Genomic DNA, 57671 nt, shown 5'->3' with positions numbered 1-57671 from the left:
GTCACTTCAGCGGACCCCGGCACGATGCGAAAATTCGGTTTCCCTCCAAGCTTCTTTTCTGCAGCTTCCCGCATCGCCTGATTCGGCTCGATGGCAGTCACTTGGCTCCCCCGCTCCACTAGCAGCTCTGAAAAAATGCCTGTTCCCGCACCGATATCCGCTACTTCACTGTTCAGATTCAAGCCAATGGTGCCGTACAAATAATCAAGAGCTTCTTCGGGATAGCTTGGGCGGTACTTCACATACGAATCGACCCGATTTGAAAACCGTTCTTTACTATTCATTAAGAACCACTCTCCCACTAAGAATATGGACGCATCCTGCTAATGAACGGACAGCTGCTGCTCTCATACACTTTACCCTGCACGGTTACCTCGCAATTATTGTTTCATCTGATGAAATAAAGTTTCATTTAGTAATTCCATTTTACAGTATTTTGAAACAAATATCCAACACTTTTTTTACATCGGAAAAAGCAATCGAAGAAGCACAGCCGCCGGGTTCGGTATGAAATAAACAACCCAAAAAGGAGCTTGCCGCGGCAGCTCCTGAATTATTATATCGAGAAAGTATCCCCGGAATAGGCTTCGGTGAACGCTTCTTGAACCACATCCCACAAACGATACAATTCAAAGTCTCCTCGATTTGAATAAAGAATATAACAGCCACAGAATCATGATGGCGGCTACCCCAAAACCGATTTCAATAGCCGGTATGCTCCAAAGTAGGGCCGATTGCCTGCCCAAGGCGGAGCCGATAATAAGCCCGACCATGATGATGCTGAAAGCAAGCAAGATAATGCTAATAGACAACCGGTTGCTGATACGATCCAGCTTGGTCAGCAGCAGATTAAGCTCGGGAATCGTAATTTCGATGCGCAGCTTCCCTTTTTTCATAACCAGGGCCAACTCTTGAACATGCTTCGGCAATTGGGTCAAAATTTCCCCGTATTCAATCAAATGGTTTACGACGCTTTCCGCTACCTTCTTGGGGCGAAAACGTTCCTTAAGAAGCTGACGGCCAAAAGGTTCGGCGACCTGGATGATGCTCAGTTCCGGATCTAACTGTTCCGCCGTCCCTTCCATAGTCAGAATGGTTTTTCCCAATAAGGTCAGATCGGCCGGAATTTGAATACGATGCCGGTACGCTACGGTGAAAAGATCATTGACCGCCTCGCCGAGGCTGACCCGGCTTAAAGGGACATCATAATATTTCTCCCTAAGCTGATCTACATCCGATCTTAACAACTGCAGGTTGACGTCATCCGGCACCAATCCCATCCGGATCACCGCGTTAATCACGCCGCTCGTGCTTTGACGCATCAGCGCAATGATTAATGAAGCGAAATGGGACTTCATGTCCGGAGTGAGGCGCCCCACCATGCCAAAATCGATAAACACGATCACTTCGTCCGGCAATACCAAAATATTTCCGGGATGAGGGTCCCCATGAAAAAAACCTTCGATCAAAATTTGCTGGAAGATGGCTTGTACTAACCGTTCAGCCAACACTTTGCGGTTATATCCCCGGCGATCGATCTTCCGGGTCTCATTCAATTTGACGCCTTCCACGTATTCCATCGTCAGCACTTTTTGCGTCGAATAATCCCAATATACTTTCGGAATATGAATGCTCGGGTCATTCTTAAACTGCTTGCCTACCTTTTCCGCGTTTCGCCCTTCGATCGTGTAATCCAGCTCGGCCCGAAGCGACTTGGAAAATTCCTCGACAATATCCGGCATCTGATACCGGGCCGCCCATTTTAAACGCTGCTCCGCCAGCATCGCCAGCTCTTGAAGAATTTCCAAATCGGTTTCAATGATCGCTCTGATGTTAGGACGCTGGATTTTGACCGCGACCCGTTCGCCCGAATTCAAAACGGCATAATGAACCTGCCCGATCGAAGCCGCCGCGAGCGGAGCTTCATCAAATGTTTCGAATATAGAGCCGATCGCGCCGTCTAATTCTTGTTCGATAATGGTTTTGGCTTCCTGAAATGAAAAAGGAGGCACGCGATCCTGGAGCTTTACCAGCTCATGGATGATGTCAGCGGGAATCAAATCCGGACGCGTGCTGGCGATCTGCCCCATTTTAACAAAGGTCGGCCCCAATTCCTCCAGAATCAATCGAATTCGCACGCCCAACGTTTTGGTTTGAATCTCCTGGTAGTCTTCAACCAATAACCGTTTAGGCAGGGAGAGAAGCTCGAGCAGCCCTAACTCCTTGACCATAAACCCGAACCCATTGCGGGAAAAGGCGGCTGCGATATCCCGATAGCGTCGAATATGACGGACTCTTCTTGCAAATATAGGAACCCCCTCCTTTAGCCGCAAATCCAAAAAAACGCCGATCTCTTGGATAAACGGGCAATCCGTCTGCCTATGGTTGTTGGTTCTGTATTTGTTCGATCCGTTGTTCCAATCGCTGAATATCTTCCTTGGTCGCCAAATTTAATCCGTCCAACAATTCCTTCGTCTTTTGGCTGATCATCCGCTCCAGCTCGATCTGCGCTTTCTCGCCTTTTTGGAGCAGCTCATCGACAAATTGCCGGGACTCTTCGCGGCTGAGCTCTCCCTTTTTAACCAACTCGTCTACCATTTTTTCCGCCTGCTCCTTACTTGCAACCGCAAGCCCCAATCCTAATGCCAATCCTTTTTTGATCATGTCTTTCATTTCGGCATCCTCCTTGTCTATCCCGTCTCGCTTCGTTTTCCATAATATAACCAACCCTGGTTTATATATGCAGTTGAGTTCTCGAATTCAGCGTTGAAATTGAGGGGGAACGAATCGTAACCCCGGGGTCGATGAAATAAAGGAATAATGCCGTATATGTCGAATTTCATTTGGTACCATGCGAATAATAAACAATACTTCCCTTAAACATTTAATCATTATTATATTATTTTTTGGCATTCTCCTCAGCCTGCGATGGGTCTGGTCCGAAATGTTTCCTACACCGGCGCATCCTCACGCCGTCAATGGCGTACTCGACCTGCGCGGTTGGGAGCCGGACAAAACCTCTACCATTCCTCTGGATGGCCAATGGCAATTCTTTCCTGAAAAATTCGTTACTCAACGGGATGTACAGTCGGCGGAAACCGGCTTCCGCAGTATTCAGGTTCCGGGAGACTGGGGCGGCGTGTTGGCAAACGGCCCGGATTCCTCCTATGGGTACGGTACGTACCGGCTGCGCATGCTGGTCGATCCGCTGAAGCAGCCTGTCTCATTTTGGATCCGGGGAATACAAGCCTCATCCTCGGTAGAGATAAATGGACTGGTTGCGGGAGAGATCGGCAAGCCTGCCGAGCATGCCAGTAGGTACACGCCTGTAAATGTCTCTTACACGGCCTCCTACTCTGTGGAAGGTACACAAGAGATTGAATTGCTCATTCGGGTCGCCAACTTCGAGGATCCTTATAACGGCGGTATCGTGCGCTCCATACGCTTCGGCTCCCAGGCAGCGATGGATTATGTTCGCTGGTACTCTATCGGGTTTCAGTTAGTTACGTTTTTCATTTTGCTGCTTCACGGTTTGTATGCCTGCATCCTCTATTGGTTTAATCCGCATGAACGGGCATTGCTGATTGCCACTCTGTTAACGCTGACGACCGGCATTACGATCATGATCGGTCATGATAACGTGCTTTTGCTATGGCTGCCAATCAACTATTCATGGGCGCTGAAGATCAGATTGCTCTCTCTTCTTTGGCATTCCTACTTTATTTTTCTTCTATTCAGGAAATTTTCTTCGGCTCCTCCGATGAGTGCAGGAATAAGGACGCTTACCGCAGCGCTTATTGTTTACTCCGGTTTTTTGCTGGCAGCGCCCGCTTCGTGGCTGAATGGAATGGTCGCGTTGGGAATATTCCATGCTTTCTATTTATTACCTATTGCCTGGTTTGTTTATATTATAGGAACGATGATATTCAGGAAGCAGGCCGACCCCGACATCGTCTTCATGCTGCTATCGGCAGCCGGCGTGATGTCCAGCTTAATCTGGAGCTTATGGAACTCTTATACCGTTTACTACCCCATAGATATCATTGCAGCCATTGTTGGTTTTTCCGCCTATTGGTTTAAAAAATATTTTCGCAAATCGTCGGAAAACGCCAAGCTAAACGAGCAATTAAAAAAAGCCGACAAGCTGAAAGACCAATTCCTCGCCAACACGTCACATGAACTGCGAACGCCGCTGCACGGTATTATAAATATCGCTCAGACCGTTGTCACTAATGAGAGAACGAAAATGAATGAGAACAGCGTCAAGGATATGGAGCTGCTTATCACGATAAGCCGCCGCATGTCGCATATGCTCGGCGATCTTCTTGATGCCGCACGGCTCCAGGAACACCGCATCGTGCTGCAGCAGGAGCCCTTAAAGATTCAATCGATCGTTCCCGGCGTAATCGGTATGCTTAAATTTTTGATAGAAGGCAAGCCTATTCAACTGAATATGGATATCGCAGAATCGGTGCCGCCGGCGATGGCCGATGAGAAAAGACTTGTGCAAATTTTATACAACTTGCTGCATAACGCCATCAAATACACGGAAGAAGGAACGATCTCCGTTACCGCAGAGGCTCTGGACGGCCATGTTCTCATCCATATCTCCGATACCGGAGTCGGCATGGATGAGGAAACTCAGGCGCGAGTGTTCCTCCCCTATGAACAAGGATCTTATGGAGCAAGCGACGGGAGAGGAGTCGGGCTTGGCTTAAGCATCAGCAAGCAGCTCGTAGAATTGCACGGCGGCGCATTGACGGTTCGCTCCGAGCCGGGCAAGGGCTCCGTGTTCAGTTTTGATCTGCCGCTAGCGAATTTATCGAATCTCCCATGGCCGCAACGTCTTCCACCTCTCTACCATATAACGGACGGAACAGAAGAGGGCCGCATCGGGTTCATTTCTCCGGACACCGCAATCGGCGAATTGGCAGCCTCCGTACTGTTCCCGCCGCTTTTAAATGAAGGGAGGATGAACATTCTGGCGGTTGATGACGACCCCGTCAACCTGAATGTGCTTGTTAGCATTCTTTCGACGGAACCGTATAACATCACAACAGCCCACTCAGCCATGGAGGTGTTGGAATTGCTAGGCACCCGGCAGTGGGATCTGCTGATTGCCGATGTCATGATGCCGCATATGTCCGGCTACGAGTTGACACAGAGAGTAAGGGAGCAGTACTCCGTCTCGGAGCTGCCGGTTTTGCTGCTGACCGCGCGCAGTCAACCTGCCGATATCTACACCGGATTCTCGTCAGGGGCCAACGATTATGTGACCAAGCCTGTGGATGCTCTGGAGCTGAAATACCGAATCAGGGCGTTGACTACGCTGAAGCAGTCCATTAATGAACGGTTACGTATGGAAGCCGCCTATCTGCAGGCACAAATTCATCCTCATTTTCTATTTAACACGCTGAATTCAATATTGGCGCTTAGTGAGATCGATACGGAAAGGATGCGAAGATTAGGCGATGCTTTTGCGTCATTTTTACGGATCAGCTTCGATTTCTTTAATACAGGGAAGCTGATCGAGCTTGCCTATGAACTGGAGCTTGCCAAGGCCTATTTATATATTGAAAAAGAGCGGTTTGAGGGCAGGCTGTCTATCGTATGGGAAGTTGAGCCGGACATCAGTCTGCTTCTTCCCCCGCTTTCGATACAGCCGCTGATTGAAAATGCAGTCAAGCATGGACTCCTTAGCCGGAAAAAAGGCGGTACGGTTCATATTCGAATTGCCCGCCAGGACAGCTTCACGCTAATTGAAGTAAAAGATAACGGCAAAGGGATGGAGCAAGAAAAGGTTAGTCAGCTGTTGAGTCCGACAACGATGGGAACGGGCGGAATTGGACTTTCCAATACGAACCGACGATTGATGCAATTGTACGGTCAAGGCTTGTCTATTGTCAGCAAGCCCAATGAAGGAACAGCCGTGTCGTTTGTCATTCCGGACAACCGATCTAAGCAGGATGTTGACGCAGGTTGAGTCGTAACCGAATCAAATAGTCCCTGTTCTTTCAGGACGGGGACTATTTCTTAGCATAGGAGTAAAGCAAACTATATAAGACACTCATACGCGTACAGTTGGGAATAGGGTATAATAAAGTTTAAATTTACACAACGTCGGTAATAATGTGAAATATGATTAACAAAAATGCGGTGGCGGTGTTAAGTATGAATTTTATTGCTGATGAAAAAATCCTTAAGGTCCTTCGCGGTTACAATGATTGGTGGACAACAAATGCAATATCGTCCGAATTAACTCGACCCGTAAAAAGACTGGCTTATTTCGAAGCCAAGAAAGTTTTCGAACATCCCCAAATAAGAAGAGAAGTCATTCTATCAGGACCTCGTCGAGTGGGTAAGACTACTATTATGTATCAGATGATTGAGGATTGCTTGAAAAAGGGGATCCCTTCAAAGAATATACTTTACGTTTCTTTCGATCATCCCATGTTAAAACTTTGCGACATCGGGAGAATTATAGACGTTTTTCAGAATAACTTAAACCCTGATGACCGAGCACTCTACTTCTTTTTTGATGAAATACAGTATGCCCAAGATTGGGATCTATGGTTAAAAACACTCTATGATCTTAACCCAAGCTATCATATTATGGCTACTGGTTCTGCAAGTCTGTTACTCGCCGAGAAAGCAAAAGAAAGTGGTGTAGGCCGTTGGACAACGATTCGGATCCCGACGCTTTCTTTCTATGAGTACATCGATTTGATGGGAATATCTAAACCGGGGCTTTCAAAAGATATTTTTCCAACGGCTCTAGGGGCTCTAGGGGCTCTAGAAAAATCAAAACTGTCTCGGCTCATGATTGAGTTAGAACCACTTCAGAAACATTTCCATAGATATTTACTTGTCGGCGGATTCCCTGAAGTCGCATTATCAGACGATATAATTTATGCTCAGAAAATTATTCGCGAGGATGTTGTGGATAAAGTATTAAAAAGAGATATGGTATCACTATTTCCAATTCGGAATGTCGCAGAACTTGAACAAATCTTTCTTTATCTCTGTATGATAAGCGGCAATATCGTTGTTCAGGATACCATCGCCAAAGAAGTAAGAATTTCACGCCCCACAGTCTCCCATTATATGGATTTCCTAAAACAAGCCAATCTAATCTATGTTAGCCAGCCGACTGAACAAACAGGCAAGAAAGCTTTAAAAGCCAGACCTAAGGTTTACTTGGCGGATGCGGCCATACGAAACGCGGTACTCATGATAGGAGAAGAAGTGCTAACTGATTCGACTGAGATGGGCCTGATCATCGAAACTACTATATATAAGCATGTCCATTCCTTCAACTATTTGAACGCGACACAAATAGGTTATTACCGGGACTCCAAAACAGAGAAAGAAATCGACATTGTCATCACCTACGGTGCACTCAGAAAGATTATAATAGAAGTAAAATATCGGGAAAACACTAGTTTGTCCCATAAAGAAGCTATTGTGGAATGGGCAAATGATCCTAAAGTCGCTTCTGCTATCGTGATTACAAAAAACAGTTCAGACTTCGGAATCACCGATCATGCCACAAGTTGTCCTATTATTAAAATCCCTGCTTTTGCTTTCTTGTATCTATTGGGACATGCAGAATACACCCGATATCTAGGCAACCTTCAACATAACTAACACTTGCCGTTACTTATGATGCGGCTCTCTGCATCGTCTGACCGCATCTTTACCGCCTCTCACGAGGAAGCGACGAGTTCCCCCTGCTCCATTACTATCACATCGTCGATGAAGACGTCCGGCTTGGTAACCACGCCATCGATGTGGACACCGGCCGATATCGTGCCCCCGAACGTATTATTGCTTCCAAAAGCGACATGGATCGTTCCGTATACTTTCTCGTCTTCGAGCACCACACCGGTTATTCTCGCCTTATCGTTGGTGCCGATGCCGAATTCGCCCAGCAGCCTGCCATCCCCATCCCCCAAAATGCGGAGTAGCTGTTCCGCTTCCTGGCCGTCGGCATGAACAATTCGTCCATGTTCAATGGTGAGCAGTACCGGGGAGCTTAATTTGCCGATTCCCGCTATCGAGCCGTCAATCCGGATCTGCCCCTCCCCGCTGCCTTCGACTGGCGCAATATACGCTTCGCCGGAAGGCAAATTTCCCGACTCGCCGGGATTCACGTACACGCCCGTGCTTGGGATGCCTTGCCGCTCTGCAATGGAAAACGTGAGCGAATAACCGTCCTTATCGATCCGTACTTTACTGCCCTTCGTCAATAGCTCCGTAACCTTGCCCGTCAACTGTTTGACTTGGGAATAGTCGGCGGCAATGGCGCCTTCCAGGAACATGTCTTCGGTTATGCCGGGCATCGTCGCGAGCCGCGCTCCTGCGTTGACGGCATTTTTGCGGGCTTGCGTATGCGTCAGCGAATGACGGGTGATGCATAGAACCACATCGGCGTTAGCCATCGCCGTAGCTATAGCTGCCGGAGGCTCCTCGCCCGATCTGGACCGTTCCTTCATGACGGCCATCATCGCTTCCGCCCCGAGCTTTTTTCCCGCCTCGTAGACCGACTCCGCAATTTCTTTTTTGGCATCGTCCGTTACAATGAGCAACGATTCTTTTTCCCGAAGCGCCAAACAATTTTGGAGCACACTTTTGCTGACCTCGGTTATTTGCGGATTCATTCTCGTCCCCTCCGATCAGATCATTTCGGATACCAGCTTGGCCATGATCGCATTCGATAGCACGACGGGAAGTCCCGTCGCCTCGGCCATCAGCCTTCTGGCTTGCTCGGTATATCCCATACAGTCCAGCAAAATGAGATCGGCCTGGCCCTTCAATTCGCGGGCCGCTTCATGGAAGTTAGCCTCATTATTCTTATAGGGCGAAGCGACGGCGAAGACAGGGTCGAGCCCATGCAGCTCGTATTTCGACCGCAGCGATTCGGTCTGTTCCGCCAAGGGCACCAAAACTCCCAGCCGCCGGGGGCCGACCATCGCCTTGATGGCAGGTGGAATGATATGATCCGGCTCGATTAAATAAGCGGCGCCGGTGGAAAGTCCCGGGAACACCCCCGTACAAAGCAGCAATATTTGTTTGATGCCTTGCGCTTCAAGCTCATTGATTTTGTTTTGCAGGATCGGCTGTATTTTTTGCCGGGCCATGACGACCGACTCACCGGTCGTCAACCGGGACGTCAATACGTAATCGCCTGCTCCGGGATGCAAATGCTCTTCAATATAAGAGTTCGAAAGCCCGTCAAGCACGCCGGTCTGTACGAGCTCGGCGCGGTCTTCCAAATATTTTTCAATAATGGGCGCCACGTCATCGCGCGGCGCTTGACCGATCGTAATCATTCCTAACTGTACCATGACGTCCTGCCTCCAATCAAAACCGGTAATTTTTGCGTTTATCCGCGAGGTTCGTTTTCCCCGCCGGTTTGCAATATTTTCATGGAGCCGTATAGCTGGATGATCCGGTCGAACTCATGCTTGTCATAGAACTGACATGTTCCGCCCGTAAACTCTTTGGCTACCTCAACGGAAAAGCGTACGGCTGTAGCAATATCGATTTCATGACTTGCGCCGGTTCCGCATCCCGGCACAACCGCTTGCGCCGTAACGGCAACCCCGACAACCGGTACGTCGGTCGCAACGCTCGGCTGCAGGATCGAATTGATATGATACAAATCATTTCCGTAAGGAGTGATATCCTGCATCGTAATGGGGAAGGTCACGGCAAACTGTCCTGTCGCCATTTCCATAATTCGCACCAAATCTTCGCTGATACGAAGAATATAGCCTTCCTTCACGGTCGGCGAAATAGCGATGCCTTTATGATTGATGACCCGGTTGCCTTTGGTCGTGTCGATGGACAGGATCGCTTCCATTTCCGGCGCAACCTCATGCTGGTTCATCGTTAATATATTTACCGGCGAATCCATAAAGTCGACAGGCTCGTGCGGGCGGGTAGGAGCGTCCGGGCAAATGTGGGTGCTGACGATAACATCGCCTTTCAGCGCATCCCCCTTCGTCTGCATATCCGCCAGCTTCAGAGCGGAGGCAACGGCGGCGACAGCTCCGTCCGCATCGGAGACGAGTCCGATCCGGCTCGGTCTCGCGCCGATTCCGCCCAAACGGCCGATAATGCCGAAGGTCGGAGCGTCACCGCCTTTAAGCTTACCGTTCGTTCCCGGAATGACGATTTTAATAAAGTCCGTGCTGCCTTTCTCTCCGGTAACTTTGGCGACGGTGACGGAAACACCGGGATAGCCTTTGAACAGCGCCTTGACTCTCTCCCCGTTTACGAACCCGTCGTCCATAACATCCAATGCCATAAGGGTTTGTTTCAATGTCATTGCAGTACACTCCTACTTTCTTTTTTAATTTGTACCGAATACAGGCAAGGTTAATTTAGAAAGGAGATAATCGATTTTTTAATGATATCTTCGACAGGCTTTAACAGCTTTTCGTTTCTCATCGTGCTGCTGAGAAGCAGCCTGTCCTTCGGAACGGTGATGACGGCAAGCTGCTGGCCTTTTTCAACGGCTGCGGTAACGATCGGCTTTGCCGTCTTGGCGTCCAGCGTCATAATGAGATCGGGGAAGGTGCTTAATCGCTCTCCGCCTTTTTCCAAAGTCATATACTCATTCCAAAACGTCATTTCGTACGAATGATCGATCTGCACGGTACCCACGTCGAATCCGCCTGTCGTCTCCAGCTGGAAGTCCGTCACCGTTCCTGTCGCAACGAATGTTCCCCCGAGCTTGGAGACGACCGCATCAATGGCTGCTTCCCCTTGACGGGAAAGCAGCGCTCTGCCTACGTCAATCGCTTGCGTAATGGCGCCAGCCGCGCCATGCTGCTTGGCATAGGCGACCGTCACCGGATTTCTGGCTACAGCCACCAGACCTCCCGCTTCTACGGATACTTTGCGTATCATGGAGGCCGCCTTCTCCAGCGTCCCGGATACGCTCAGCTCGATATAATTGGCATCTTTGCCTCCCGCAGCGGCTTGATGGGAAACGTAGTTTTCCATCTCCGATAAATTGAGCGAACCCATCGCTCCAGTAGGGTGGGCGCGTCCATTGCATGCGAGATCGACAATCGGAAGGCCGGTCACGGCCGATTGAAACCACCCGTTGACCGTCGTCCCCGCTCCGTTTTCGTTCGTGTTCAGCCCCTTGACCGGCTTTCCTATTTGTTGCGACAGCATCTCCAGCGCTCTGGCGTAATGAATCGGCTTCACGAATTGGTCCTTGGCGGCCGGCGCACCGACCATCGATACGGTAACAAGCAGATCGTCTTCGTCAAATTCGTCTACGGTCAACAGCTTGGGCTGTCCGACCTCCAGCGCCAATCGGCCGATCTTCAGCCCTTCCTCGATCCAGCCGCCCCCGCCGCCGCCCAGGACGGCTCCGCCATAAACCGCATATGTAACCATACTCTCATCTAATTTTATGATTGGCATGAGCTGCGCCTCACTTTCTGAACTTGAATATCGAATTAAAGAAGCTGTAGAGCGCATCCCCGGCAATAAAGCCCGCAGCCATAATGCTCATCGGCGTTTCGGCCTCTTTCTTCCATATGTTCAGCACGATCAGACGGATCGCAATTCCTGTCAGCACGGCCCAACAAGCGTTCGGCGTTAAAATCAGCAGACCAGTTGCGAACAATACCCCGATTTGACGGCTCGGACCCCCGGCAAACTGCAAAATCGCTCCCGGGATCGCCCAAAGAAGCAGCTGCAGCATAATACCCGGGGAAGCGCCGGCCTGGATGGTCGAGACATACACCTTGTCAATCGGCGGCACGAGATTTTGCGCAAAGTATCCTTCATAAGAAACGATAACGGTTAACAGGGCAACGCCGAACGCGATCATCCCGGTGATATACTGCTGCTTTCTGCCTTGCAGCTCCAGTTCTTTGTCCGCACCGTTACCGCGCAAAATATAGCCGGTTTTCAGATCGTATCCCATATCCGCGAAGGCAGGACCCGTTGCCGCGCTAAAGCCGGCCAGCAAAGCCAGAGCTACCGGCGGGAAGCCGATCAGTATGCCGAAGAGAAGCGTAATAAACGCCACGGCGAAGGCCGGAAACCAACCGGAGTGCATCGCTGCGATCCCGACGATCAGCTCATGGACGAACGCGGCGAATGCGGCAAATAACATAAATCCGATCAACATCCCGAATGACATATGCGTAATGATCCCGCCAAGCAGAGCGATGATCAGCGCGATCACGAGGTAGGCGATAAAACCGTAGCCCAGGGCGCGCTTGGCTTCTTTGATCGGACGCGTCAACTTTTGTTCGGAAACAGCTTCCGCTTTGCCGATATTGGCTTTGCGTCCGCTGAAGATAAGTATCGTAACTTGAACCAAGGCGACAATTCCGGCGCCAATCATAACTCCGTGCGCAATGTACAGTGCATTCACGTCGACATTAAACCAGGGGATGGAATACTGGCGGATCATCAGACCGATGCCGAACATGGTCAGCGCCCATATATTGCCGATAAACGCAACGCCAAAGGCGGACATGGAGATATGAAAGTACGATCCGATCAACCCGAGTACCGTACCGACGCCAAGTAACCCGGCTCTTTTCCCGCCCTTGTCTCCCGCCAGAATCGATTCGGCAGTGGCTACGCCCGGCGCCCAGGTGCCTGTAGCCGGGAATAGTTTAGAGTCGAATATTTTATACAATATCGCCGCATCGACAAACATCGCGAGCGCCGCGCCGACCAGCATCGGTACAATCAGCTCCGGCGTTCCCATCGCAAACGGAATGCCGATGGGGATTAACAAGCTGTTGGCTGCCCCGAAGGTAGCGGACGAAATGGATGTTTGAACCAGATTTTGACGGTGGATGGACCTGTATTTTTTAAATACTGTGATAGGAATCCGGGCAATCAGCATCGCCACAAGCGCCCCGATGATGGCGGTATTTGGGGTGACCCCCAACGTCGTCACGATTTGCATACCGATGATGGCGCCGACCGCCGCTGTGACCACATTGAGAATAAGAGCGAACGGTTCAAAAATGCTCGGATGTTTTTTTTCTTTTTCCATGGAACCACCCCGAATCGTTATTAATGACAAAGCTTCAATGTGCGGTACAAATTGTGTTCCCAGCAGAGAATGCGCTTATATCCGATTCATTTCCATTCGTTCCGGGAACATCAATAATTGGCTTGACAGTTACAGTATGACCTAATCGAACCATTTTTAGCAGCATCGCTATCCTGACAGTGCGTTACTTATGTACTCCATATAAGTTCGAGGTTTCTATCGGTTCTTGAACTGGCGACAGCATGAGAAAGCCCCTTCCGCAATTTTTGCGGAAGGGGCTTTCTCATGCTAAAATCTCACGAAGACGTTTGATGTACCTTAAAAGGTTTGAATAATCGGGTTGTTACAGCACTTTTATTTCAAGCAGCTCGTATTTAACTACTCCGGAAGGCGCGGTTACACTAATCATGTCGCCTATTGTTTTTCCCAAGAGTTCCTTACCCAATGGGCTCTCGTAGGATATCTTATTATTCGTCACATCAGCCTCGGCAGGGCCTACAACCGTATACTCTACATTTTCAGAAAATTCTATATCATGAAGAATCACAGTAGATCCCACTTGAACAGTTGTCACGTCCAAACTTTCCGAATTGACTACCCGAGCTTTTCTGATCATATTCTCCAGGATCTTGATTCTGGTTTCCATGAACGACTGATCATTCTTTGCAGAATGATATTCACTATTTTCCTTTAAATCACCGTAGCTAATTGCAACTTTAAGCCGTTCAGCGATTTCTTTTCGTTTTGTAGTTTTAAGCTCTTCGAGTTCCGACTCTAATTTATCAAAGCCCTCTTGAGTCAAAATCACTTCATTGTTAGACATCATAACAACTCCCACTTTGTTTGCTTCATTCCATTGTACCCTATAACCGTTATTTTCTGAAATTCTTTCCCGTTATAGTCGTCGGAACAGATAAGCAACGTTGGTGGCAGCTTTTAATAGCTCGAACTCCGGCGAATGAAGCAGTGTGAGCTCCAAAACAGCTTCTTCAGGCTGCGACCAGAATACTCATTCATCCGCCCTGCTTATTTGGCTGGATAAGACTGATTGATGTGCCGGATAATTCGGCTTCCGTTACCGTATAGGAGCGGACAAAAGGCTGGTCTTGTACCGGTTCGCCTTTCGTATAGTCGATAATGACGATAGTGCCGTCCGCTTGCTGGACCCACTGCGGATATCCGTTATCTCCGGCTGAAAACCCGGATTTATCGAGCAGCACAAGCCTGTCTCTGCGGAATTGATCCGGGTAGCCGGCAGCAGCGTTCCATTCCCAATCGATAGTATAGTCATCCGGATTGTCAACCTTTACTGAAAACGACCGCCAGTGGCTGACAGACCGGTTCCGCTTAGCTTCATTCTGAATATACCGGTTGCCGAAGCAAATCGTTCGCGTGGCTAGTCCTACTGTATTCGTGTGCAGCATCAGCTGTCCGTCCACATAAACGAAGATCTCATGATGCTGTCTAATGATTGTGTATTTATGCCATTCACGAGTATTCAGCATAAACCCTTGCTCAGGCCGATCGGCCAACGATACACGGTCCGTTTCGAAGCGTATCCAGCAGCCGCTGCTAATGCAGCAGCCATACTCGTCTGCTTCCTCCAGCCTCATTTCCGTCTCCAATTGTACCCTTGATACATCATTTTGAGCCGGATACAATTGAAACCTGACCGTACGTTCGGGACCTTCCTCCGTTTTTATAGTCATGACTCCGTTGTCAATTGTACAATCAGCTTCATTCCATATGAAGGAATTCGGCTGATACGCAAACTGCTCCTCCGGATCGAATACAAATGCATAGGTGGCATTTGTGCCCAATGCATTTCTGAAGACAGCCAGTGCTTTGCCGGACTGCAGCATACCAAGTGTAGGACGGTGGCCGTGAAACGGCGCCAACACCCCTTGATCCCATGTCACGCCGTAATCGTCGCTTCGGATCATCCGGCTCGGCTGCCCGTATCGGGTGCCATGGTCCGCGCAACGGGTTACGGCAAGCAAGTGTCCGGGTTTAATTTCGGCAAAGCCGGCTTCCGCGTCCGAGTATAACGGATGGTCCGTCATTAACGATTTCCGTCCCCAAGATTGTCCCCCGTCATCCGAAAACACCGCCGCCTGCCTGTAATACACTCTAACTCCGGGGAACCAGTCGTATTTGGCCGGACTGCCGAATTCGAAATACGTTGCCGGATTAAAGCGCAGTCTGGGCTCCATTTCACCGACCTCGGCTCTTGTATACATCAAGCTCCCGTTCGATAGCTCCTGAATATATTCCGGCTCACCGCCGACATCGTCAATCCGGTGCGGGCCGTCCCAGTTCAGACCATCATCATAGCTCCAAAATATTTCATTCCACATCTGCTTATTGTAAACCCAGGTCGATAAATATTGGAATTCAGTTTGCGGATTCCGCAATCCGCGGTCGCAAATGACAACCAGCCGTCCATCGGAAAGCGAATTAATTCGCGGCACTACGTATACACTGCCATGCTCATAAATATCCGTATACGCTATCGATTGAGGGTCGATCCACGTTTTCCCGCCGTCCAATGACCGCGTTATCATAATATCGGTTTTCGTTCGATGATGGCTGTCCGTACGCAAATAACAAGCTACCAACCCTCCCTTCGCCTTGGCAATGCCGGGGAACGAGATGTACATGTCTTTTTCTTGAGCTACCAAATGCTTGTTGGAATCGGATACCTTTTTCATAGGGTTACACGCCTCCCTTGACATTGCCGCCCGTTAAGATTTGTGAAAGCTTATGCATTCCGTCAGCCGTCAAAGGCTGGAGCGGAAAGTGCGGCACCCCCTCACCGAAGCCAAGATATTGTGCCATTCCCTTCAATACCGGAAGCGAATACCCTTCTATCGAGAAAGACGCCTCCAGACGGACGATAAAATCTTGTATGTTATAAGCCTTCTCCAGTTCACCCTGCCGCACCGCTTGAAATAACGAAACCATCTGATCGGGTATCACATTGCCGACCCCCGGTACCAGTCCTGCCGCACCCATTTGCAGACTGATTACACTTAACACCTGCACCCCCTGCAGCACCGAAAAATGCGGCAGATCTCGGGTGAGACGAATCGCCTGTTGAAAATGAGGCATGTTGCCGGAGCTGTCCTTATAGGCAATGACCCCAGGGAAGCGGGCGATCTCGTTTACCGTCTCAGGCTCGATCGGATTGCCGGTATAAACCGGTACATTATATATAATGAGCGGTAAAGAAGTCGCTTCGCGAATGGCGGCAAAATGTTTGACAATCTCCTTCTGCTTGACGCGGAAATAGTAAGGGGTCACCGCAACAACCGCATCCGCCTGCAGCTCCTCCGCCTCCCGCACCAGCTCAAGCACTCTGGCTGTGCTGGTTTCCATGACACCAACCAATAGCGGCGTTCTGCCTGCACACTCTGCTTTTAACACTTGCAGTGCTTTCAACCGCTGCCCTCGGGTCAGCATTGGTGATTCAGCCGCGGTCCCCATTGCAAAGATACCGTCTACTCCGCACTCGATCATATAGTTGGCCAAGCCTTGCAGAGCAGCCGTATCCACATCCAGCTCCTTCGTGAACGGCGTAATGACTGGTGGAATAATACCTTGTAATTTGTTCATCTCTATTTGCCCGACCTCTCTTTGTCCATTCGTCCCGTTCATGTCCATTGTCATTTTTGGGCCGCCTTTTTCTTCTGATAATAGTCGTTCATCAATTGATCGGCTTTATCCCCGCCAAGACGCTTCCATTCCTTCTTTAAATCTTCCGCAGCCATTTGCGGTGTATATGCCGCTCCGGAAACTACAGCTTTAGCAATTGCCGGATCAACCAAAGCGTTAAAAGCGGTCATCGTCTGGTTAAATTCCTGAGTGGACGGCAGCACAGGGAAATCTCTGCGGAACGGTACGGACAGTAAGACTTTGCCGGCCAGAGCCCTTAATTCATCGACTTCCCGGAATATTGGATCCGGATTCGGATTTTTCAAAAGATCCTCATAGGAGCCCTTGTCGTTGTAAAGCATATTATACGTAGACGCATAGGTAAGCTCCTTGGCATTTTTTTGCGGATCGACAGGTGCAGGGACCCCATTGGACATTTTGTAATGCACATTCTCCAACCCGTTAGCCAGTGTAAACCCGCCTTTATCAATCATGAAATCGATTAGCTGTACGGCAGCCTTCGGATTTTTCATCTGTTTATTGAAACCGACCATATTACCCGCTAATCCTACCCCCTGGTTATAGCCGTTTTTTCCGTATTTGGTGGATACAGGTGCGATTGGAGCTAATTTCGCGGTTGGGACATTCTTTTTCAAATCCTTGTATAAATTGTACACATCTCCGGTCGTACCCAGGAAAATACCCGACTTCCCTGTTACCCACAGCTGTTTTTGGCGCTCGAAATTTTTGTCCGTTAAATATTCCTTATCAACGAGGCCTTCCTCATACATTCTCTTATTGAATGCAATCGAATCGGCGAACCGTTCTGTCAAAGCACCATAGGTTGGCTTGCCGTTTTCCAAGTGCCATTTATCCGCCATCGTATCGAATATGCCTTGAATCGGACTGCCTAGTCCGAGAGGAATATTGAATGAAAAGCCGACTGTATCCGCTTTCCCGTTACCGTCAGGGTCTCTTTCCTTAAATACTTTGGCAACCTCCAGCAGTTCGTCCGAGGTAGTCGGCATTTTAAGTCCCAGCTTATCCAGCCAATCCTGCCTGATAAAGCCGGCATGGACAACCGTACCGCTTGTGCCTGCACGCATGACCCCGGCTAAATACATCTTGCCGTCGTCAAACGTAACCCATTCCTTCAATTCCGGATGCTCAGCCAAATACTTTTTATACGAGGTGCTATACTTGTCAATATATTCGTCAATCGGCTGAAGAGCGCCGTTTTCAACTAATGTGGATAGAAACGGCCGGTTGGCTTCAACAAACAGATCCGGACCTTCACCTGCGGCAACTAGTGTGTTCAGCTTCTGAATAAGCGGGCCTAAAGTAGGCGGTGTTGCAATCCATTTCACCTGAACGCCGGAGTTTTCATTAATCCATTTCGTCCAGCGATTCTCTTCGATATTGCCTTCCTCGCTCGCTATGTTCCCATTGTCTCTTGCATTGACGGAAACCGTTTTTGGTAATTTATCATACGGATCGGACGAGCCCTCCGCGCTTGGGGCAGGGTCATTCTTCGTGCACCCGGCGAGCAGTACGGCAGCAGCCAAACCTCCGGATACTATTAAGCGAATCGTTTTACGGTCAAAAACCTTGTTGTTCATTGATTTATCCTCCTTCGAGCTTTTCGTCAGGAAAGCTGGCATCGTAAGCATTAGCTGAGTTTTCGTAAGAAAGCTTGCATCGTAACTATAAGCTGAATTCCCTCTATCCTTTGACCGAACCGATAAGAACACCTTTTACAAAATGCTTTTGCAAAAACGGGTAAAAGCACAGGATCGGCAGCAGCGCGATAAATATAGCGGCGGCCTTTAAGCCTTCCGGCGTCGGAATATCGTTCACACTGACGACTGCCGTATCCAAATTTTGCAGCTTATCATTCATGCCTTGCAGCATTTGATACAGCTTCAGCATCATCGTTGCTTTCCTGGCACTGGAAATATAAATCAATACATTAAAATACGAATTCCACCAATAAACCGCATAAAATAAAGATAAGGCAGCCAACATCGGCTTGGATAGCGGTAAAATAATTTTAGTCAACACGGTCCAATCTCCGGCTCCGTCCATAGAAGCCGATTCCTCGACCTCGACAGGCAGGCCTTCGAAATACGTTTTCATAACAAACATATTATAGGTGCTTATTAATGCCGGAAGCCAGAGCGCCCAGTAAGTATTCATCAAGCCCAGCGTTTTAATCAGAATAAAATGGGGAATTAAGCCTCCGGTGAACAGCATCGTGAACGTGATGACCATCAGCAATGAATTGCGGCCCATAAGCCTTGGCTTTGAAAGCGGGTAAGCGGCAAGCACGGTCGCGGTAATATTGAACAAGGTACCGAATACGGTCACGATTACTGTATTCTTGAGAGCGCCTAGGATCGCCCCGTCCTTCAATAAAATATGATAGTTCAATACCGTGAACTCTACCGGCCACAAGTACACCTCACCCGAGCTGATCGCTCTGCTGCTGCTGAAAGAAGCGGCAATAACCTGGACTAATGGATATAGTGCACAAAATCCGCACACGGCAAGCATTGCATACATAAGACTGTAGCCCAATCTACCGGCCAATGTTGTTTTAATCATGTCCTCCCCCCTACCATAGTCCTTTTTCACCGAGTGATTTCACAATTTTGTTCACGGTGATGACGAGAATTAATGCAATGAGCGATTGGAACAATCCGAGCGCTGTCGTGTAGCTGTATTGAGCCGACAAAAGTCCTACCCGGTAAACATAGGTGCTGATAACATCGGAAATGCCCAAAACCATATCATTTTGCAGCACAAAAATTTGCTCGAAGCCGACATCCATCATATGTCCAACCTTCAAAATCAACAGTATGGCAACCGTACTGCGTATGCCCGGCAATGTAATATGCCATATTTGACGCAGCTTGCCCGCGCCGTCCATCTTGGCTGCTTCATACAGCTGCGGATCCACGTTAGCCATTGCGGCTAAATATAGAATCGTTCCCCAGCCCGCCTCCCGCCAAATTCCGGACAGCACGAACGTAATCGGCCACCAAAAGGTATCCCCGAGAAAATAAACCGGTTCAAGCCCTAAGCCCTTGGTCAAAATACTGTTGATTACACCTCTTGCAGGCGACAATATCGTAATGAGGACTCCCCCAAGAACGACCCACGATATAAAATGCGGAAGATACAGAAAATTTTGCACAATCCGCTTGTACCACTCTACCCGAACTTCATTCAACAGCAACGCCAGGATGATCGGAGCCGGGAATCCGAATACGAGACTGTACACATTCAGCAGCAATGTATTTTTCAGTACAATATAAAATTCTTTGCTGGCGAACAAGCTATTGAAATGCTTCAGGCCTACCCAATCGCTGCCCCATATGCCGTCGGCAAACCGGTAATTTTTGAACGCAATGATTTCTCCTCCGAGCGGAGCTAATTTAAACAATAAATAGAAACCGATCACCGGCAGCAGCATCAGATATAAGTTGCGATCCCGAACGAGCCGCTTTCTGATTACGGCCCACGTGTTCTTATTCGGCTTGGGGGCAAGCATGGATGGCCTTTCCATCGGGTTTGGTTCGTTATGCTGCAAGTTGCTAACCTCCTTTGCCCTTATCGTAAGTGCTGCGGCTGCCGTTTGGATAGGAACACCTTTTGATGTATGCCGCTCTTTTTGACAAATGGCTGCCCGCATCTTTTGACCCGCACTTTTTGACATAAAAAAATCCCCCTACCGAAGTAAAGGGATGTATCCATGTCCGTCGCTCAACTGTTACGCTCTTTATATTCACCCGGCGTCATGCCGGTTTGCTTCTTGAAGATCCGGTTAAAGCTGTAGCTGTTCGTGTAACCGACTTCTTCCGCGATCTCATTAATTTTCATACTGGTGTTTATCAGCAGTTCCTGCGCCGCTTTAACCCGAATACCGATCAAATATTCAAGGAAGTTGCATTCCATCTGCTCCTTAAACATCCGGCTTAAGTAGGAAACGCTAAAGTCGAACTTTTCGGCAATCAGATTGAGCGACAAATCAGCCCGTTTATAATTATCGTGAATATAGTCGAGTATTTTGGGAAAGGACTCGTTTTTACTGCGGCTGCTTCGTTTTTCCTGGATGAGCCGGATGAGCTCGAATAAAATGTTTTTGCTGTAAGCGCGTATTTCAGCCAGCTCTTGGGATGCGTTGACGGTCTGGTACAAATCGCCGTGTTTCTTCGTTATTTCCGATACATCTACATTCAGCTCCAACGCTTCGCTCAGCGATTCCACCAATACTTGGACGCAAAGCTGCTTCATCGTTTCCGGAGGAATGTTCTCCTGCACGGCTTTGTTTAACAGGTCGTCAAAAAGCTGCCCCGTCTTGGTTACGTTCCCCTCACGGAGAGCTTCAGCCACACCCTCGCGGGTGGCGAAAATTTTAATCGTACTTTCGCTTGAAGCAATCTTTAAATCCTCGATCGATAAAACCATATTCATTCCAAGCACCAGCTTGTACTTCAAAGCCTCCAACGACTCCAGATAAGCTTGTTTGAGCCCCTTCATGTTGTCCGTATGCCTGCTCAAGCCGATAGAAACCGATTTGTGGAAGTATTGCTCAACCGAACTGCATATCAGCTCGCCTATTGACAGAGCCGTTACGATATTGCCGGGAGCATTCTTCTCCTCAAAGCTCATAATGAAGGCGGCCTTACCCGGTTCAAGCTGAATAGAAGCCCCTTTACCTGCAGCATTCATATATTCCTCCGCCATGTTGCATAGCCCGTACGTATATAACTGTGCATCTCTTTCGCTGCCCAGCTCCTCCGGCTTGTCGAACTCAGCCACCATTATGATGTAATTACTTGAGAATAAACGAATGCCCAAAAAGTCCAAAAGCGGTTTTTCCACCACGTAACTGGTCCGGTTCCCCAATAGAAGGTCCAAGAGCAGACTCCACTTCATGACCGGTTTGCTGTCGCGAAGCTGCTGGATCATTATCCGGTTATCTGTAATGACTTGGCTGAACTTCTTCTCTAAATAATCGAGATTTCCATACATTTCCCCCGGACTGGAATCGGTATCCCCCTTCAATTGTGTACTGATGCTCCGTAAGGCTTGCTGCATGGGCCGATAAAACCGGTTGCTTAACATCAACGCCGCCATACATGCAAAAACGACCATACCTAAAGCAACAGTCAGCAAAATATTTCGGATGACCCCCAACTGCTCTTCCAGCTTTTCATCGGGCATGAAATTCATAAATATCCAACCGGTATAAGGCGAGGTGTAGTAGTAAACCTGACCTTTCTTGCCGGCAATCCGTATTTCCCGCTGACCGTTTTGGCGTATTTGATCGAAGCCGTCTCCAAACCATTCCTTGCCGGTATTGCGGTAAAGCTGTTCTTTATCCTGATGAGTAATGACAATGCCGCTTTCGTCCATGACAAAAACTTGCCCAAGCCTGGAATTCGTATCGCGTATAAGCTCATTAAGCTTTTCTTCATTAATATTTGCGGCAACCGCTCCCTTTTTGCTTGAGCCTGTAGCCGTTAACGGATAGGACCGCATGAGGGTGACGACATTTTTATTAATGCTGTAGCTGGTATTGGCGTTATAGGTTACTTTGCGCGGGCCTGTCCAGACGGATATATCGTTGATTGTATGAAACATATCGACCCATTCCTGATCGAAGAATTGACTGCGTTTTTCCAATGTGCTGCTGGAGGCGATAAGGTTGTTTCCGGACGAGTACAGATAGATCGAGCTTAAGATGCTATTGGCATCCAGTATCGTCCGGAGCGTATTGGATAAATTGTTAAACACCTCGTACTTTTGCTGATCCTCCGAAATGCTGCCCTCCATAAACCGTACGACATCCGTCTCCTGCACCAAATTCAACGTCGTTTTATCAATGCCGCGGAGCACCAAATCGACTTTCTGCCCAAGCTGCTTCAGCAGGTCAATCCGGGTCGTATCCAAATCATCCTTAACATGAACGGCTACACTCCAATAAGACAGGCCCACGGTGAGAATGACAATACTGACAAACACGGCTACATATACGGTCAGCGCTTTTTGCGGAATTCTTCTTTTAGTTATCTTCATAAATTAAATATAACCCGCTGCTTTGTGGTTTGCTAGGAACTATTTTTGACCGGGTACGCATTTTTTGATTTGGAGGTTTAACTTGAGACTGACATTCGGATTAATAATGAATGTTCGATAAAGACGCGCTGCATTTTTTGTTTCATATTGCTTTAATACTTCCGCTTTGCGTAACGCCGCCGGTCTCTTAATCGTTGTCATTTGTTAAACATACCGTTGCGATTAGTCGCCTGTTGAAGCCGTTGGCTGCAGCATTATTGGCGGCGCCGCTTTCGGTCTGTCTTCCGACGCTATTGGCTGCGCCTTTTCAGGAGCCGCTGCTCTCGACCTGTCTTCCGTGGCCGTTGGCTGCAGCTTTGCGGGTGGAGCCGGTCTTGATCCGCCATCCGATCCTGCTGCTTGTACCCTTACAGGAGCTTGCGCTCTTGGACTGTCCTCCGACGGCCTGTCATTCGGCGCAGTTGACATTACCCCTCCGGGAGCCTTCGGACTCGGCTTGACATCCGGAGCCGGTGACTGTACCTCTAAGGGAGCTTGCGGGCTCGACGGATCATTCGCCGTCGTTGGCCGCTGCCCTGCGGATGGCTTCAGTTTCGGCGCGTTTTCCGGGCTCGTTGGCTGCTGCTCTGCAACAGCTGTCTGTTTCGACGTATCTTCCGGGTTCGTTATGTGCTGCTCGGCGGAAGCCGATTGTTTTGCCGTGTCTTCCGGGTTCGTTATGTGCTGCTCGGCGGAAGCCGATTGTTTCGTCGCTGTTTCTTCGGAAACGGTCCCACTCGACAATTGTGCGGATGTCTGGCTGACCTTGGGATTCGTTAACGTACATCCGCTTATGAAGATTAAGGTTGCCATTCCAAGAAACGACCAACGATACGAATTTGATTTGAACTGTTTGATCATTTTAACTCTCCTTTGCAGCTGCGTTTTGCTTCCTGTCAGATTTACGTTTCCTGCAACAACCCGAACGGGCTGCGAGAAATTTTCCAACAATTTAATAAGGGTATATCCGTAATCCCGGGTTTTGTCAGGTGCCAGGCAGCTGAGCGCAAGCGCGTCGCTCGCGATTTCCTGGTCTTCCCTCATTCGACGATACGCATACCAAAGCACCGGATTAAACCAATGAACAATCAGCAAACCGTGCATGATCCAATTGACCCCAATATCATTTCGTTTGCTGTGAGCCAGTTCATGCAGAAACACATGCTGCAATTGATCGTCATTCAAGCCGGTTAAAATAGTTTGCGGCATGATCAATTGGGGTTTGATAAAACCGAAAAGCGCCGGCGTTGCCAAATTACCCGTTTCCATAAGGGCAATGGGTTTATGTACCGCCATCATTTTTTTACATCGATTAAATAGCTCAAGTACTCTTGCATCGGTTATCGCGGCCGTCTCTTTTTTCATCTTTTGAGCAAATTTCCTGTTGATCCATATTGTATAAGTTCCCAATAAACAGACGCCTACCAGCCATATAACAAATACATTCCGGTAAATAGCTTGGCCGGGCGATTCCGGCATAACAGCTCTGGTCCGTAGTTCATCCTGATTAAGTTGTACAGCCGAGTGAACGGATTCGGTATAACCGATCCAATTATAAATACTGAGTTCGCTCTCCGGGCCCCATGGCAGCATTAATCGCAAAACAACCAACAACCACATCAAGTAATGCCATCTTGGTTTTAAACGATGCTTTAGCACAAGCTGCGTCACCAAAATCAGCATAACTAAAACAGTTGCCATGATCGAGACAGAGCAGACCCAATCGAAGAGATTAATAAGGTGTTCTGTTAGTCGATTCACATTCACCCTACCCTTTCCTGAATCGAGTCAATGAGCTGAACAACAGGTATGAGACAAACCGCAAATCGTTCATTTTGTTTTGTCATCGAGAATATTTTTCAATTCTTTAATATCTTCCGGAGAAAGCCGCTCTTCTTTCAAAAAGTTAACAAGCATCGGCTTAAATGCGCCGCCGTAAATTCTCTTTAGGAAGGAATCGGTTTCCGACTTCACGCATTCGTCTTCGGATACTAACGGGAAATACGCATACACCTTGTTTTCTTGCGAGTACGAAATAGCTTGTTTCTGGACTAATCTGTTTAAAAGCGTTCTGACTGTTTTCGGTTTCCAATCCGTATGATCTTCCAAAGCCTCAATCACTTCATTGGCCGTACATGGTGTCTTGGCCCAGAGCACTTTCATGACTTCCCATTCCGCATCGGATATATGGGGAACGCTTTGCATCGTTTTACCTCCTCGAATTATTGATTACATACGTAATACAAAGTAATATTACACCTGTAATCCACGATTGTCAAATTCAAATCATTTCCAAATTGATGTTCGAACGTCGAAAAAAACTGCTCAATCCATGATCAAGCAATTTAAAATCGACATATCTTTAATTATCGAACTAGTAGAAGTTAAAGGGATGGATACGACTGAATTCGGGGTATGCGCAAGTCAGATTACCGATAGATTAAACAGAACATAATCGACACTGTAAACTAATGCCGGATGGCGAAAAAGCAATAAAGAGCTGCCGCGGCAGCTCTCTTTATCCTGCCGGGTTCGGCTGGCCCTTGCTCTGAGAGTCCGTTGGAATCAGCCCATCAGAGCACAGCGATTCTTTAAGCAGCGCCTGCTGCAGCGTGCTTTGAACCACCAGCTTATCTTTGATCGAATCATTCAAATCAAGGATGATTTTCGCTAACTTCGCGCTGATTCCGGTGACTACGGCTTGGCATCCGAGAAGATTAGTACCTTCGATAATACGGATAACTTTGAGGAAAATATCGGCATTCAACAAAGCGGCTCCGGACATATCGATGAATATCTTTTGAATATTTCGCTTTTCGATTTCTTCCAGCAGCTTCTCTTCCACTCTGCTCATGCGCGGTTCGTCAAGCGTACCGATCAAGGGCAGCACGGCAATCTGGTTAAAAATCGGGATTAAAGGAACGGTCAATTCGTCAATAATCGCCTGCTTCGATTTGATCACCTCTTCTCTGTATTTCGTAAAGACGACATTAAACTGAATGATAAAATTGTCTAACGCGTCGTTTATCCGTTCGGACAAGTCAAACACTTCCTCCGGCGAAATTCCGGCGTGCAGATGATATTGGCGGAGAAACAACCATATCACTTTGCGCAAGGCATAAAACCATTCCATCTTCATCATGATCGGAACATCGGATTTCGCCCAGACCATCCCCCGTTCTTGGGCTAATTGGATAATTTCCTGTGTCATTCCATCGTGGATGAGCGATAAAATCTGATTCGCATGGTCCAGCAAATCTTGTGTCGTTACAAATTTAAGAGAATCCACAATCTCGAAGCTGTTCTGCGCTTCTATCTCCAACTGACGGTTAAATAACTGCCGATTGGCGTCAAAAAACTCCCCAACACTCATGGTGTTGTCGATGGTTAGCTCCATTTGCATTTTATCCTCCAAAAATCGGTCTATCATCGGAATCTGGATTGTAAATTCGGTGCCCTGGTGTTCAAGACTTTCCACATTAATGGTCGCCTTATGCTCATAGAAGGTGCTGTACACCTGCGACAAACCAAGCCCGGTGCCTGTATCCGTTTTTGTGGAGAAGAACGGAGTCCCTAACATCGAGAGCTTGTCTTTAGGTATTCCTTTGCCCGTATCGCGAATGCGGAAGCAAACTTTATTGTCCGACCTGAAATGTTCAACTGTGATCGTTCCTTCGCCTTCAATGGCCTCAAAAGCGTTTTTTAACAAGTTAAAGATCGCCCGTTTCAACTGGTTCCGTTTGCCCAAAACCATGGAAGCCGTATTATAAAAGCGCTTTTCCACCTTAACTCGATACATTTCATGGTCAAAAAGTGACAGCGTATTCTCAAGAATTTCACACAAATTGACCGAGGACCAATTCTCATCGTTCTTCTCAGGCTTGGAAACAGCGAGCAAATTTTGCACGGTGGAAATGGCTTGTTCCAATTCGGAATTAATGATTTCCCAATAACGGCTATCGTGTTCCTTTTGCAAGAGCTGTAAAAATCCTTTAACCGATGTCAATGGATTACGAATCTCATGAGCAATACCGGCAGATATTTGTCCAATTGCAGACAATCGCTCCAGCTGTTCGTGCGCTCTGTCATTTTGTTTCTTTTTGTCATCCATAGGCGCGTCACCCTCTTACAATCATGATTGTTCTTATTTATAATACCGTAAACTTGGTACAGTTACATAGATTTTCTTACAAACGCGTTACAAATCTTGGGATTTTACTATTTCTACTTACATTTTTCCATCTGATACAAATATTATTTTCAACTATGTGGAATATATTATTACATAAAGATAACACTCGGATACTTTTTTCGCTTTAATTTTTTTGATGTTATTTTAATTGACACAAACATGACCATTCTACTATAATGTCGTTATTAGTTAACTGTTTAGTTTAACCGAACGATTAAATTAGATGAGGTGATCGTGAATGAAACGGAGACACCCGGCAACAACAAGCGTTTCCCGTATAACCGCAGCACTGGCTGTAGTTTTACTGACAACGATTCTGAATGGCTGCGGAAACGGCGCCCCCCCTCCAAAGGCGCTGACAAAGGAAGTTGTGGTCACTAATTGGTTTGCAGAACCTGAGCATGGAGGGTTGTATGCCGCACTCGAGAAAGGATTTTACAAAGACAACGGTTTGGATATGACGATTGAACCGGGAGGACCGCAGGTATCGTCCATTCTGCAGGTGACCTCGGGCAAGGCGAATTTCGGGATGGCGCAAGGTGACGAGCTGCTTGTTGCCCGCAAGGAGGGTATACCGGTCGTAGGGATTTTCGCCGATTTTCAGAAGGATCCCCAAGCCATTATGTATCACAGCGGGAAGCCGCTGCAGAGCTTTAACGATTTGAGCGGGCGTACAGTCTATGTAGCGCAAGGGGCCATGTATTGGGAATATCTGAAAAAAGCTTATAAGCTCAATAACGTTAAGGAGATGGCCTTTACCGGCAATTACACCGGTTTTATCAATGACAGCAATGCCGCCATTCAAAGTTATACCACCTCCGACCCTTATATTTTTAAAACAAAAAATGTAGATGTACAATTCCTCCCTGTCTATGATTCAGGTTACCGCCCTTATGCCAACGTCCTGTTTACTACAGAAAAGATAATCAAAGAAAAACCCGAAGTAGTCAAAGCATTTGTCGAGGCAACGGCCAAAGGCTGGACTTATTACAAAACCGGCTACGAGGAAATTAACCCTGTGATTCATAAAATTAATCCGGAGATTTCCTTGGACAGCATGAAAGCGACTGCCGAAAGCGAGATGGATCTGATCTTCTCGGGAGACGCGGTTAAGGGAGGTGTAGGAACGATGACGGAGGAGCGTTGGATGGATCTGGCTAAGCAATTGGTTGCTATCGGGATTATCCCTAACACCGATGAAGTCAAACATGTATTTACGACCAAATTCATTCCTAAGCCGGAATAGTTATTAGAATAGGTTATAAATTGAAATGGCAGTCTTCCAAATATCAAACAGGATGTGACATGATATGGATTCCGTATTGGCAAATCAATGGCTTCCCGTTTCCTTCTCCAAAGATCTTCAGAAGGACCCTATCAGCGCAGTAGTGCTTGGAGAAAGGGTGGTCGTATTTCGGACCGCCCAAGGAGTGAAGGCCTTAAAGGATTTATGTATTCATCGCGGGGCTGCTTTATCTCAAGGAAAAATGATCGGGGACGAAATCATGTGCCCCTATCACGGCTGGCGTTACGACGGCAGCGGAAAATGCACGGCAATCCCCCAGCAGCCCGCTTCCCGCCAAATTCCGCCTAAAGCCTGTGCTGTACCCTACGGATGCACAGAGGCTAGAGGGCTGGTTTGGGTAAATCTGAACGGGGATGATCCGGCCACTCTTCCGCCGTATATAGAATATGAGGATCCTGACTATAAAACCTTTTTCTGCGGCCCTTATCAAGTTCACGCCTCGATGCCGCGCGTAGTGGAAAATTTTCTTGATGTCGGACATTTAGCTTTTCTGCATGCCGGCTCTCTCGGAGACCCGGCCCACTCCGAAATAACCGATTATGCTGTACACAAAGTGGATAGCCGTCTTGTTACCGATACAATCTCGGTTTTCCAGCCTGACCCTGACGGTCGTGGAATGGCCTATTTGACGGACTATGTATATGAAATATTGAAACCGTCTGTAGTGCGTTTCAAGAAAACGGGCAAGCATCCGTCCGAATGTTATTCCATGATGCTGGCCGTCTTGCCGGAAGGTCCCGTATCCTCCAAGGCGTTTATTTGCGGATCTATGAATTACAACAAACATGTGACCAATGAAGAGTTTGCGGAACGGCAATCGATGATTTTTAACGAGGATACATCCGTATTGGAAAACCAACGCCCCGAACTGCTGCCTCTGGACCTGCAGGAGGAGCTGCATCTGCCCGCCGACCGCTTAAGCATCGCTTACCGGAAGATGCTCAAAGAGATGAACGTCAGCATCGGAACTGCATAGCCAGCAGATTGACACCGGCCAAACCTGACGATATATTCGTTGTAGTCGATTTTAATCATTGGAGTGCTAATCAATGGAACATGTAGAAAATGGGAACAAAGACCAACTAACCGTTCAGGAAACGATCTTAGAAGCTGCGGAAGCCGTTTTTTCCCGGAAAGGTTATGCCGGCACACGAATAAGCGAGATCGCTAAATTGGCGAAGGTCAACCAAGCGCTCGTCCACTATTACTATGAAAACAAAGAAAAGCTTTATCAGGCTGTGCTTGCGCTTCTGATTGGGAAATGGCAGGTCCATGTTCAAAGCACACAATGGATCGGCGATAACCCGAGACAAATACTTCGCCAGTTTATACACACCCACTGTGCTTATCATTTCCGTTATCCAAGCCTGTATAAGCTCGCAAAATGGGAGGAGCTGGAGGGGAGAGATTTGTTTGCCCTCCCTTTCTTTGAAATTGATGTCAAAGAGAAAATACGCGCTTTTATCGCTTGGCAAAGAACCGGCCACCTTAATCCTGCCGTAAATGTGAATACGTTACTTTATTTGATCTGGGCCATGATCCAACATTTTTACAGCAAAAGCCCGGAGGATCTGGCCTATTTATTAAAAAGCGAAGGGGAGCCGTCAAAGCTCCAACATGAAATAGCGGAACAAATTACAGAAATAGTATTAAACGGAGCATTCAAGCTTCATGACGAAAAAGCTTCTTTGCTTGCCGTTCCTCCAAATGAAGGCAGCATTCCGCTCTCCGTATGGATTCCTCCAACGGAGCTGCCGGAATACGGGGAAGCAGCAGAAGCCATCCGGGATCACTTATCCAAATATCAAGATCTAAAAGTAACACACCTAACGGGCGTACAACAACTCAAAGAACCGCCCCTTCATATTCGCGGAGCCGTACTGATTGTACCAAGCCGGTATGGGGAAATGCCCGATTGGCTGCTTGAACTCCTGCAAGAATGGACCGCTAATCCGGCATTAATTACCGGGCTATGTGTAGGCGTTTGGGTTATAGGCGTTGAACCGCCTTCTTTACTGCTGCAAAAAATCATTGAAGAGCATATTAACCGCCTGGGCGGCTACACCTTCCCGCGAACCGGCGGCCAGCTCGAGCATGAATATTTTAAGCGTTTCCATATACTGGTTAGGTCGATGGCATAAACATGGCCAAACTGCAGAAAATACGAAAAAGCCCCTAAGACAGGGGCTTTATCTTTGTGTTCGCAAGTTGATTGTTAATTTCGTATGAGATAATCGAACGCGCCTAAGGCTGCATTTGCACCCGATCCCATCGAAATGATGATCTGCTTATAGGGACTATTGGTACAGTCGCCTGCGGCAAACACACCGGGTACGTTCGTAGCGCCGTGACGATCCACAACGATCTCGCCGAAGCGCGTGCGTTCAACCGTATCGGCTAACCAATCGGTATTGGGAACAAGACCGATCTGAACAAACACACCCTCTAATTCGACATGATGCTCAGCTCCAGAATCGCGTTCGACGTAGGTAATCCCGTTGACTTTGTCCGTGCCGGTAATCTCTTTGGTTTGAACGTTCTTATGGACCGTTACGTTCGGGAGACTGTAGAGACGCTTCTGCAGGACGTCATCGGCCTTCAGCTCGGGCATGAACTCGAGCACCGTCACATGCTTCACGATGCCGGCAAGATCAATGGCCGCCTCGATACCGGAATTGCCACCGCCGATCACGGCTACATGTTTTCCTGTAAACAAAGGGCCGTCGCAATGAGGGCAGTAGGCTACGCCTTTATTCTTGAATTCCGCTTCGCCGGGAACGCCAACATTACGCCAACGCGCGCCGGTTGAGAGAATAACGGTTTTGCTCTTCAGCACAGCCCCGTTCTCCAGCTCAACTTCAATGAGATTTTTCTTTTCCAAGCGCTTAGCGCGCTGGAGCTTCATCACGTCGATGCCGTATTCTTTGACATGTTCCTCCAGGCTCGCCACAAGCTTGGGACCTTCGGTATATTTGACGCTGATGAAGTTCTCGATGCCCAAAGTGTCCATAACCTGACCGCCGAAACGCTCGGCGACAATCCCGGTACGAATGCCTTTGCGCGCCGCATAAATCGCCGCGCTGGCGCCGCCGGGGCCGCCTCCGACGACAAGCACGTCGAACGGCTCCTTATTCGCAAATTCGGATGCATCGGGAGCGCCCTCCAGCTTGGCGAGTATCTCTTCTAGCGACATTCGGCCGCTGCCGAAAAATTCCCCGTTGAGGTAAACCGAAGGTACAGCCATGACGTCTTTACTTTCAACCTCATCTTTGTATGCCGCACCGTCGATCATGGTATGCGAGATGCCAGAATTGAGGATGCTCATCAGATTCAGTGCCTGCACGACGTCGGGACAGTTGTGGCAGCTCAGGCTGACGTATGTCTCGAAGCGATATTCGCCGCGGATGCTCTTGATCTGATCTATGAGGTGTTGTTCCACCTTAGGAGGCCTTCCGCTGGTTTGCAGCAGCGCAAGCACCAAGGAAGTAAACTCATGTCCTAAGGGGATGCCGGCAAAAGCAACCCCCGTGTCTTCGCCCGTACGGTTTACACTGAAACTCGGCGTTCGGGACAATTCGGTTTTCTCCACCGTGATCTTGGAGGATAAACCGACGATTTCATCCACCAGCGCCAGCATATCAAGGGATACGGCATCGGACCCCGCACTCACTTTGATCTGCACATCGCCTTCCATGAGCTGCAGGTATTGACTTAGCTGTGCTTTGATATCTGCGTCCAGTGCCATAAGTTTTCGCTCCTTAGATCTTTCCGACAAGATCGAGGCTTGGCTTCAGCGTTGCGGAACCTTCTTGCCACTTCGCAGGGCATACTTCGCCCGGATTGTTCCGAACATACTGGGCAGCCTTGATCTTGTTCACCAGAATGCTTGCATCGCGGCCGATGCCGCCAGCATTGATCTCGATGGCTTGGATCACGCCGTCCGGATCGATAATGAACGTACCGCGATCGGCAAGACCGTCGGCTTCGATCAACACATCGAAATTGCGGGAGATCGTATGAGAAGGATCACCGATCATGATATAAGTGATTTTGCGGATCGTCTCGGAGCTATCGTGCCATGCTTTATGCGTGAAATGAGTATCTGTAGAAACGGAGTAAACTTCAACGCCGAGGCTTTTTAATGTTTCATATTGATTTTGCAGATCCTCGAGCTCCGTCGGGCATACGAACGTGAAGTCGGCCGGGTAAAAACAAACGACACTCCATTTCCCCTTGAAGTCAGCTTCCGTAACGTCGATAAATTTACCGTTGTGATAAGCCGATGCTTTAAATGGTAGCACTTCTGTTCCGATTAGAGACATATTGATTTTTCCTCCTTAAATTTGGTTGAAATTCGTTAATATAGCAATGATAACACAGATAGGCGTGAAAATCATGAAGGTATGATGAAGATCGCGGGACTTTGGCAGCGAAAATGAAAAGCGCCCGGATTTCCGGACGCCACCAGTTACGAAAGATTGCGGGCAAAGCTAGACGGCCTCAGTCTTGACAGGGTGCAGTTCACTGTTTAGACCAAGCGTCCGCGCTGTTGAAATATGAACTTCGTGGATAAGCTCCGGGTTTTTCAAGAGTGACACGCCATAAGAAGGAATCATTTCTTTTATTTTCAGTTCCCACGCTTTTATATGTTGCGGGAAGCATTTTTTTATTATCTCAAGCATGACGGAAACGGCTGTAGAAGCGCCTGGAGAAGCGCCGAGCAATGCGGCTATCGATCCATCAGCGGCAGTAATCACTTCCGTACCGAATTGAAGCGTTCCTTTGCCGCCTGCTTCTGTATCTTTGATAACTTGTACACGCTGGCCCGCTACGACTAAATCCCAATCCTCGCTTTTCGCGTTCGGGATAAACTCGCGCAACTCTTCCATGCGCTGTTCTTTCGATAACATCACTTGCTGGATCAAGTATTTTGTCAATGACATCTCTTTTGCGCCTGCCGCCAGCATCGTTAAGACATTATTCGGTTTTACGGAAGTGACTAAATCGAACATTGAACCCGTTTTTAAGAACTTTGGCGAGAAGCCGGCAAACGGTCCAAATAGCAACGATTTTTTATTGTCGATATATCGTGTGTCAAGATGCGGAACAGACATTGGCGGAGCGCCAAGCTTAGCTTTACCGTATACTTTGGCATGATGCTGCGCCACAACATCCGGATTATTGCACACCATGAATATTCCGCTTACCGGGAATCCGCCGATATGTTTCCCTTCAGGAATACCCGATTTTTGCAGCAAATGCAGGCTTCCGCCTCCGCCTCCGATAAAGACGAATTTCGCCGTATGGCGTTCGACGCTGCCGCTACTGAGATTCTTCACTTTCAATTCCCACGAGCCGTCGCCAGCACGTTTAATATCATCAACACTATGTTCGTAGTTTATATCGACGCTTTTACTCTTTAAATGGTCAAACAACATCCGCGTTAAAGCGCCAAAGTTGACGTCCGTTCCAGAGTCGATTTTTGTTGCCGCTATAGGCTCATTCGATGTACGGTCTGTCATAACAAGCGGAAGCCATTCCATCAGTTTTGCAGGGTCATCAGAAAATTCCATACCTTGAAACAGAGGATTGTTGGACATCGCTTCAAAACGTTTCTTTAAAAACGTTACATCTTTTTCCCCTTGTACCAAACTCATATGAGGCAACGACATGATAAAGTCCTGCGGATTGCTTATCAGCTTGCTGTTTACAAGATAAGACCAAAACTGCTTTGAAACCTGAAACTGTTCATTAATTTTTATAGCTTTGCTAATATCTATAGATCCGTCCGGTTTTTCGCTTGTGTAGTTAAGCTCGCACAGTGCAGCATGTCCCGTTCCCGCATTATTCCATTCGTTAGAGCTTTCCTCACCTGCGTTTGCAAGCCTCTCAAACACTGTAATTTCCCAGTCTGGCACTAATTCTTTCAGCAGTGACCCTAAAGTCGCACTCATAATTCCTGCACCAATTAAGATAACGTCTGTTTTGGTTTGTCTGTTACTCATTTTTACCGTCCTAACACGCTAATATTTGAAGAAAAGATGTAGGCACTCCTGCTCAGGCTCCATAGCAAGTCAGGGTGCGGCCTAATCACACACCTTTTCTGGATTAATTATAACCTGATCATATTGTGCCACTATTAATTATAGATTAAGATACTTACTATTATATGATAGTTAGATGCTATTTAAAAGACGGTAAATTTCAGTGATGACAAACACACAAAAACCAAGGCCTTAACCCAGCTGCTTGCAAGGATTGTGGCTTTGGTTTGCCGTTTGTTGCGCTGTACTGGCTTATTTTGGACATAAAAAATGCTCCACTTTCCGGTAGCAAGCATACCATCCTACGTTCTCCTGCAAAGAGAGGCACCGAAAAATTTAACCGTCACTTATGATACCGTACTTTTTATTTTAATCTTGTTTATATTTTTCTTTCACAATGTTGGAACCAATCCCTGCGCCGATCATTAAAATTAAAGATCCAAAATTCCAAAAAAACGATCCGCCATACAAAGTAAAATCTAAAGTTGTAAATTTGTTTAGGGCAATAATACCTAGTTTTATTATCAAAAGAGCAACACCTATTAAAAATAAAACATCAAATATAAATTTAAGTTTAGGATATGCCAGCTGCTTACTATCCTTTATCACTTTCTGTTTCAACTCCTCATCACTCCTTAATAATTCATCAATGGTTAGACCAAAGAGATCACTTACTTTAATAATGATTTCAATGCTTGGATAATTTTGACCATTTTCCCATTTAGAAACGGACTGTCGACTTACAAACAGCTTTTCCGCTAACTCTTCTTGAGACCAGCCTTTATTCTTTCTCTCACTTTTCAACTTCTCTCCAAAAATCATCTCGGCAATCACCTTCCTACGATCTATACCTCAATATTGTTAAACCCAGTGCTAAATGTAAAGATAACTTTAGTTGCAATACCCCGCAACCTCAAGTTGCCGTTATCTATAAATCCTAGTTTAGTCATCATTTGAGCGATAATGCGCTACATTCGCGCGTTGGCAGATGAGTACAGATTTCAATCCGTGGGATCGCCAGCAGCCGTAATGGCTAAAGCAAGAAACGGCGATATAGTGAAAAAATACTAAAGGAGCATGCCGCGGCAGCTCCTTTAGTAATAATACGGAATATATTCCCTTAATTTTCGAATACCGCGAAAACAAAATTAATTAAATATAGCCCATTCTCGCATACTGCCATTCCGGCGCTTGGTACTGTTTCAGCAATTGGAGGAGCTTGGAGGCGTAATGCTCTTCCAAAGCATGATCCCGAATTGCCGACGTTTGCTCAGGATCTTTCCCGATATCGTATAATAAATGATGGTCCGGCGCGTTATGGTGTCTGCGCGATGCTTCCGGTACCCGATAAACCGGCATCCGTGTTTGCGGCAAAAATTTCCCGAGCTCGGCATGTTCATACTGTTCCGGCGTTTGAGCGGATATAACCGGAGTCGCCGTATAATGGTAGGCAACTGAATCACGAAGCGGCTGCCGGGTGTACGTGTAACGGCCATCGGTCAGGCTAATGTCTTTGGCGAAGTAGCCGTAGAGAACCGCATCATGGTGTTTCTCGTCTTTTTCCAGCAAGTGCACCAACGATTTCCCTTGCACGTACCCGGACGGAACGGCTCCGTGCAGCTCCAACAGTGTAGGCATCAAATCAATGGTCGTGGTGAGCGCCTGCACCCTTTTCCCGTTCATCGGCGAACCGGGCCGGTATGCAATAAGAGGAATATGCGCCAGCTTCCGATAATCGAACATGTAGTTTTTGGCCCAATACCCGTGTTCTCCGAGTAAATGCCCGTGATCCGTCGTCAAAATAACGGTCGTGTCTTTCCATAATTCAAGCTCATCCATCTTGTCAAGAAACTTCCCCAGCCAAACGTCAGCCATTGTCAAAGTTCCAGCGTAGCCTTTACGGATATGGTCGATCGCATCGGGGCCTTCGTATTCCGTATCAACAGGTGCATAGTTAGGCCAATCGAAATGGTACGGCCCGCTCCAGTTATCGGCATAAAGTTCGCGGTATTTCTGCGGACAAACGAACGGTTCGTGAGGATCGAATACTTCCAAGTGCAGCAGCCAGTTATCTTGGTCGTGATTATTTTGCAAAAAATCAATAGCCCGCATAAAGCATTGCGGGGTCGGGTAATCTTCATCTCTTTCGAGATCCATGCTGAGTCGGTTGACCCAGTCCTGCCGGCGGTTTTTTCCGCGATATACGGGAATCTCGGGATCCTTCACGCGAGGCTGCCAATGGTCGCCTTCTTGGCCGCGCATAAGCTCCCATGTGTTAAAAGGTGCCTGATAGCCTGAACCAGCCGCCTCAAAGTAATGGTAGTGATCCGTGATCATATGGCTGTAGGTCCCGGATTGTTTATTCAGCTCTCGGGGGTAAGCTTCGTCAAAGGGCTGAAGCGGACACCAGCGTGATTCCAGGAAATTGAGACGACCCGTCATGATTTCCCGGCGGGCAGGCATACACGGTAGAGAACCGGAATAATGGTTGTCGAAAACCACCCCTCTCTTCGCCAAGCGATCGATATTAGGCGTTTCTACCCAAGAAGACCCATATGCATTCAAGTAATGGCGATTTAACGAGTCCATTAAAATAAACACTGTTTTCACGTAAATCCCTCCGTGTCAATACTCCGGACCAGCCCACAGGCTGCCAAACACCTTCGTGGATGACCTCCTACGTCCCATCGGGGTTCTGTAACGCAGTGGTTTCCAGGCGATGTTGTTCCTTTTTCTTTCGTACCTTCATTATAAACCGGACGGGCTGAGGGAAACCTTAGATCTCTACGGACATATCTATAATTTCTACAGGAAACGGCATGGCTTAAAACTTGGACTTAGTTTCGTTTTGCCATTCCTCAATCTACGCTGTGAGAACAAAATTCATCCTCATTTACCGTCACTCCTGACAATCTTCGATTTAAGTATACTCCATCTATCAGTCCCTGCTTGTACATAATTTCAACGACTAACGCCAGTTGAGCTTGTTCTTTTTCTTCATAAGCAAATATGACCGGGTGTCGGTCTATTGGAACACACTTAAAAATCTCTTTTAACAAGAATTGAAGTTCTTTAGATAACTCTTGATATCCCGCATCTTGCTTCAAAACGTTGCTCCCGATTTCTTCTGTTCTCATAGCAATAAAATCATGCAAATAAGTACCAAGATTCTTTATCAAACTCTGACACTTCCCCTCAAAAAGTGACATCAAAGTGAATGCTCGATATTAGTTATTGTAGGGTGACTTCACTTTGATGTCAATGTGAGCGTATATCCACAACATTCATATTGGTATAATAATGACATCACTTTGAAGAGGTATTAGCTTTTATGGCCACTAATAAACGAGTCTTTACCTTGCGGTTAGAAGAAGAAAATTTTGAGAAAATCAAAATGATTGCGGATAAAAACAAACGTTCCATTGCCATGCAAATTGAATATCTCATCGAACAACATATCGATGAATTTGAGCGTAAGAACGGGATTATTCAAATTGAAAAATAAACCGAGTCCAGAGACGTCTACCGGATGGCCTGTTCCGAATAGGGCAGCTTCCACTAACGTCTTTTTGTTTATCCATTTAAATGCGGAAGTGACATACATGAAAACGAACCGTGCTTTCCCCCATTGGGAGAATTCATCAAATCGCGCAGGGAATGGTTGCAGCCCTCAGAGGCGGGGATACAGCCGCTGCCCGGACGAAGGCGAACCCCGGGGCTACGAAAGAGGTTTCAAGGCGGCTGTGTCAGCCAAAAAAAAGCTCTTCGAATCCCGCCTGCAGGCGAGAATCAAAGAGCATATCTTAGTGGCCTCTCAGGGCGTGCTCGATTCGCTTATCCGGCAAGAACCAGATCATGGCAACGAGTACGAAAAAGAAGCCGGATATCCAGGGGCTCACATATGCGGTTAAGGCCGCGATCAAGTACAGCAAGGGAGATAATTTCCCCTTCCAGTCTTTGCCCATTGCCAAGACGAACGAGGAATCACCGGAATGTTGTTTAATAATCGCGTGCTGAAGTAGCCAGTACGAGAACGCCGCTAATAGTAGAATAATACCGTATAGCGCCGTTGGAGTAGCTGCAAAATGGCTTTCCCCCATCCAAGCTGTCGTGAACGGCACAAGGGATAACCAGAAGAGAAGCAGCAGGTTGATCCACATCAACCGCCCGTTCATCATGCGAACCATGTGCAGCAGATGATGATGATTGTTCCAGTAGATACCGACATAAACGAAACTGAAGATGTAGCTAAGAATTTTTGGGCCGAGTTCGCTCAGTGCATACCAGTCATGGCCTTCCGGCACTTTAAATTCCAACACCATGATCGTAATGATAATCGCCAACACGCCATCACTGAATGCTTCCATCCGATTCGCCTTCAGAGTGGGCTCACCTCTTCCTCTCTTCGCGCTTTTTAATTCATACGACAACAGAAACTTTGCATAAAACCCTTCATACTGTCAACTATTCTATACTGGAGTGACCTCTGATGCAATCGAAACTCGGCAAACCCGTCGGAATCTTAAATGTAAATAAGGAAAATCCCAAATTTTCAGTTTCCCGGTACTCGCCCTCCGCCGATCTCATTCATTTCATTGAGCATCATTGGGTTGTCCGCTGGGATCTTCGGGGACAGGAACCGCACCTTCATGAAACCTTGCCTCATCCTTCCGTTCATCTTGTGTTTGAAAGAGACAATTCGCGAATTGTGGGACCGCATGGTGCCTTTCCAGGAAGTATTCGGAATGAGCATAAATTTCGATTTTGGTTTCGCCTGTATTAAATGATGCGAACTGCATCGCCTCTGCGGAAAAGCCCATTGGAAGCTCCATCACGTCTCTATAAAACGCTACACTTTGATGGAAATCTTTTACCAACAGTCTGATTTGCGACAATTTCATTGTTCCACTACCTTTCTGTACAAATTGTGGCTAACCCGATAGTACAAAGGTTTCCTATGCCCAATTTAACAAATTCACGGAAACCGGTATTGTAAAAACACGAAAAACTTGCCGTTATTTGTGGTACGGTTCTTGAGAAATCGACTCTTTCAATACATCTCTAAACGTCATCGGTACTCGACCGGTCAGGTTAGCTAGAGCGGGATCGGTTTGCGCGAAATCGCCTTTCCGGCTCGCAAGAAAAATACCCGTAAGCAGGTTGGCCCTCGCTTCAGGGAGACCTTGGGACATTAAGTAGTCCCGATACCGTTCATCGGACACGATAGTTCGGCGGATAGGGCGACCGATAATCTCCGAGGCAATCGAAGCGATACCGTCCATGTCAATCGCTTCGGATGCGGTAAGGTTAGGAGTTATGCCGTCATATTTTTGATCAGTTATGATAGCCGCTATAGCTTCGGCTAAGTCGGAGTGCGATGTCCAAGCAACCGGACCATCCTCAGGAGCGATCAATTCCCCTGTTTTGATTGCTCCACCGATCAACATAAGCGCTGATGCGGCGTAATAGCCGTTACGAAGCGACGTGAAGGCAATACCTGAGGCCTTAAGCATTTCTTCGGTAGCAGCATGGTGGATCATAGGTATGAAGTACGACATCGGAGAAGCCCCCATATGGCTTGTATATAGTACTCGACTTGCACCGGCCTTCTTTGCTGTGTCAATTGCTGTTTGATGTTGACGAATTCCGGCTTCCCCCAGGTTGCCGGACGAAACGATGAGAACTTGTGACGCTCCCTCAAAGGAATGGATCAGACTCTCGGCGTCTTCGAAATCACCCTGCCGGACACGAACCCCAAATTCCTGAAGTTCATATGCCTTATTCGGTTCGCGGACACTCACACCAATCTGCGCGGCAGGAACACGCTTAAGCAACTGCTCTACCACCGCCCGACCCAATTTCCCATTAGCTCCAGTAACGATAATCATTATAACAATCATCCTTTCTTTTGTTTTACCCACACGAGTGCATCAGTCGCGAACTTGAATATTCATACAACGTTACCTACACAACAGTTTCGTGTAAAATACATTGTATAAACAAAGGATAAGGGGGTTGAGCTTTTAGAACAACCAGCAGAAGGCTGTTATTGTTGTGTTGACAACTTTTATGTATTTTTGTTGTTTTTAATTCCATAAGAAAGTGTGATGTACTGTGACAGTAAACCCTACTGATCCTCGAGTAAAACGAACGCGTCAATTATTCATGCAATCCTTCATGGAACTGCTCGAGCAAAAGAAAAATATATACTCCATTTCTGTGCAGGATATTACGACAAGAGCGACCGTTAATCGCTCCACCTTTTATGCGCATTTCGAGGATAAATATGCTTTTCTTGAGAATTGGATGACGGAAAAGTTCCAGATGATCTTACGGAAAAGATTGCCCGATGATTCAAAATTCGATATGAATAACTTGCGAACCCTCATTCAAACCATATTCGATTTTCTTATCCGGTTTCGGCAATACATGACTCCGGGAGACAAGCAGTTTGAACCGATGTTTGAAATCGCAATGCAAAAGGAAGTTCATCGGCTCCTGCTCAAATGGTTAAGCGAGGAGTCAATTGCCGCCTTTTCAAAAGAGAGAGTGGAAGCTACGGCCCTAGTCTTAAGCTGGGGCATATTCGGGTCGGCCATGCAATATAGCCGCAGTCCCCAAGACCACACGGTGGAAACGATGGTAAAAGACGTGTTGGAGGTTGCGGAGGTCAGTTTAGTACCCGTTTGGGTACGATAAACCGGATAAAAGACTGAACGAGAAATTATCCTTATTCTGCAAGAGCAGCAACGTCCGATTCAACCGAAACGCAAATACCCTTCTCCAGTACATGATCCGCCAGATCAAAATGAAGAAGGGCCAACGATTCGAGGTCATCGAGATTGAATTCGAAGAAAAAGTAAAAAAGCATGAAATAAAAACTTGCCGTTACTTGCTCCGATTCTTTAAGACATGACATAACAAAAGGACAGATACAGGTATGATGCAAACTGCAGCAGCTAATCGAAGCTTTACCGTTTCAGGAATCCATCGGTGGTACGCGCTCGGAGCAGTCGCCGGACCTTACTTGTTCGCACTGGCATATACGACCTTAGGTTTTCTGAGTCCCGGGTATTCGCCTGTCAGCGAGTAAGTAAGCGGCCTCGGGTCTTGCCGATTGGAGGTATCGTTTGCGCAGACAGACGCTGCGTTTCTCCCCTTCATAGCGCACGCCCCTTCTCCTCGGATACCCTTCTTTCCGTCCGCAACATCAGCCATGGCCAGGAGCGTTTTGTTAAATGCATCGATATGCCAAACAACAACAAAGCGTCAACCGTATGGAATGCCGGGAGAAACCCGGTGAACGTTTGAATGGTCATGTGTTGCAACGCAGTGAGTGCAAACAGTCCCAGCGTCCACCACCGCAGTCCTCCCCGGATACTCCCAAGAAACGACAGCAAGAACATGATGATCGACCCAAATTCGAAATAATTGGCGAATGTGCGATGCAGCTGCAAGTCATCAGGGTTAACAAAAATCCCCATACCTGCAAAAAATACTTGGAGAATCACGCACACGAAGTAAACCGCTGCTAATAACGCGTAAACCCATCTAACTACCCGGCCGCGAGTATGCGTAATTGTTGCTTTTTCATTTTCCACGTTTCTTTTCTCCCTTCATTCATACAAGATTTGACCGCTGTTTTCGATTTCGAGATCCCCACGGTTTGAAGACGGACAGCATCAATATTGCGAGAAGAGAAAGGATCTGGAGAATAATCCCTATCCACAGCTCGCCTCTGTTCACGATGAACGCCGGATCCTGAAGGACGCTTGACCCTTCTGCCGTTGTCAGCTTGACAGCTTTGAGCGTCCAGACATACATGCCGATTGGTCCCAATGCGACGGAAAGAAGCGTCAAGCCCTCCTTGGCGATAATCCAGTAAAATTTGAAGAGCCCCCAATGGGTCCGTACCGACAGTAAAATCCCGGTGATTACAGCAAACACGACCGAATACCGAACAGCTGTCTTGGATAACACATGCATACTGGTATAAAACCCTTGAAGCATGCCGGCATCGTTCGTGGTTGCCGCGGCAATGCTCAGAATCAGAAAGACAAACGCTTCTCCAAGCATCAGGCCGGAAAACAACAGATGGAGTGTCAGCAGCCACTTTCTCTCGGTTGCTCCGATTTTTCCCATAATATTCACCTCCTGCTTTCAAAACCGATTGATTTAATGATAGTATGTATGTCTAAATGGACTCTTACCCAAATCTAAAAAAAGTATAAAACCCGAAAATAACATGTAAAGAGACCGATTTCATAAAACTGAATGAAATCGGTCTCTTTCCTGCACGCTATATTCAGTATGCGTTCCTACAAATTCAAGCGGTAGCCTACTCCCCAAATCGTCTCGATGTACTGTGGCTTCGACGGGTCGCTTTCGATTTTTTCCCGCAGCTTGCTTATAAATACGGTCACCGTTGCGTTGTCCCCCAAAGCGTCCAATCCCCAGATTTTTTCGAACAGCTCATCTTTGCTGAACACCCGGTTAGGGTGCATGGCCAGAAACAGCAACATATCGAATTCCTTGGATGTAAAGGCGACCTCCGATTCATTGACGAACACCTTGTGGGACCGCTTGTCGATTCTAATCCCTCTTATACGGATTTCGTCCTTCTGTTTGGCTCCGTTATCCGCCATCAAACGGTCGTACCGGGCCAGATGGGCTTTGACCCGGGCGACCAGCTCGCCCACGCTGAACGGCTTGGTCATATAATCGTCGGCGCCAAGACCGAGGCCGCGAATTTTATCGATATCCTCTTTCTTGGCGGAAACCATCAGGATCGGAATGTTCTTGCTCTGACGAACCTGTCTGCAAATTTCGAATCCGTCCGTTTTCGGCAGCATCAAATCGAGTATGATCAGATCAAAATCTTCTTCCAAAGCCTTCCGCTGGCCGATATCACCGCTGGCCGCGATCTCCACCTCGAAGCCGCTTGCTTCCAGATAATCCTTCTGAACCTCCAGAATGACCTGATCGTCCTCAATGATTAAGATCCGTTTCATGGCCGTTCACCGCCTGTCTTGTCTTCGGCAGCGTGAAATAAATAGCGGTCCCTTCTCCCGTTCGGCTTTCCGCCCATACCTTGCCACCCTGCCCTTCCACGATTTGTTTGACGATCGCAAGTCCGAGTCCGCTGCTTCCCGTATCCGTATTTCTTGACGGCTCCGCCCGATAGAACCGGTCGAAAATATGCGGCAGAGCCTCCTCCATAATACCTTCTCCGTTATCCTCGATTTTCACCGTAGCCGCGCCTTCGCCATCCAGCAGCTCCAATATGATCTCCGGCTTCGTCTTATTCATATATTTCAGACTGTTGTCGATAATATTCATAATCACTCTGCGCAGCTTTTCGCGGTCGGCGATTACGATGACCGGTCCTTCGCCAGCATAGGCGAACGCAACCGTTGTCCCGTTCATTCGCGGGTCCGCGCGAAACTCCTCCGCACAATCGCGCAAATAAGCCGCGAGATCGATAGCCTCTAGGTTAAAAGGCAGTCTCTTCAAATCCAGCTTCGAGAATAAAAACAGCTCGTCAATCAAACGGTCCATATCGTCCGTTTTTTTGGCAATCATGCTCATATATTTTTCCCGTTTCGGCTCCGTATCGGCGATGCCGTCGCGAATGCCTTCGACACAGGCTTTAATGCCGGCAATCGGCGTTTTCAGGTCATGCGAAATGCTTGAAATCAAGTCTTTACGGTTCTCCTCATACTGCAGCTGAAGGCGTATCGAATCGTTCAGCCTGATGCGCATTTCTTCAAAGGCGGCGCCCACCTCTCCAATTTCGTCCTTTCGCTTCAGGTTTACCTTCTGGCTTAAATCGCCCTCTTTGATTTGCTCCGCAGCACGCCTCAGCGCATACAAAGGCTGGATCAGGCTGCGGGAGACAAGCAGTGTCAACAGTCCGTTGGTCAGCCCGATGACTAGCAGCAGGGACAGAAAGAGCAGCGGGAAAAACCGGCTCGCTTCACTGTAGAATAAATTCATATCGGAAAACAGGAACAGCTTGCCGGCGCTGCCGTCACCAAACGTAAAATCGACCGTACTCACCGAGTAGCGTTCCCTGGTGTTTTTACCCCATCCGGACGTTTGCGGATCCTGGAGCTGCCGTCCCAAATCTGCTGCGTCCAAATTAGGGGAAATGAAGGTGATCCCGTTATTCCTCATAACGACAAGCCCCGTCTGAAGAAGCTGCAATTGTTCATCCGTTCTTTTCAGGAACCCGCTGTCCACAAGCCGGTCCGGGTCTGTTCGAGCCGTAAACTTTACGCCGGCAATGAGCTCGCTGTGCTCATTCGATGCTTTCCAAAAGGGCCCTCTCCCGTCACCGACTCCCGCCATATCCTTAAAAAAGACCGAAGCTAGCATCACGGCAATGAACGCGAACAGAACGACGGGAATGAAGGTCATGGCGATATAGGATAACAGCAATCTCGTCTTGATGGACATGAGCATATCTCCTAAAGTTGTTTTCTCTCGAACAGAAGCCATCCCCCTGTATAAGCCATTATACTATAGGAGAAAAGTAAAACGAACGTATTGAACAGCTTGCTGACCGAAGCCGCTTTTCCGATCCAAAGCACATACCAGTTCGTATAGGAAAAGACGGACCATACGGACAGGAAAGGGAAAAAGAACGGCAAAACCTTAGCCGCGGCGTAGATGCAGATCGTCAGCGCCATGGCTCCCGAGCTGCTGCCGAAGCACTGGGCGATGAATGCCGCAATCAAACCGATCGCGAACATGGGCACGAACGCAGCCGCATAAGCCTTGATGCTGTCCGCCAGGCTGCCCGTCATCCCTCCGCCCGGCGCGAACCATCCCGCTAAGACGGAGACGAGCCAAAGCGTCGCGAGCTGAACGCCGATGTAGAACGCCATGGCGAGCACCTTCGACGAGAAGGCTTTGGCCCGCGTAATGGGCCGTACCAGAATGAGCTTCATCGTTCGGGCGGCTTCTTCGCCGGAGAAGGAATCGGCGGCGGTTATAAACAGGAACAAAGGAAGCAAGGAGACGGTGAACAAGCTCAGCATCAGCATTGGCAGGCTCCCTCCGAGGCCGCCGAACACGCCGGCATTTTGCACCGAAGAGAGCATGACGGCGGAAAGAACCGGTATGAGAAGAGTAAGCATCAGAAAAACTATTGTCCTCCGGCGCTTCCACATTTTTTCGGTTTCATTCATCACATTTGCATATAAACTATACATGATACTCACCTTCTTGTGAAAATTGGATTTGCGAAACCACATACTCCTCGAGCGTCACTTCTTTATTTATCAGCTCATGGACGGCTCCAAGGCGTATTAAATGTCCGTTGTTCATAATCCCTATGCGGTTTGCTACCATGCTTAAATCATGCATCAGATGACTGGAGATTATGAAGGTAATGCCCTCTTCACGAGCCAGCTGCAGAATCACCCTGCGGAATTCGACCATTCCTTCCACATCCAGGCCGTTGGTCGGTTCATCCAAAATGACCACCTGTGGTTTTGACAACAAGGCCGAGGCGAGTGCCAGACGCTGCTTCATACCGAGCGAATAGACGTCCACCCGTTCTTTTTTGTAGTCGGCCAGGTTGACTTGTTCGAGGACTTGACTGATTCTTGTCTTCGGCAGGTCGCGGTAAAACCTGGCGGACAGCTTGAGATTATCGTAGGCGCTTAAATACTCGTAGGCATCCGCTGTTTCGATCATGCAGCCGACCTGTGCCATCGCCTGTTCAAAACGATCGCTTACGCTGTGTCCGAATATACGGATGCTACCTCGGTCCGGCCGTATCAATCCCATCATGATCTTCAGCATGGTCGTTTTTCCTGCACCGTTCGGGCCGATAAACCCGAATATGTCGCCCTTGCAAACCTCGAAGCTGATATTCCGGACGCCACGGCCGTTTGCATATAATTTGGTCACTTCTTCCACTTCCAATATGCTGCCCAACTTCCATTCACTCCTTCCAAGGGATTTTTTGTGGCGGGAGAGCAACCGGACCTGCTGGATGATCCGGTTGCTCAGCCGATTAATGATGCCAGCCGCCGCGGTTCGACCATTGATTCTGAATTGGAACGGTTTGTTTTCCCGTCAAGTCGATTCGATCCGGTGAAGTTTGGTTAAACCCGGAGAAATCGACGTGGAGCCGGATGGCGACCGCATGGCTATTGCCAGAACTATCCTTGCCGGTAACGTTGATTTCCGCCGTTTGCCCTACCAGAACATTGTCCGGATTAATCTTGGCGTCCAGATTGACGGCCTCCACCTTGATGTCGTCAACCAGCTTCGGCATGTTCACCTTCAGATCCGAAGCAGCGAAGAAGGGGTTCCCGTCTTTCCCGTCTTCGTTCCAGCCGCCGCGATGCCAGCCGCTCCCGTCATGATTCTTCGGCGAAACGGCCAGACTGCCGAGCGCATTCACGACTGCGGGAATCTGGCTTCCGGATAAATGTAGAGAAGCTTCCTTGCCGCCGTCCAGACCGTTCTCTACCGTCGCAAGTCCCTTCATATTTCCCATCAGCTGGTCAAGGACCTGCTCCGCCGCCTTGGGCATCCCCGGCTTGTCACCTTCATGCTGCGGGCCCGATCCGCTGTGGTCCATCACCCGGTAAACGTCATCAGCCGAGCTCTTGAAAATCACTTTGCCCTCCTCGCAAAACACATTCAGCGTCTGCGTATTCGTTCCATCGTTGAAAGCTGCCGCTACGCTGCCCGCCATCCCTGCTGCATGATTCAGCTTAACGTTCGCCGTACCGGACAGTACATTCTTCCCGTTATCGGTGATCGTCAAATCCGCATTGGCGGTAAGGCTAGACTCCGCCTTCAAATTTTTCGCTGCCGTTTTGTACGCATCATATCCGGATGTATTTGCCATTGCCGATAAACCCCCGACAACCAGCATAACGGCACCGATGCCGAAACCTGTTCCCGCGATCAACCATTTTTTTCTCATGATAGTCCTCCTGAATTTCATATTTTCTGAAAGCTTTCGGCCCATGTGATGTTTTTCGTCTTCACCTCCGCGCCAGACTCGCCGTAGCCTTCATGTATTCATCTTAGCCCCCATGTCTAAAGCGACTCTAACCGAAATCTAAAAAAACTATAAACTAAGAAAAAGTCCCGGCCATCGCACAGCAGGACGAAGCGGTACTGTTATTTTTTCGGAAAAAGGGCTGCCGGACTACCGATCATGAGGGAGCAAGGGTTCGGTCAATTCGTAAATGTCGCATCAAATAACAATCCCAGACGAGGATATCCAAGCCTGATTTTGTCGTGCAGCTCATTCGCTAGATTACAGACTTGTCGGCCAGTTAGTCGCTTGGCTTGTGGGGCAAACATACAGAAAAAGCCTCTTATTCCGCCGCTCGGAATAGAGGCTTACATTCTTCACACTCAAAAGGAACGAGTAATAAATAACTCAACAGGCCTTACTCTTTAATATTGTCCTTTAATTACAAAAAATGAGCCCCGAATTGTTCCCGCTAGTTTAGATTTCTGCCTAGCAAACTTAAACTTTCCTTCTAACTCCTTTGGTACCTCCATCCCCTCAGAAAGCTTAAACCCAACGGCCCGCTTCTTAGGGTCATCAACCGTATACATGACATTAAGCCCAAGACCATCCTCATAAAAGACATAGGTAAACTGGATATTTTCCACTTGAAAACGCGACGTTTCCAAAGGTTTGGCCGCAAACTCAATATCACGTTCTTCTTTCAAAATTCGGTTCACGTAATCAAGGCTATCCTGACTTTCGCTAGCTGGTACAACCGTAAATTCATGCTTGTATTTGTTCATAAAGTAACGGGCTTCATTAGCACGTAAACCAGCAAGCGCTTCTGCTACAGGTGAAGACTCCAAACCAACCGTAGACACATTTTTGAAATCAACGATATAGGACATTTCCATCTCTCCTCTTATCTCTTTGTTTCCTAACAACAGGAATCCACATTTCACCAGAAACTAAGTCATTCTCCAAGTTGTTTCTTTTGACGATACAAATTTAGGCCGAATGTAGAACATGAATTTTGACCGGCGATTTTGTTGATCTGATAAATGGTGTTCACATAAATTGGTATTAACAAACACCTCTTTAAACATACAACAAATATACGACGCTGTTGCGGCAAAACCCTTCATTTCAACGAATTGAAACCATATCGCTATAACTTGATTAAAGGAAAAACGTAGGATTCTTCATTACCGCCAATAAAACTTGCCGTCACTTAAGATACGGTTCCCCGCGCTGTCTGTAACGGCAAGTTTTAAAGGCCATCCCTTAGCGGGGTGGCCTTCCGTTGAAGTATCGAATAAACGACTCCTTTAGTCCCTTCGATCGAAGTAGTGGATCGGACGGATCTCAATCCCCCATCCAAACTGCTCTCCCGCACCCACCTGTACGGTCGGATGTAAGGAGGCAATCCGAATTGCTTCCTCCATGTCCTTTGCTTCTATGAGAAAAGCGCTGCCAATCATCTCCTTCGTTTCTATAAAAGGACCGTCCATAACCTTGACCTTCCCATTCGCCCGTCGCAAACATTTCGTTTCGGTGGCAAGACCAGCATCGATAATCACTTGGCCGCTCTTGTAGAGTTCCTCTAGGTGAGGCCGACATTCGTGCATAACGGCATCAATCTCTTCCTTGGGACGAGCATCCATTTTCGCTGATTCCAAGTAACCCAGACACAGGAATTTCATGGTTTATTTCTCCTTTGACGTTAAATTGAAGCTTTTTTTTGCCTCTATTTAATCAACGAATGATATACAATTAAATCGACATACCTTTAAAAGAAAATTTCCAACTTCAGTACATTCTCCGGCACGTTTCAACAGAAACTCTTTCTCGCGTTCGTTGACCGCAAGCGCCGCGGTGCGTTTGAATTCCAAATAGGCATCGTCGAGTCGCCCTAATTTCATGAGTAAATCTCCGCGGACGCTTGGTAATAAATGATAGTTTTTCAAGGATGGTTCCGACACCAACGTATCGACGATCTCGAGTCCTGTCGCTGGTCCAAATGCCAGCAATACGATAACCGCGCGATCTAACTCTACGATGGGCGTCGGCGCGATATGAGAGAGTGCGTCATAAAGAGCGGATATCCGTACCCAATCCGTCTCCGATGCGGTTTGAGCCCGGGCGTGACAAGCAGCAATAGCCGCTTGAATCGAATAAGGAGATCGTCCCAGAGCGCCCGGTCTTGATCCATAAGCAGAATGGGCTGCCCGGCCGAGTCGACCCGCGTTTTAAACCTAGACGCTTGGATTTCCATAAGCGCGACAAGTCCTTGGATCTCAGGCTCGTCGTGTACGATTTCCGCCAATATACGACCGATTCGCAGAGCCTCTTCACATAGTAGAGGCCGTAGCCACCCATCACCGGAAGACGCGGAGTATCCCATAGCCAAGCTCTTATAATTTGCGATCTCTCAACTTATTTCTGCGCAGCAAATCGATGGCCCGACGTTTGGCTGTTGCCATCAGCCATGCGCCCGGGTTATCGGGGATGCCTAATAACGGCCAGCGCTCGAGGGCGATAAGGAGCGCATCTTGTGCAAGATCTTCGGCAATTCCTGCATCTCGCACGATCCGTGTTAGACCTGCAATGATCCAAGCCGACTCGTTCCTCCAGATAGCATCGACGGAGAGATGAACAGCCGTGTTCGTCACGAAGATTCCTCCTTTTATGCACTGGATAAAAACATGCCACTACTTATGGTACGGTTCCCCACGCTGTCTATAACGGCAGTTTTGGAACCGTCCTGCACAGGACGGCTCCTCTAAATCATCTTGTCTTACGCTGACGCATTATCGAGAAAGATAGCAATATATTGGTAATTGATACGAAAATCATTGCCACGACTAATTAACATACCATAGTGCTCATTTCGTTTCTCTATCAAGCCCACACCTGAAAACAAAAATTCTTTATTTCTTTGCACCAAAATTTTTAAACGTTCAAAATATCCTCTGAAGTTAACTGGCGCATTATCAAAAAAGAACTCCTCGAAGTATACTCTTAAGGTATGATTTCCATCTCGTAATTCTAAAATAGCTCTTTTATCATCTGTTTCAACATTATGAATATAGCCCTCGGCACTTCTAGTCCAACCCACATCATCGTCAGTTAAATTAACTAACGACCTATTTCTAACAGGAGGTTCCTTAACATTATTCTCTCCGCTTGCCAAATCAGCATCTGGACCTGTTGTGGGGACAATGTTAAGAGTAGGATTTTCACCAGAATTTGGATTCACTGTGGGTCTAGGCTTTTTATTGTTACTGGATTTCGGCTTGTCTGTTCCCGACTCTTGTTCTCTTCTCTTTTTCTTCAGGTTATCAAGCACATTTTTAATATGTTTCTCACTTAGTGCCATAGTAGACGTAACACCCGATTTTTGTTTGTTTGCTGTCGCTACCCTCTCAAAATAGTCCACGCAATCTTGAATATGATCTTCTTTGGGCCACGTTTTAAAGTGAGCTCTCACTTTTCCTCTTGGTACATATGATAGCCTTGCGGTACAACCTGGATACGTACAGTACAAATTGTTCTTGACATCAGTGAAATTAGCGTGTTGTTCAATGTTACCAACATTCACCTTTTCTTCATGATCATCGGTTCTGTAATAAGCTTCATAAATTGAAATTGGCATATGATTTAATCAACCTCTCCTGTTTTATGGGACAGAAAGAAGTTCCTCTTTATGTAAGCCTACTAACCTCCTAGCTTTTTGTCGCTCTACAAACCCGCCTCATCTATTTCGGAACAAAAAGCCGAACGCTTTGTGAACATTTTGTCATAATATCATTTTCTTCTTGTCTAGTAATCTAGCATCTGATACTATGAATTCATCGCAAAAAAGAAACGGACAAGCATTTAGTAGAATACTCAATGTCCCCACATTGAGTGCTACCGAGCGGACAATTGGAAAAACTCTGTCCCACCTTTATTGTATATTTTTCCTATTTAGTTAGTCAAAAGGGCTAAAGTCGCTATTAGGCGATTTTAGCTCTTTTTCGTCTGTTTTTCCCGAAAATAGGTGCAAATTCCCCCTTGATCTCGCGCTCGCTTATTAGCACTCGTTTTTATTGAGTGCTAATAAATCTCCGCACTATCTGTAACGGCAAGTTTTAAAACAAAGAGTAGCAGTCGCCACTAGCGAAGCTACTCTTTTCTAGAGTGTATCAGTCTCACGATAACTTTCTACTTGAGGGTATATATTCTCCAAAGAGTTTATGATTACTTCATGTTGCCCTCTAGAATATTCTAAAAACTTCACATTATACGTTTTTTCAAAAGAATTTTTAATTGCCGGGTGCATCCCTTCTTCAATGATTGCGAAATGGGGATTTTGGCTTTTGAAAGAAATACTAGTGTTCTCCAAGGTAAGTAATATATCTGGATCACGTAGACTATATCCGATGAATAATACTGTGTTAGTAATAAGTAATGCGTCAAGCACCTGATAAAAATGAGGGTAGTCCCTTCTCGCTCTGTAATACTGTTCTCTACTCAAGATAATCTTTTCCGGGGTTGTAGCACTGCCATGAGCTTTTATAACTAATCGTCGAGAAGAGCGAATATCATTTATTATACCGTCTTCATTATATGATTTTATCGAATATAGTCCTTGATGTACTCCATCCTGACACTTTAAATCATAGATAAGGTCATAATTTGTTGTAATAACCATTTTTGGATCAAGACGATGGATTATATCATGTAGTCGTGACGGTTGAAATCTCGGGCGAAGTAGTTCTCTTCTAACATATTCATTCATTTCCGTGGATATTGTACAATGGTCTATCACTTGTGCACATTCCAAAAAGGATTTTTCTTCAAGTAATCTTAGTGCTTCCTCCCTGTCACTCTTAATATGAATTAAGGGTATCGCATTTCTTAAGAATTCACCCCATTGAGGGGGACGCCTAGTTGCATCCAAAGCCGAAACGCTTGAGGCTGATGCTCCGGATCCAAGAAACACAATACATCTTCGAGCGGAAATTTCCTCTATTAATGTGCTTGGAAAATTAATCATTTTGATTCCTCAAACTTATATTATCTCTTATTTTTGCTGCTACACTTGTTATTATTTCTTTGTATTGGGTCGTCTGTGTGTATCTAGACCCTCTAATTCCATCTGCTGACCTCAGTGCATGTATAGGTGCGGCTGCCGTTTGGGATAAAGGGACCAAACTATACATGTATGGTATATCTCCTAGCGTTGCGGCTTCTATGGATAAGTTTTCTGGAAAAAAATTCCCCAATTCTGCGCTTATTTCAGTTGGTATTCTTGCTAGTATCTCTTCATATGCATCGGTTGCACGTCTAACACCCGCAACTTGTTTAGTTATGTACTGCTGAATCGTAAATCCGATAAATGCGTTAGATGTCTTAGGTTCTTGTAGTATATGATATTCATCAAGAATTCCAGGATTTAATTCATTTGCCGTCCTGACACCAATTTGATATAACCTTGTCCATTCTTCAAGCCACTTCCCAATATTTCTAATCCCAATTAAACTAAAAATATCACATCCCATGGGTGCTACGAAATAATCCGAAGCAAGTAGTACTGAGCGGTTAATTGAACCTAAACTCGGCCCAACGTCTATAAACACGTAGTCATATTCAGCAAACTGACCCTGGCATATTTTGTTTAACCAGTTGTTTATTCTGAATCCTTCAACTTTACCCGCGGTAACATTACCCCAAGCTGTACTCAATCTATCTTCTATGACTGATAGTCTAGGATGGCCTGGCAGTAAATCGACACCAAATCTATTTTCATGGGCTCGAATTAACGGAATGTTCATATCTGGTTCTGGGTCTCCAGCCTCTAAAGGTCTTATTGCCTTTAGAAGTGTTGTATTCCTTGATACCGTTTCATCATCATATATCGCAATAGCTAATTCTTGACCAGCAATTAGCTGAGTAGAGTTACACTGGGGATCACAATCTATAAATGCGACACGCTTATTAAATTCAGTTGCAAAAATAGATGCAACATTGCATGCTATTGTTGTCTTACCGACCCCACCTTTGTTATTGAAAAAAGTAAGTACTTTCATAAAACTCCCCCTAAAAACATCATAAATCAACCATATTCTTTTTTGGAGTTAATTGTCAATATATGTTGTAAAAACTCGCCGTCACTTATGATACGGTTCCCCACGCATAATCTTAAATGCGCGGTACACCTGCTCCACCAGCACCAGCCGCATGAGCTGGTGCGGCAAGGTCATGCGCCCGAACGACAGCTTCAGTTCGGCGCGAGCCAATACCGCGGGGGCGAGGCCCAGCGAGCCCCCGATCACGAAGGCCACGTGGCTGCGCCCGTACGTGGCCAAGCCCTCCACATGCCGCGCGAGCTCCTCGCTCGAGAGCGGCATGCCGTCCAGCGCAAGCGCCACGACGTAGGCGTCGCTCTTGATCTGCGCGAGCAGGCGTTCGCCCTCGCGCTGCTTGACGAGCGCCTCCTCCGCGGCGCTCATCGATTCCGGCGCCCGCTCATCGGGCACCTCGACAATCTGCACCTTGGCATAAGGCCCAAGGCGCTTTACATACTCGGCGATCCCGTCGACGAGGAATTTCTCCTTGATTTTCCCGACCCCTACGATTTGAATATGCATCGGTCTGACCCGCCTTTCTCTAGAAGCCCGGTAAATAGCAGCCCGCTTCGCGAGCGAATCCGCTTTCTGTTGTACCCGGATTTCTTGAATGTGTACCCCATTAGCTATAGAAATCCGGGGACAAAGGTGACCGTTCTAGCTACTCCAGCACGATCCCGCTCTCTCCGCGATTTAATCATCGGACTTCTATCGTTATGTATGATCCGCAATCCTCTGCAAGCTTGAATACTCGTTTAGCCACGGGAATGAATGGCAGCATGATAGATTGCGGCACTAATGTCCCTTTCCGCTATCCGCCGCGGAGCGTCGAATAAACAAAAAGAAGGCCCGCCCCGTACCGCGCACGACCTCCTCCCCTTGTTGCTACACGACCAGGAAACGCGCCCGCTCCGCACAGCGTTCGCAATGCGCCGGCGGCTCCCACGCCGGGAAACGCACTTTTTCCAAATCGACAATGTCCGGCGCATCCTCGTATTCGTCTACGAATTGATCGATCGCCAGCTCCAAATGATCCTTGCACACGACATGCATCCTTTGACCCCACTCCGCTTTATCTATGATAGATTATGCCCTTCCAATTTACCTGCGGTCACCCTGGCAGCAGTGCTGCGTCTATCGCACCGTCTACCATTTCCCCTCAAAACGCCGGCTTACCGGTCCTTCAGCTCGGCCGTCGTCAGCGTAACGGTAGCCTTTTTACCTGCGCGGTAATAGGTGACGTTAATTTTATCGCCGACTTTTTTCTGGCTGTATATATATTTGCGAAGCTCCATCGTACTGTTCACCGGCTTGCCGTCCAGCTCCACTATGACATCATTCGTCTTAAGACCGGCGTCCTTCGCCGGGCCTGTCGCATCGATCACAATAATACCAGTCTTCACACTTGAGGGCAGCTTTAATACTTCCGTCCCGGCAAAAGCTTGCAAATCCTGAGTAACGACGCCCAAATACGGCCTTTTGATCTTATGCTCGGTAATCAACGTATCGATGATTTGTTTGGCCGAGTTGATCGGGATCGCGAAGCCGAGTCCTTCCACACCCATATCCGCGACCTTCAGCGTGTTGATGCCGACGACTTTTCCCTGCAGATTGACGAGCGCTCCGCCGCTGTTCCCTTGATTAATGGCCGCATCGGTCTGGATGACCTCCATCTCCCAATCGTAATCTCCCTGCGTGCCCAGAGCAACGGGAATCGTCCGTTTAGGCCAGCTGATGATGCCTTTGGTAATGGTGGGCGCACTGCCGAGGCCAAGCGGATTGCCGACCGCAATCGCCGTCTCGCCGGCCTTCAATGCATCGGAATCGCCAAACTCGGCCAGCAGTTTAATACCGCTCCCGTCGATCTCCAATACCGCCAGGTCGGTCATCTGATCCCGCCCCAGCAGAGTCGCTTTCTTGCGTTCCCCCGTCGTCGTCACCACATCGAGCTGGGCGAAGCCCTCGACGACATGATTGTTGGTGACGATGCGGATTTTATCACCGGCTTGTTGAAACATCACCCCGGAGCCGAGTCCGACGGAGCCCCGCACGTTTTCTTTTTCGCCTTCCCGCTTCGAGCCGATAATGCTGATGACGGTCGGCCACACCCGCTCGGCAGCGCGCACGACCGAATCGCTGTTCATCTGCTGGGCGTCGGGCATACCTCCGGCAGCGCCTGAGCCTGAGCCGGCGCCCGCAGCCGCGGACGATGCAGCCAGCGTTGCCGGGCGCGCCTCGTGGGCTCCCCCCACCCCAAACAACCAGACGAAGCCCAGCATGACTGCGGCTCCCCCCAATGCGGGAAGCAGCCAGCCGGGAACTTGCTTCCGGAACCCTTGAACCGGCGGCATATCTTCCCTCGCCGACCATTCCGTCCTGCGGGATACTTTTGTGGAATAAAAATCATCATCGAACAAGCTCATCGTTGCCCGCTCCCTCTCCGCACTGCCAAGTTGTGTACCGTTACTAGCAATCTCAAAAACTTTTAAAATTGCAGGAATGTTTTCAGCTGTCGACGACTAGAATAAGAGTATAACAATTCAAACCGGAAAGGATGACCCCCCTATGAGCCGCAACCGCATTTCCAACCATTTGGAACAAGTCGATCTGATCGGCAAGCTCGCCGACTTAAAAACCGCCCATTACCAGAACGCCCTGCTGGTCAGCGCATTGATCGAGCTGCTGGTCGAGAAAGAAATCATCACCGCAAGCGACATCGCCTCCATGTCGGCCCAATTGGACGCGGCCTATGAGCCTACTCCTCATCCAGCCGATCCCACGCTGTAGCGCGGTCGTAGTATGTATCCATCAGCTTGGCCCGGTGGTCTTCCGGCGCAAGCCGTTCCTCTATCATATTATTCACGGTGAGCCTGGCCAAATCCATGATGTTGTGATCCCGGCTTAAATGGGCCAAATATACCCGCTTCGTCCGGGATGTCATAACGTCGCACAGGCCTATTCCCGCCGCCTCATTCGACAAATGGCCCAGGTCGCTCAAAATGCGCCGCTTAATGTTCCACGGGTATTTCCCCATGCGGAGCATTTCAATATCGTGGTTCGATTCGAGAATGAGCACGTCGCTGTCGTTGATTTGCTCCTTTACCTTGGAGCTCATATAGCCGAGGTCGGTGGCCACGCTCAGCTTTTCATCGCCTTCGTAAAAGCAATAGCCGACCGGCTCCGCCGCATCATGCGATATTCCGTATGACTCGACCCGAAGCTCCCCGAAGTTCACATAATCGCCCGTTTCCAATATGCAGCGCTTATCCTCGGCGATTTCCCCAATCTGCTTGTCGAGCGCCTCCCATGTCTTCTCATTGGCGTAGACCGGCAGGTCGTACTTCCGGGCCATTGCCCCGAGCCCTTTAATATGATCGGCATGCTCATGCGTCACAACAATCGCATCCAGCTCCGCGGCCGACATTTCTTTCTCCTTCAGCAGCTGGTCGACCTTTTTCGCGCTAAGTCCGACATCGATCAGCACCTTGCTTTCATCTGTTGCCACAACCGTCGCGTTCCCCGTCGACCCGCTGGCCAAAACACTGAATCGTATCCCCATCCGCCTGACTCCCATCTGACTCAAGGAGCAGTCCGGCAGCAAGCCAATCGCGCCATGTCGAACCTCGAGCCTTGTCGAAGCGATGCGCGAAGACTGCAAATCAGACGTACCCCTTGATACTACCTTTACTTTTTTATTCCGTTATTTCATATTTCGTTCTTTATTTCATATTTCGTTCTTTATTTCATATTGCGTTCTTTACTTTTTATTGCGCTGCGGCGGCTCTACCGCCCCGTTCAGCGCATGCACATAATAAATTTCACCGTTCCCGACGACTCTCCAATACGGCACCATAAACATCGTCTGGGAATTGAATACTTGTCCATGATACCCCAACTTGATGCTGCTGACTACCGTTCCGCTCGGAAAATAGGTCTCGATCAGGCTGCGCAGCACCGTATACGGCGAAATGACTTTTTGTTCCTTCTGATCGCCTTCAGATGTGACCTGTACATAGCCCTGCTCGTACGATACGATCAGACCGTTCTGTTCAAAAAGCTTCAGCTTCACCTCGAACATCGGCAGCGACCGGTACAGCTGGTGGAACACATATACGCCGTTCATGCTCAGTACGGGATCATACTGGTAGCTGTCCATATAAGGGATCGCCGATTTGGCCGCCGCATCCTTGGTCGGGCCCCTGCTCA

At 47.9% G+C, this 57671-nt stretch carries 52 protein-coding genes and 3 pseudogenes (2 of these 55 cut by a window edge); 9 read left to right on the top strand and 46 right to left on the bottom strand.

All coding sequences use genetic code 11. From position 1 onward, the window contains the following. The 3 genes from E1757_RS23765 to E1757_RS23755 form a co-directional block, all read right to left on the bottom strand. Positions 1 to 284 carry the 5' end (the start) of a class I SAM-dependent methyltransferase gene (locus E1757_RS23765; RefSeq protein WP_133232807.1) on the bottom strand. The gene continues 472 nt to the left of window position 1, outside the view, so 284 of the gene's 756 nt are visible here — the first part of the coding sequence; it begins with the start codon at positions 282 to 284; its stop codon lies off the left edge, out of view. A 345-nt stretch (positions 285 to 629) separates the two neighbouring features. Next, positions 630 to 2309, bottom strand: coding sequence for a 2-polyprenylphenol 6-hydroxylase (gene ubiB, locus E1757_RS23760; RefSeq protein ID WP_133233014.1), 1680 nt, complete (start codon positions 2307 to 2309; stop codon positions 630 to 632). Positions 2310 to 2379: 70 nt separating this feature from the next. Then, positions 2380 to 2673, bottom strand: coding sequence for a phasin family protein (locus E1757_RS23755; protein WP_133232805.1), 294 nt, complete (start codon positions 2671 to 2673; stop codon positions 2380 to 2382). A 271-nt stretch (positions 2674 to 2944) separates the two neighbouring features. On the opposite strand from E1757_RS23755, the gene E1757_RS23750 reads away from it, so the two are divergent. After that, positions 2945 to 5983, top strand: coding sequence for a hybrid sensor histidine kinase/response regulator (locus E1757_RS23750; protein WP_246079437.1), 3039 nt, complete (start codon positions 2945 to 2947; stop codon positions 5981 to 5983). 188 nt (positions 5984 to 6171) lie between these two features. After that, positions 6172 to 7647, top strand: coding sequence for an ATP-binding protein (locus E1757_RS23745; RefSeq protein ID WP_133232801.1), 1476 nt, complete (start codon positions 6172 to 6174; stop codon positions 7645 to 7647). Between the two features lie 59 nt (positions 7648 to 7706). On the opposite strand, the gene E1757_RS23740 is transcribed toward E1757_RS23745, so the two are convergent. The 15 genes from E1757_RS23740 to E1757_RS23670 form a co-directional block, all read right to left on the bottom strand. Beyond that, a complete protein-coding gene (locus tag E1757_RS23740; protein WP_133232799.1) occupies positions 7707 to 8660 on the bottom strand; it encodes an aminopeptidase in 954 nt (317 codons plus the stop codon). A 15-nt stretch (positions 8661 to 8675) separates the two neighbouring features. Continuing rightward, a complete protein-coding gene (locus E1757_RS23735; protein WP_133232797.1) occupies positions 8676 to 9347 on the bottom strand; it encodes an AroM family protein in 672 nt (223 codons plus the stop codon). 38 nt (positions 9348 to 9385) lie between these two features. Continuing rightward, positions 9386 to 10333, bottom strand: coding sequence for a DUF1177 domain-containing protein (locus E1757_RS23730; protein WP_133232795.1), 948 nt, complete (start codon positions 10331 to 10333; stop codon positions 9386 to 9388). 50 nt (positions 10334 to 10383) lie between these two features. Next, positions 10384 to 11445: an S-methyl thiohydantoin desulfurase family protein gene (locus tag E1757_RS23725; protein WP_133232793.1), complete on the bottom strand. Its 1062-nt coding sequence runs from the start codon at positions 11443 to 11445 to the stop codon at positions 10384 to 10386. A 10-nt stretch (positions 11446 to 11455) separates the two neighbouring features. Continuing rightward, positions 11456 to 13045: an OPT/YSL family transporter gene (locus E1757_RS23720; RefSeq protein ID WP_133232791.1), complete on the bottom strand. Its 1590-nt coding sequence runs from the start codon at positions 13043 to 13045 to the stop codon at positions 11456 to 11458. A 343-nt stretch (positions 13046 to 13388) separates the two neighbouring features. Further along, positions 13389 to 13868, bottom strand: a complete 480-nt coding sequence (gene greA, locus E1757_RS23715; protein ID WP_133232789.1) for a transcription elongation factor GreA — start codon at positions 13866 to 13868, stop codon at positions 13389 to 13391. A gap of 190 nt (positions 13869 to 14058) precedes the next feature. Next, complete coding sequence (locus E1757_RS23710; RefSeq protein ID WP_133232787.1) at positions 14059 to 15756, bottom strand: sialidase family protein; 1698 nt, start codon at positions 15754 to 15756, stop codon at positions 14059 to 14061. Between the two features lie 4 nt (positions 15757 to 15760). Continuing rightward, entirely contained in the window at positions 15761 to 16714 is a 954-nt protein-coding gene (locus tag E1757_RS23705; RefSeq protein WP_133232785.1) for a dihydrodipicolinate synthase family protein, read from the bottom strand. Further along, the gene (locus E1757_RS23700) at positions 16711 to 18318 is read right to left on the bottom strand and encodes an extracellular solute-binding protein (RefSeq protein ID WP_165972256.1); all 1608 of its coding nucleotides are present in this window, start codon (positions 18316 to 18318) and stop codon (positions 16711 to 16713) included. Before E1757_RS23700 ends, E1757_RS23705 begins: the two co-directional genes overlap by 4 nt. A gap of 103 nt (positions 18319 to 18421) precedes the next feature. Further along, a complete protein-coding gene (locus tag E1757_RS23695; RefSeq protein ID WP_133232781.1) occupies positions 18422 to 19303 on the bottom strand; it encodes a carbohydrate ABC transporter permease in 882 nt (293 codons plus the stop codon). A 10-nt stretch (positions 19304 to 19313) separates the two neighbouring features. Beyond that, positions 19314 to 20291, bottom strand: a complete 978-nt coding sequence (locus E1757_RS23690) for an ABC transporter permease (protein WP_246079435.1) — start codon at positions 20289 to 20291, stop codon at positions 19314 to 19316. A 173-nt stretch (positions 20292 to 20464) separates the two neighbouring features. Next, a complete protein-coding gene (locus E1757_RS23685; RefSeq protein ID WP_133232779.1) occupies positions 20465 to 22783 on the bottom strand; it encodes a helix-turn-helix domain-containing protein in 2319 nt (772 codons plus the stop codon). 222 nt (positions 22784 to 23005) lie between these two features. Next, the gene (locus tag E1757_RS23680; protein WP_133232777.1) at positions 23006 to 24583 is read right to left on the bottom strand and encodes a M56 family metallopeptidase; all 1578 of its coding nucleotides are present in this window, start codon (positions 24581 to 24583) and stop codon (positions 23006 to 23008) included. A 69-nt stretch (positions 24584 to 24652) separates the two neighbouring features. Then, the gene (gene blaI, locus E1757_RS23675; protein ID WP_133232775.1) at positions 24653 to 25027 is read right to left on the bottom strand and encodes a penicillinase repressor BlaI; all 375 of its coding nucleotides are present in this window, start codon (positions 25025 to 25027) and stop codon (positions 24653 to 24655) included. Positions 25028 to 25340: 313 nt separating this feature from the next. Then, a complete protein-coding gene (locus E1757_RS23670; RefSeq protein ID WP_133232773.1) occupies positions 25341 to 26933 on the bottom strand; it encodes an ATP-binding protein in 1593 nt (530 codons plus the stop codon). A gap of 319 nt (positions 26934 to 27252) precedes the next feature. On the opposite strand from E1757_RS23670, the gene E1757_RS23665 reads away from it, so the two are divergent. The 3 genes from E1757_RS23665 (at position 27253) to E1757_RS23655 (ending at position 30461) form a co-directional block, all read left to right on the top strand. After that, complete coding sequence (locus E1757_RS23665) at positions 27253 to 28260, top strand: ABC transporter substrate-binding protein (RefSeq protein WP_133232771.1); 1008 nt, start codon at positions 27253 to 27255, stop codon at positions 28258 to 28260. A 64-nt stretch (positions 28261 to 28324) separates the two neighbouring features. Next, positions 28325 to 29296: an aromatic ring-hydroxylating oxygenase subunit alpha gene (locus E1757_RS23660; protein WP_133232769.1), complete on the top strand. Its 972-nt coding sequence runs from the start codon at positions 28325 to 28327 to the stop codon at positions 29294 to 29296. Positions 29297 to 29369: 73 nt separating this feature from the next. Then, positions 29370 to 30461, top strand: coding sequence for a TetR/AcrR family transcriptional regulator (locus E1757_RS23655; RefSeq protein ID WP_133232767.1), 1092 nt, complete (start codon positions 29370 to 29372; stop codon positions 30459 to 30461). A gap of 74 nt (positions 30462 to 30535) precedes the next feature. Here the strand turns inward: E1757_RS23655 and ahpF are convergent, their stop codons facing one another. The 6 genes from ahpF to E1757_RS23625 all read right to left on the bottom strand — a co-directional run bounded on the left by ahpF (position 30536) and on the right by E1757_RS23625 (position 37543). After that, positions 30536 to 32065, bottom strand: a complete 1530-nt coding sequence (gene ahpF, locus E1757_RS23650) for an alkyl hydroperoxide reductase subunit F (RefSeq protein ID WP_133232765.1) — start codon at positions 32063 to 32065, stop codon at positions 30536 to 30538. A 13-nt stretch (positions 32066 to 32078) separates the two neighbouring features. Continuing rightward, positions 32079 to 32642: an alkyl hydroperoxide reductase subunit C gene (ahpC, locus tag E1757_RS23645; RefSeq protein WP_133232763.1), complete on the bottom strand. Its 564-nt coding sequence runs from the start codon at positions 32640 to 32642 to the stop codon at positions 32079 to 32081. A gap of 168 nt (positions 32643 to 32810) precedes the next feature. Further along, positions 32811 to 34325: a malate:quinone oxidoreductase gene (locus tag E1757_RS23640; protein ID WP_133232761.1), complete on the bottom strand. Its 1515-nt coding sequence runs from the start codon at positions 34323 to 34325 to the stop codon at positions 32811 to 32813. Between the two features lie 408 nt (positions 34326 to 34733). After that, positions 34734 to 35186 (bottom strand): helix-turn-helix domain-containing protein, encoded by a 453-nt coding sequence (locus E1757_RS23635; RefSeq protein ID WP_133232759.1) that lies wholly within the window; start codon positions 35184 to 35186, stop codon positions 34734 to 34736. A gap of 330 nt (positions 35187 to 35516) precedes the next feature. Next, on the bottom strand, positions 35517 to 36974 hold the full coding sequence (locus E1757_RS23630; RefSeq protein ID WP_133232757.1) for a sulfatase: 1458 nt from the start codon (positions 36972 to 36974) through the stop codon (positions 35517 to 35519). A 248-nt stretch (positions 36975 to 37222) separates the two neighbouring features. Further along, complete coding sequence (locus E1757_RS23625; RefSeq protein ID WP_133232755.1) at positions 37223 to 37543, bottom strand: hypothetical protein; 321 nt, start codon at positions 37541 to 37543, stop codon at positions 37223 to 37225. Between the two features lie 152 nt (positions 37544 to 37695). On the opposite strand from E1757_RS23625, the gene E1757_RS23620 reads away from it, so the two are divergent. Continuing rightward, a complete protein-coding gene (locus E1757_RS23620; protein WP_133232753.1) occupies positions 37696 to 37869 on the top strand; it encodes an Arc family DNA-binding protein in 174 nt (57 codons plus the stop codon). Between the two features lie 298 nt (positions 37870 to 38167). Here the strand turns inward: E1757_RS23620 and E1757_RS23610 are convergent, their stop codons facing one another. Further along, positions 38168 to 38746: a TMEM175 family protein gene (locus tag E1757_RS23610; RefSeq protein ID WP_133233009.1), complete on the bottom strand. Its 579-nt coding sequence runs from the start codon at positions 38744 to 38746 to the stop codon at positions 38168 to 38170. 107 nt (positions 38747 to 38853) lie between these two features. On the opposite strand from E1757_RS23610, the pseudogene E1757_RS37290 reads away from it, so the two are divergent. Beyond that, positions 38854 to 39027 (top strand): annotated as a pseudogene (locus E1757_RS37290) (helix-turn-helix domain-containing protein); the annotation flags it as partial. On the opposite strand, the gene E1757_RS23605 reads toward E1757_RS37290, so the two are convergent. After that, positions 38957 to 39265: a VOC family protein gene (locus E1757_RS23605; protein ID WP_133232751.1), complete on the bottom strand. Its 309-nt coding sequence runs from the start codon at positions 39263 to 39265 to the stop codon at positions 38957 to 38959. The pseudogene E1757_RS37290 and the gene E1757_RS23605 overlap by 71 nt on opposite strands. A 114-nt stretch (positions 39266 to 39379) precedes the next feature. Beyond that, positions 39380 to 40252 carry an SDR family oxidoreductase gene (locus tag E1757_RS23600; protein WP_133232749.1) on the bottom strand — a complete coding sequence of 291 codons (873 nt, stop codon included), beginning with the start codon at positions 40250 to 40252 and terminating at the stop codon, positions 39380 to 39382. A 289-nt stretch (positions 40253 to 40541) separates the two neighbouring features. On the opposite strand from E1757_RS23600, the gene E1757_RS23595 reads away from it, so the two are divergent. After that, on the top strand, positions 40542 to 41063 hold the full coding sequence (locus E1757_RS23595) for a TetR/AcrR family transcriptional regulator (RefSeq protein WP_246079434.1): 522 nt from the start codon (positions 40542 to 40544) through the stop codon (positions 41061 to 41063). Positions 41064 to 41524: 461 nt separating this feature from the next. On the opposite strand, the gene E1757_RS23590 is transcribed toward E1757_RS23595, so the two are convergent. The 17 genes and pseudogenes from E1757_RS23590 to E1757_RS23515 all read right to left on the bottom strand — a co-directional run bounded on the left by E1757_RS23590 (position 41525) and on the right by E1757_RS23515 (position 55888). Continuing rightward, positions 41525 to 41965, bottom strand: a complete 441-nt coding sequence (locus E1757_RS23590) for a DUF6220 domain-containing protein (RefSeq protein ID WP_133232745.1) — start codon at positions 41963 to 41965, stop codon at positions 41525 to 41527. Positions 41966 to 41984: 19 nt separating this feature from the next. Next, positions 41985 to 42506 (bottom strand): DUF2269 family protein, encoded by a 522-nt coding sequence (locus tag E1757_RS23585; protein WP_133232743.1) that lies wholly within the window; start codon positions 42504 to 42506, stop codon positions 41985 to 41987. A 176-nt stretch (positions 42507 to 42682) separates the two neighbouring features. Beyond that, positions 42683 to 43375, bottom strand: coding sequence for a response regulator transcription factor (locus tag E1757_RS23580; RefSeq protein ID WP_133232741.1), 693 nt, complete (start codon positions 43373 to 43375; stop codon positions 42683 to 42685). Next, positions 43353 to 44822 carry a sensor histidine kinase gene (locus E1757_RS23575; RefSeq protein WP_133232739.1) on the bottom strand — a complete coding sequence of 490 codons (1470 nt, stop codon included), beginning with the start codon at positions 44820 to 44822 and terminating at the stop codon, positions 43353 to 43355. The genes E1757_RS23580 and E1757_RS23575 overlap by 23 nt, the downstream gene beginning before the upstream one ends. Before the next feature lie 11 nt (positions 44823 to 44833). Beyond that, entirely contained in the window at positions 44834 to 45580 is a 747-nt protein-coding gene (locus tag E1757_RS23570; protein ID WP_165972255.1) for an ABC transporter permease, read from the bottom strand. Then, positions 45573 to 46310 (bottom strand): ABC transporter ATP-binding protein, encoded by a 738-nt coding sequence (locus E1757_RS23565; RefSeq protein ID WP_133232735.1) that lies wholly within the window; start codon positions 46308 to 46310, stop codon positions 45573 to 45575. Before E1757_RS23565 ends, E1757_RS23570 begins: the two co-directional genes overlap by 8 nt. 79 nt (positions 46311 to 46389) lie before the next feature. Beyond that, positions 46390 to 47313 (bottom strand): hypothetical protein, encoded by a 924-nt coding sequence (locus tag E1757_RS23560; RefSeq protein ID WP_133232733.1) that lies wholly within the window; start codon positions 47311 to 47313, stop codon positions 46390 to 46392. Positions 47314 to 47795: 482 nt separating this feature from the next. Beyond that, positions 47796 to 48260 (bottom strand): phage tail protein, encoded by a 465-nt coding sequence (locus E1757_RS23555; protein ID WP_133232731.1) that lies wholly within the window; start codon positions 48258 to 48260, stop codon positions 47796 to 47798. A gap of 60 nt (positions 48261 to 48320) precedes the next feature. Next, positions 48321 to 48518, bottom strand: a pseudogene (locus E1757_RS36615) (hypothetical protein); the annotation flags it as partial. Between the two features lie 162 nt (positions 48519 to 48680). Next, the gene (locus tag E1757_RS23550; RefSeq protein ID WP_133232729.1) at positions 48681 to 49055 is read right to left on the bottom strand and encodes a YciI family protein; all 375 of its coding nucleotides are present in this window, start codon (positions 49053 to 49055) and stop codon (positions 48681 to 48683) included. 48 nt (positions 49056 to 49103) lie between these two features. Continuing rightward, a pseudogene (locus E1757_RS23545) lies at positions 49104 to 50024 on the bottom strand (RNA polymerase sigma factor). A gap of 125 nt (positions 50025 to 50149) precedes the next feature. Then, positions 50150 to 51007 carry a hypothetical protein gene (locus E1757_RS23540; protein WP_246079432.1) on the bottom strand — a complete coding sequence of 286 codons (858 nt, stop codon included), beginning with the start codon at positions 51005 to 51007 and terminating at the stop codon, positions 50150 to 50152. A 522-nt stretch (positions 51008 to 51529) separates the two neighbouring features. Next, positions 51530 to 52393, bottom strand: a complete 864-nt coding sequence (locus tag E1757_RS23535) for an SIR2 family NAD-dependent protein deacylase (RefSeq protein ID WP_133232727.1) — start codon at positions 52391 to 52393, stop codon at positions 51530 to 51532. After that, positions 52386 to 53426, bottom strand: coding sequence for a ParA family protein (locus E1757_RS23530; protein WP_133232725.1), 1041 nt, complete (start codon positions 53424 to 53426; stop codon positions 52386 to 52388). The genes E1757_RS23535 and E1757_RS23530 overlap by 8 nt, the downstream gene beginning before the upstream one ends. A gap of 81 nt (positions 53427 to 53507) precedes the next feature. Continuing rightward, a complete protein-coding gene (gene rlmH, locus E1757_RS23525; RefSeq protein ID WP_133232723.1) occupies positions 53508 to 53987 on the bottom strand; it encodes a 23S rRNA (pseudouridine(1915)-N(3))-methyltransferase RlmH in 480 nt (159 codons plus the stop codon). Between the two features lie 363 nt (positions 53988 to 54350). Further along, positions 54351 to 54518 (bottom strand): CxxH/CxxC protein, encoded by a 168-nt coding sequence (locus tag E1757_RS23520; RefSeq protein ID WP_133232721.1) that lies wholly within the window; start codon positions 54516 to 54518, stop codon positions 54351 to 54353. Between the two features lie 119 nt (positions 54519 to 54637). After that, complete coding sequence (locus E1757_RS23515) at positions 54638 to 55888, bottom strand: S1C family serine protease (protein WP_133232719.1); 1251 nt, start codon at positions 55886 to 55888, stop codon at positions 54638 to 54640. 142 nt (positions 55889 to 56030) lie between these two features. On the opposite strand from E1757_RS23515, the gene E1757_RS23510 reads away from it, so the two are divergent. Next, positions 56031 to 56252 (top strand): hypothetical protein, encoded by a 222-nt coding sequence (locus E1757_RS23510; RefSeq protein ID WP_133232717.1) that lies wholly within the window; start codon positions 56031 to 56033, stop codon positions 56250 to 56252. On the opposite strand, the gene E1757_RS23505 is transcribed toward E1757_RS23510, so the two are convergent. After that, positions 56221 to 57024 (bottom strand): MBL fold metallo-hydrolase, encoded by an 804-nt coding sequence (locus E1757_RS23505; protein ID WP_133233003.1) that lies wholly within the window; start codon positions 57022 to 57024, stop codon positions 56221 to 56223. The genes E1757_RS23510 and E1757_RS23505 overlap by 32 nt on opposite strands. 198 nt (positions 57025 to 57222) lie before the next feature. Further along, a protein-coding gene (yycI, locus tag E1757_RS23500; protein WP_133232714.1) for a two-component system regulatory protein YycI crosses the window boundary here: on the bottom strand, positions 57223 to 57671 show its 3' portion. It continues 289 nt past the right edge of the window; the window shows 449 of its 738 coding nt (coding positions 290–738); its start codon lies off the right edge, out of view; the stop codon is at positions 57223 to 57225.

The organism is Paenibacillus piri, from assembly GCF_004354045.1.
Classification (GTDB): Bacteria; Bacillota; Bacilli; order Paenibacillales; family NBRC-103111; genus Paenibacillus_S; species Paenibacillus_S piri.
Note: the sequence above shows the minus strand (reverse complement) of the source record. Positions and strands in the feature narration are given on the sequence as shown.

Bases quoted from the DNA above. Each gene is read 5' to 3' on its own strand.
- E1757_RS23755 (WP_133232805.1), bottom strand. From the start codon at position 2,673: ATGAAAGACATGATCAAAAAAGGATTGGCATTAGGATTGGGGCTTGCG.
- E1757_RS23750 (WP_246079437.1), top strand. From the start codon at position 2,945: ATGTTTCCTACACCGGCGCATCCTCACGCCGTCAATGGCGTACTCGAC.
- E1757_RS23745 (WP_133232801.1), top strand. From the start codon at position 6,172: ATGAATTTTATTGCTGATGAAAAAATCCTTAAGGTCCTTCGCGGTTAC.
- E1757_RS23740 (WP_133232799.1), bottom strand. From the start codon at position 8,660: ATGAATCCGCAAATAACCGAGGTCAGCAAAAGTGTGCTCCAAAATTGT.
- E1757_RS23735 (WP_133232797.1), bottom strand. From the start codon at position 9,347: ATGGTACAGTTAGGAATGATTACGATCGGTCAAGCGCCGCGCGATGAC.
- E1757_RS23730 (WP_133232795.1), bottom strand. From the start codon at position 10,333: ATGACATTGAAACAAACCCTTATGGCATTGGATGTTATGGACGACGGG.
- E1757_RS23725 (WP_133232793.1), bottom strand. From the start codon at position 11,445: ATGCCAATCATAAAATTAGATGAGAGTATGGTTACATATGCGGTTTAT.
- E1757_RS23720 (WP_133232791.1), bottom strand. From the start codon at position 13,045: ATGGAAAAAGAAAAAAAACATCCGAGCATTTTTGAACCGTTCGCTCTT.
- greA (WP_133232789.1), bottom strand. From the start codon at position 13,868: ATGTCTAACAATGAAGTGATTTTGACTCAAGAGGGCTTTGATAAATTA.
- E1757_RS23710 (WP_133232787.1), bottom strand. From the start codon at position 15,756: ATGAAAAAGGTATCCGATTCCAACAAGCATTTGGTAGCTCAAGAAAAA.
- E1757_RS23705 (WP_133232785.1), bottom strand. From the start codon at position 16,714: ATGACAATGGACATGAACGGGACGAATGGACAAAGAGAGGTCGGGCAA.
- E1757_RS23700 (WP_165972256.1), bottom strand. From the start codon at position 18,318: ATGAACAACAAGGTTTTTGACCGTAAAACGATTCGCTTAATAGTATCC.
- E1757_RS23695 (WP_133232781.1), bottom strand. From the start codon at position 19,303: ATGATTAAAACAACATTGGCCGGTAGATTGGGCTACAGTCTTATGTAT.
- E1757_RS23685 (WP_133232779.1), bottom strand. From the start codon at position 22,783: ATGAAGATAACTAAAAGAAGAATTCCGCAAAAAGCGCTGACCGTATAT.
- blaI (WP_133232775.1), bottom strand. From the start codon at position 25,027: ATGCAAAGCGTTCCCCATATATCCGATGCGGAATGGGAAGTCATGAAA.
- E1757_RS23670 (WP_133232773.1), bottom strand. From the start codon at position 26,933: ATGGATGACAAAAAGAAACAAAATGACAGAGCGCACGAACAGCTGGAG.
- E1757_RS23665 (WP_133232771.1), top strand. From the start codon at position 27,253: ATGAAACGGAGACACCCGGCAACAACAAGCGTTTCCCGTATAACCGCA.
- E1757_RS23660 (WP_133232769.1), top strand. From the start codon at position 28,325: ATGGATTCCGTATTGGCAAATCAATGGCTTCCCGTTTCCTTCTCCAAA.
- E1757_RS23655 (WP_133232767.1), top strand. From the start codon at position 29,370: ATGGAACATGTAGAAAATGGGAACAAAGACCAACTAACCGTTCAGGAA.
- ahpF (WP_133232765.1), bottom strand. From the start codon at position 32,065: ATGGCACTGGACGCAGATATCAAAGCACAGCTAAGTCAATACCTGCAG.
- ahpC (WP_133232763.1), bottom strand. From the start codon at position 32,642: ATGTCTCTAATCGGAACAGAAGTGCTACCATTTAAAGCATCGGCTTAT.
- E1757_RS23640 (WP_133232761.1), bottom strand. From the start codon at position 34,325: ATGAGTAACAGACAAACCAAAACAGACGTTATCTTAATTGGTGCAGGA.
- E1757_RS23635 (WP_133232759.1), bottom strand. From the start codon at position 35,186: ATGATTTTTGGAGAGAAGTTGAAAAGTGAGAGAAAGAATAAAGGCTGG.
- E1757_RS23620 (WP_133232753.1), top strand. From the start codon at position 37,696: ATGGCCACTAATAAACGAGTCTTTACCTTGCGGTTAGAAGAAGAAAAT.
- E1757_RS23605 (WP_133232751.1), bottom strand. From the start codon at position 39,265: ATGAAATTGTCGCAAATCAGACTGTTGGTAAAAGATTTCCATCAAAGT.
- E1757_RS23600 (WP_133232749.1), bottom strand. From the start codon at position 40,252: ATGATTATCGTTACTGGAGCTAATGGGAAATTGGGTCGGGCGGTGGTA.
- E1757_RS23595 (WP_246079434.1), top strand. From the start codon at position 40,542: ATGGAACTGCTCGAGCAAAAGAAAAATATATACTCCATTTCTGTGCAG.
- E1757_RS23585 (WP_133232743.1), bottom strand. From the start codon at position 42,506: ATGGGAAAAATCGGAGCAACCGAGAGAAAGTGGCTGCTGACACTCCAT.
- E1757_RS23580 (WP_133232741.1), bottom strand. From the start codon at position 43,375: ATGAAACGGATCTTAATCATTGAGGACGATCAGGTCATTCTGGAGGTT.
- E1757_RS23575 (WP_133232739.1), bottom strand. From the start codon at position 44,822: ATGTCCATCAAGACGAGATTGCTGTTATCCTATATCGCCATGACCTTC.
- E1757_RS23570 (WP_165972255.1), bottom strand. From the start codon at position 45,580: ATGTATAGTTTATATGCAAATGTGATGAATGAAACCGAAAAAATGTGG.
- E1757_RS23560 (WP_133232733.1), bottom strand. From the start codon at position 47,313: ATGAGAAAAAAATGGTTGATCGCGGGAACAGGTTTCGGCATCGGTGCC.
- E1757_RS23555 (WP_133232731.1), bottom strand. From the start codon at position 48,260: ATGTCCTATATCGTTGATTTCAAAAATGTGTCTACGGTTGGTTTGGAG.
- E1757_RS23550 (WP_133232729.1), bottom strand. From the start codon at position 49,055: ATGAAATTCCTGTGTCTGGGTTACTTGGAATCAGCGAAAATGGATGCT.
- E1757_RS23540 (WP_246079432.1), bottom strand. From the start codon at position 51,007: ATGCCAATTTCAATTTATGAAGCTTATTACAGAACCGATGATCATGAA.
- E1757_RS23535 (WP_133232727.1), bottom strand. From the start codon at position 52,393: ATGATTAATTTTCCAAGCACATTAATAGAGGAAATTTCCGCTCGAAGA.
- E1757_RS23530 (WP_133232725.1), bottom strand. From the start codon at position 53,426: ATGAAAGTACTTACTTTTTTCAATAACAAAGGTGGGGTCGGTAAGACA.
- rlmH (WP_133232723.1), bottom strand. From the start codon at position 53,987: ATGCATATTCAAATCGTAGGGGTCGGGAAAATCAAGGAGAAATTCCTC.
- E1757_RS23520 (WP_133232721.1), bottom strand. From the start codon at position 54,518: ATGCATGTCGTGTGCAAGGATCATTTGGAGCTGGCGATCGATCAATTC.
- E1757_RS23515 (WP_133232719.1), bottom strand. From the start codon at position 55,888: ATGAGCTTGTTCGATGATGATTTTTATTCCACAAAAGTATCCCGCAGG.
- E1757_RS23510 (WP_133232717.1), top strand. From the start codon at position 56,031: ATGAGCCGCAACCGCATTTCCAACCATTTGGAACAAGTCGATCTGATC.
- E1757_RS23505 (WP_133233003.1), bottom strand. From the start codon at position 57,024: ATGGGGATACGATTCAGTGTTTTGGCCAGCGGGTCGACGGGGAACGCG.